The organism is Polynucleobacter sp. TUM22923, from assembly GCF_030295705.1.
Taxonomy (GTDB): Bacteria; Pseudomonadota; Gammaproteobacteria; order Burkholderiales; family Burkholderiaceae; genus Polynucleobacter.
The window spans coordinates 1038088-1092052 of record NZ_AP027274.1 but is presented as its reverse complement, the minus strand read 5'-3'; the positions used below and the strand labels follow the sequence as shown (position 1 = coordinate 1092052).

Genomic DNA, 53965 nt, shown 5'->3' with positions numbered 1-53965 from the left:
CCTTCTATATGGCCGGCTATTTAAATGAGAGGCCTTTGGTGAGTATTCGCAGTGCTCTCATGGAGCTTGGTTTAGAGGCTGCAGAAGAGATTACGGAAACTGAAGACCACATTGCTGCGCTATGTGAAGTGATGCGGTACTTAATTGCAGGCGATGATGTTGCTATATCAAACCTTACAAAGCAAAGGGTCTTTTTTACCGAGCATATCCTTCCTTGGTACGACCAATTATGTGACGCCATCGAGGATGTTCCTGACATGCCCCTCTACCACTCAGTCTCCGCCTTGACGAGAGAATTTTTGGCGATAGAAGCGCAAAGTTTTGACATGATTTAAATCGGTCTCTTTTTAGGGAATACCCTAGTGGCTCTATTCGTCATTTAAATTTAATGTAACAAATATGTCAAAAACGCAATTTCACTATAGAATCGCACAAACAAATTTGCACTAATTGGGAGCATACGATGGGCACTAAATCTACTACCGCAGTTACCGAAACAAACAAGCCCTCACGCAGGAAGTTTTTCATTGGAGCGGGCGCTACTGTTGGTGCTGTTGCGGTTGCTTCCCAAACGTCAATCGGTAAGGCTGTGATCCAAGAAATTGGTAGCACTGTTAAGCCTAAAGATGATGGTTATCAGTTGTCTGCCCACATTCGTAAGTACTACGAAACCACCAAGATGTGAATTGGGATTTAAGTTTTAACTGTTACATACTTATCTAATAATAATTTTTTCAGGGACAAAATATGAGTCTGACTCGTAAATCCAATACACCACAAAGTAGCCGCTCAACCTCTCATCTGATTGGCAGTCTCTCGCGTGGTTTAAAAGCTGCCGTACCGACGATGGATCGCCGAACCTTTCTTAAGCGATCGGGTGTTGGAGTTGGTGCTGGAATAGCGGCAAGTCAACTGAGTTTTGTCCAAAAAGCGGTTGCTGATCCCGTCGACAGAAAAATGTTGGACGGCAAAGGTAAGATTGAAGTCAAGCGAACCGTTTGCTCCCATTGCTCCGTTGGCTGTTCCACAGACGCTACAGTAGAGAATGGTGTTTGGATACGTCAAGACTCCAACTTCGATTCCCCGATTAATATGGGTTCCTATTGCGCTAAGGGCGCGGCCCTTCGCGAACATGGCCATGGCGAATTCCGTCTACGCTACCCAATGAAGCTGGTTGATGGAAAGTACCAGAAAATTTCATGGGACCAAGCGCTGACAGAGATTTCTGCTCAGATGAAAGACATCCGCACCAAGTATTCCCCAGATGCGATGTTCTTCGTAGGCTCATCTAAGCAGAGTAACGAGCAGGCTTATTTGTTGCGTAAGTGGGTTTCTTTCTTTGGAACTAACAACACAGACCATCAGGCGCGTATTTGTCACTCAACTACGGTTGCCGGTGTAGCAAACACCTGGGGCTATGGCGCCATGACTAATAGTTACAACGACATGATGAACTCCAAGGCAGCTTTGTACATTGGTTCAAATGCGGCCGAAGCTCATCCAGTGTCGATGTTGAGTTTGATGCATGCCAAGGAAAAGGGTTGCAAGGTCATGGTTGTAGACCCACGCTACACCCGTACAGCTGCAAAGTCAGATCAATATGTTCGTATTCGTTCCGGAACAGACATTCCGTTTGTGTTCGGCGTTTTGTACCACATCTTTAACAATGGCTGGGAAGATAAGAAGTACATCAATGACCGTGTATACGGTATGGACCAGATCCGTAAAGAAGTGATGGAAAAATGGACGCCTAAGAACGTAGAAGAAGCTTGTGGTGTTCCTGAAGCACAAGTTTACAAAGTTGCTGAAACGATGGCAAAAAATCGTCCAAGTACGATTGTTTGGTGTATGGGTCAAACTCAGCACACCACTGGTAACGCTGTAGTTCGTGCTTCTTGCATCCTCCAGTTGGCCTTGGGTAACGTCGGAAAATCCGGTGGAGGCACAAACATTTTCCGTGGTCACTGTAACGTTCAAGGCGCTACCGATGTAGGGCCTAATCCAGACTCATTGCCTGGCTACTACGGACTTGCTGCAGGGTCTTGGAAGCACTTTGCCTCTGTATGGGGTGTTGACTACGAGTGGATCAAAGGTCGTTATGCGCCAGACATGATGGAGAAGTCAGGCACAACAGTTTCACGTTGGGTCGATGCTGTACTAGAAAATAATGACATGGTTGATCAGCAGACCAATGTCAAAGGCTTGTTTTTCTGGGGTCATGCACCTAACTCACAAACTCGCGGCTTGGATATGAAGCGCGCTATGGATAAGCTGGATCTGTTAGTTGTTGTTGATCCCTATCCAACTGCAGCTGCAGCAATGGCGGCGATGCCACCAGCTGAAGGTAATACGGTTAACAAAAATAGAAATGTCTATTTGCTGCCAGCGACCACTCAGTTTGAAACACAGGGCTCAGTAACAGCCTCTAACCGTTCAATCCAATGGCGTGAGAAGGTGATAGATCCGTTATTTGAGTCCGCACCTGACCACGTCATCATGCAGGCTTTTGCTGATCGCCTTGGTTTTGGTGAAGAACTCTCAAAGAACTATAAGATGCTGAGCTCTAAGTACGCAGGTAAGCAATGGAGAGAGCCTCAGATCGAAGATATCTTGCGCGAAATTAATCGTTCATGCTGGACTATTGGTTACACGGGTCAAACACCTGAGCGTATTAAGGCGCACATGCGTATGGCGGGCAATTTCGACCCACTTACTTTGAAGTCTCGCGGTGGTGTTGATCCTGTATCTGGTTACGATACGACTGGTGATTACTATGGCTTGCCTTGGCCTTGTTACGGTACTGCATCAATTAAGCATCCAGGTTCACCAAACTTATATGACACCAGTAAGAGCGTCATGGAAGGCGGCGGTAATTTCCGCGCTAACTTTGGTGTTGAGAAAGACGGCGTTAACCTATTGGCAGAAGATGGTTCTTACTCCAAGGGTTCTGCAATCAAAACGGGTTATCCAGAGTTTGATCACGTGTTGGTCAAGAAGCTTGGCTGGTGGAACCAGCTTACTGAAGAAGAGCAAAAGCTTGCTGAAGGTAAGAATTGGAAGACGGACTTATCCGGTGGTATTCAGCGCGTAGTCATGAAAAACGGATGTCATCCATTCGGAAACGCTAAAGCACGTGCGGTAGTTTGGAACTTCCCAGATGCTATTCCAGTCCATCGTGAGGCGCTTTACAGTACCAACGAGCCAATGATGCGTAAGTATCCAACTTCTGGAGATAAGAAGAACTTCTGGCGCTTACCAACGCTTTACAAGACTGTGCAAGATCAGAACTTGAAAGAGAAGTTATATGAGAAGTTCCCAATCATCCTCACCTCAGGTCGATTAGTCGAGTACGAGGGTGGAGGCGAGGAGACGCGTTCAAATCCTTGGTTAGCAGAGTTGCAGCAAGAGAACTTTGTGGAGATTAACCCCAAAGCTGCTGCAGATCGCGGTATCAAGAACTGGGATTATGTGTGGGTTAAGTCACCAACAGGCGCCAAAATCAAGGTGCGTGCGATGGTTACCGAGCGGGTTGATGCGGAAACGGCATTTGTGCCATTCCACTTCTCTGGCTGGTGGCAGGGTGCTGATCTGAGAAAGTATTACCCAGAAGGTGCTGCACCAATCGTTTTAGGTGAGTCTGTGAATACTGCAACTACTTATGGTTACGATCAAGTAACCATGATGCAGGAAACCAAAACCACCATGTGCCAAATCGAAAAATTTGCCTAAGTTAAAAATTAAAGTCAGGAGAACATCATGGCAAGAATGAAATTTATTTGTGATACCGAGCGTTGTATTGAGTGCAACGGCTGTGTTACAGCTTGTAAGAACGATAACGAAGTACCTTGGGGCGTTAATCGTCGCCGAGTAGTTACAGTCAATGACGGCATTATCGGTAAAGAGAAATCAATATCAGTGGCTTGTATGCACTGTACCGACGCGCCATGTATGGCTGTTTGCCCAGTAGACTGTTTCTACCGCACAGATGAAGGCGTTGTCTTGCATGACAAAGACATCTGCATCGGCTGCGGATACTGTTCTTTTGCTTGCCCATTTGGTGCGCCACAGTTCTTGAGTTCAGGCGCCTTTGGTGTTCGTAGCAAGATGGACAAATGCACATTCTGTAGCGGTGGCCCAGAAGCAAACGGCAGCGTTGCTGAATTTGAGAAATATGGACGCAATCGCTTGGCAGAGGGTAAGTTACCTCTTTGCGCTGAGATGTGCTCAACCAAAGCTTTGATTGGTGGCGATAGCGAAGTAATTAGCGGTATCTTTAATAGTCGTGTAGCCGCTCGTGAGGCTAACGGTCGATTTACTGGTTCCAACCTATTTGGATGGTCAACAGCTTACGGTGGTCCAGGTACCCCGGATCCAAAACCAACTGCAGCCGCTAAGATTCCAGGAGCCAAATAATGCAATTTCATTTAAAAACCCTAGGTCTTGGCCTCGCAGCAGCTTTTCTGTTGACTGCTTGCACAGAGCCTCCTGAACTAGCAGCTAAAGCCGCTAAGCGTCCTGACGTTGCTCCTTACATGGGCGCAGATAACGGCTACATGACGAAGAACTGGAAGCCTGGAAATAATGCAAGCTGGACAGAGTCGATTGAAAAACGTACTCAGAAACAAAATGAATACAGTCGCGTTAAGTGATCTTTTAAATAACAATAAATAAAGCGAAAACGTTTAAGGATACTAGTATGAATCAATCATTTTCTAAAGCCCTAAGCTCATTAGTGATGGCAGCAGGGTTGTCCCTGGCCATAATGAGCGGCTCCAGTTTTGCAGAGCGACCACCGATGGCACCATTGCCATCACCTAGCGGAGTAGATTTCCCGCCATCCGTCCCGGCCAATCCAAACAGTTTGGCCAATGGAACTCAGGCGCAATCCCAGCCAGCTAATCCCTCTATTTTCACAACAGCGAACAGCGACCCTTACAACTTTGTCAGCATTCCGGATAAAGAAGCTAGTGTCTTGATTCAACGTTCAGGCGAGCAGTGGAGAGTGATTCGCAATGGGATCATCACCGTCTACGGCGGATGGTTATTGGCATTAGCGTTCTTTGGTATCGTGGCAATGTATGTCGTCAAAGGCCCAATTAAGTTGCATGAGCCGATGTCTGGCAATTTGATCAAGCGCTTCAGTTTTCTTGAGCGCCTTACACACTGGGTAATGGCTTATAGTTTTATCGGTCTGGCATTAACTGGTTTATTGATCCTCTACGGCAAGTACTTTGCAATACCACTAATGGGCGGCGTCGCTTACGGATCATTCTTGATGGTTTGCAAGAATATTCATAACTTTTCAGGCCCTCTATTCACGCTTAGTATCATCATTTTCTTCTTGTTGCTAGTAAGAAAAAATATCCCTGGTGAGGGTGATATGGCTTGGTTGATGTCCTTTGGTGGAATTCTGAGTGGCAAGCATGTGCCTGCAGGATTCTTTAACTTCGGTGAGAAGATCTGGTTTTGGTTTGGTATGACATTCCTAGGTTTGGTAATCTCATCCTCTGGTTTTGTGCTCGACATGATTGTGCCGTTCATGGAAGTGCAGTACATCCGTGGAACGATGCAAATTGCTAATATCGTTCACAGCAGCGCATCGATTCTGATGACCACTATGGCTATGGGTCACATCTACATTGGATCTATTGGTATGCAAGGCTCATTAGATGGCATGAGAACGGGCTCTGTAGATGCAACTTGGGCTAAAGAGCATCATGAGCTCTGGTACAACAAGGTTAATAAATAAGGAAAAGCCATGAAAAAAATCATTGCGCTCACTCTCTGCACTTTAGCTTCAGCATCTGTTTTTGCTACTTTGCCTCCGCTAACACCTGAAGCTCAAGAGGCGGCTACATTAGCCAAGGCTAAGGCTGACTATGGCAATAGAGTGGGGGGGTATCAGTTGTGCCTTTCCCAAAATAAGGTAGCTGACCAATATAAAATGCCTGGTACGCCAGCTCCTGCTGCTTGTGTGGCCCCACCACCTTTTGTGGCGCCGGTTGCGGCAGCTAAGTAACTGCAAAGTAACTGCTAAGCAACTGCTAAGCTAACAACTCCTGATGCAAGTAGCGCTTAGCTGCTTGTGTTTGAGGGCTGGAGAAGAAAGGACCTACGGGTCCTTTTTCTTTGATCTCACCGCCATCAATGAAGATAATGTACTCCGCTAGTCTTTGTACTTGTGCAAGCTGGTGTGAAGTGAAAATGACATCTGATTTTTGCTGCTTAAACTGACGAACAATTTCTTCGACCTGTTCAGTGGTCATTGGATCCAGATTGGCTGTTGGTTCATCTAATAAGACTAGGTCAGGTTTTTGTAATATGACTCGACCAAGACAGAGCTTTTGCCTTTCGCCGGCTGACAGCTTGTGTGCTGGGCTGTGGGCTAACTGATTCAGCCCCACTTTGATCATGACCGCATCAATAGCCGCAGCATCAATTGCTGGGTCAACATCTTGAGCCATCGCCATATTGGCTCTAGCTGATGCTTTAATCATGGGCGTGTGGTGCAATACCAAAGCAGATCTGACTTTGCCTGATGAGTGCACAATGCTTCCAGAGTCCGGCTTAATGAGCCCATCGATGAGTTTTAAAAGTGTTGTCTTGCCTGCGCCATTGGGGCCAATACAAGCGCAAATTCGATCTGTAGGAATGATGGCATGGGGGATATTCAAGATGATGCGCCCATCACTTTTAACGATGATATTTTTGAGTTCAACGAAGCGATCAAATGCTTCCACTGTATTAGCCATATCGTCGCTCCGCAATTTGTCGAACAATAAAGGTGAAGATATTCGCTAACAAAACAATTCCTAAAAGGACGATGCCAAGGGCTAAAGCTAAAGGGAGATCTCCCTTACTAGTCTCAAGGGCAATGGCGGTGGTCATCGTGCGCGTGGAGCGATCAATATTGCCACCGACAATCATGACTGCGCCCACTTCGGATATTGCTCTGGCTAGTCCAGCTAAAACTGCGATCGTGAGTGAAAAGCGACAATCCCAAATAAGCCACTTGAGAGAGGCCATTCTGGGTAAGCGCAGGGCTCTAAATGAATCTCGGTGAATTCTCCAGGAATCTTCTAGTATTTGACGACTTAGGGCCGCAATTAAGGGTGCTGTGAGCAGAGTTTGCGCCAGAATCATACCCTTAGGAGTAAATAACCACCCCCACGATCCTAGGGGGCCAGAACGCGTCAGTAGAAGGTAAACCACCACCCCTACAATCACAGTGGGCACCCCCATTAGCGTATTGAGTATCACGGTAATGCTTTTTTTGCCCCTAAATTCTTCGGTAGCAAGCAGTGCCCCAACAGGTAAGCCAATCAGGACCCCAAAGACTAGGGCGGTCAGGCTCACTTGCAGAGAGACGAGGACTATACCAATTACAGCGGCATCGAGTTGCGCTAGCAGTCCAAAGGCATCTTGAAAGGTTGTAAACATGGACCTGATTCTATCAAGGGGATGGCAAAATAGGATATATGCAAATAATTACTATTAATTGCCTTCATGGCTGAGGTGATCTGCCTCTGCAATGAGGTCCTTGATGAAGATCTACGCTTGTACTTGGATGCGCATCCTATCGGTTCGATTGAGGATTTGCGCGAACAAGCGTCGATTTGTAATAAATGCATGCAATGCCAGGAGTTGGTTGAGGGTGAGATCTATCTAGCCCGAATGCGGCGGCAGATTGCAGCGGGGCATCCCTCATGACGCAAAACTTAGCTGTCCGCTTTAGTGTCATGACCATGAATGTGCACAAGGGCGTATCTCCCTTGCATCGAAAGTCAACTATCTATGAGTTACGCCAAAAGATGAGGGATCACCACCCGGATTTACTTTTTTTGCAGGAGCTTCAGCAAGAGCATCGAGGACGGATTAAACGATTTGGGCAGTGGCCGTCAACAGAGCTTACCCATTTTTTATGTGAAGATTTTTGGCATGACTGGCATTACGGAAAAAACGCAGAGTACCTAGATGGGCATCATGGCAATGCCATTTTGTCCAAGAGACCATTACATAAGGGTGAAAACTACGATATTTCTGCTTATCGATTTGAGCGGCGAGGCTTGTTACATAGCATCACTTATCTCGAGGGGGTATCAACCCCAATCCATTGTTTTTGTGTGCACCTTGCATTATTTGAGCGTGGTCGAGAGCGACAATTAGTAGAGATTATTCGCTACATAGATTCTCTTGCGCAAGGTGGCCCTACTATTGTGGCAGGTGATTTTAATGACTGGCGTAATCGTCTTAGTGTCCCGATGCGAGAGGCTGGCTTTAGTGAGGTCTTTGAGACTCTCACCGGATCGCCAGCAAAAACGTTTCCTAGTGTGAAGCCCTTGTTACCAATGGATCGCATTTATGTACGGGGCTTACAAATTCATTCAGCAGAAATTTTGCATGAGTGGTTAAAACTTTCTGACCATCTGGGTATTGCTGCAGAGCTGGAGATTTCATGAGTATTTTAAATTATCTTTTAAGCTCTATTTTTGGATTTTCTTTACTCTGGGTGCCTGCGTTGCATGCAGCTATCGTGATCATTTTTGGATTTCGTCTGATCTCAGTACGGCGGCCAGTCGGTGTGGCTATTGCCTGGTTTCTGATTGTGGTGTTATTTCCCTTGGTTGGTATTGCCCTATATATATTAATAGGCGAGCGCCCTGTAGGTCGTAAGCTCACACGCAAGATCATCCGTATGGAGCGAGAGTATTCGTTAATTACCGAGACTATGCGTCAGCGATATCTCCAAGATAGAGATCAGCTACCTTCAGAGGGAAGGGCGCTCAGTCTTTTGGCGGAGTCTAACAATGGATCTCCCGTTATTGCAGGGAATAAGATTGAGTTGCACACCAATTCACTTGAAATCTTGCAACATTTTATTGACGAGATCAACCAGGCCAAGCGCACACTACATCTAGAGTTTTACATTTGGGCTTTAGGCGGTGATGTAGATCGTGTATGTGAGGCCTTGATTGCTGCTGCTAAACGAGGTGTGGCCTGCAAAATATTGCTGGACTCTTTGGGTAGTAAGCTGTGGTTTAAATCTTCGTGGCCAGGACGATTTACCAGCGCCGGCATAGAGGTAACGGAAGCCTTGCCGATTCAGATTGGTCGTTTTCAGTTTCGCCGCGCTGATCTGAGACTTCATCGCAAAATATTTGTAGTTGATAACGCCATTGTGTGGACTGGCAGCATGAATATGGTTGACCCACGCACTTTTAAACAAGATTCGGGAGTAGGCGAATGGGTTGATGCAATGGTCAGAATAGAAGGTCCAGTGGCGTCACAATTTGAGTTGACGTTCGCTTTTGACTGGAGTGTCGATAACCCAAAGATTAATCACTTTAATGCGCTGGCTCCAGCCCCAATGCCATTAGAAGGTAAGGTATTAGCCCAAGAGTTTTCATCGGGCCCAGTTTATCGTGATGATGTTTTGTATCAGGTCTTACTCTCTGCAATTATGGATGCACGAGAGGAGCTTACTATCACTACGCCTTATTTTGGCCCTGATGATGGATTGATGCAGGCACTGATGGCTGCCGCTGGACGAGGTGTGATCGTTACTTTGATTGTGCCCAAATTGAATGACTCTAAATTAGTTGCCTGGAGTAGCCGTAGTTTGTACGCGGATCTCATGCAAGCTGGCGTACGAATCGCTGAATTTCATGGGGGGCTGTTGCATACGAAGAGCTTATTAATTGATCGACGTATTGCTATTTTTGGATCTGTTAATTTTGACCAGCGCAGCTTACGCTTGAATTTTGAAATTAGCTTAATCGTCTACAACGAGGCGTTCTGCGCTACTCTTGAAAAATTAATTGAGTCCTATTTAGCCTTGTCCGACAGAGTTGATCCAGCGGCTTGGGGTAAGCGGCCGCGTTGGCGCGTGCTGTTAGAAAATGCAGCCCATTTAACATCACCATTACTTTAACTTTGAAGTTAAATAGCGCCCTGAGCTCGCATTATTTCAATCTCGTTTGTAGGAATGCCAATCTCTGACAGGATGCTCTGGGTATGCTGACCCACTGAGGGAATGTCATCCATCCGATAGTCATAACTGTTGTTTTTTCCCGGGGGCAACATGGCAGATATTGGGCCTACCGGTGATCCCACCTCAATCCAACGGCCTCTCGCTTGAAGTTGTTCGTGTTTCCAAAGGCCGTTCATATCATTTAAACGGGCGTTGGCAATTTGAGCTTGATCTAATTTAGCAATCACCTGAGCTGTAGTGAGTTGACTAAAACACGCGTCAATAATCACTAATAAAGCCTCTCGTTTTTCATTGCGTTTAAAGTTTTGATCAAAGCGCTCATCCTTGGCAAGCGCAGCATCTTCTAAAACCACTTCGCAAAACTGCACCCATTCACGATCATTTTGTAAGCCGAGCATGACTGTGCCACCGTCACCCGCCTGAAAGGGGCCATAAGGATAAATCGTGGCATGAGAAGCACCATTACGAGGAGGAGGCGTTGCGCCCTCATAGGCATAGTAGAGCGGATAGCTCATCCACTCACCTAAAGACTCGAGCATGGATACATCAATGGTGGATCCTTTGCCTGTTTTTCCTCTTTGCAAAAGTGCCGCCAAGATATTCGTGTAGGCATACATGCCGGCGGCAATATCCGCAATTGAATTGCCTGCTTTACTAGGTGTTTCAGGGGTACCTGTAACTGATAGAAAGCCTGCCTCACTTTGAATCAACAGGTCGTAAGCTTTTTTATCTCGATAAGGACCATCGTTACCATAGCCCGAGATGTCACACAAAATTAATTTAGGATTATGTTTGTGTAGCTGCTCTGCAGTCAGCCCCATGCGGGCAGCTGCCCCTGGAGCTAGATTTTGAACTAAGACATCCGCTGTTTTGAGTAGGGTCTTAAGTGCCTCTAATGCTGATGCTTGCTTTAGATCCAGGGTCAAACTTTCTTTAGAGCGATTCACCCAAGTGAAGTGCGAGGACATTCCATTGACACGCTCATCATAGGCACGAGCAAAGTCACCGGCACCAGGACGCTCAACTTTAATGACGCGGGCACCAAGATCAGCTAGTTGACGGGTGCAAAAAGGGGCGGCAATTGCATGCTCAAGAGAAATGACGGTAATACCATCTAAGGGGCGGGTGTTCATATGCTGGTGCTCATACGCTGGTGTGCCTAGTTAAAAAAATATAGACCGCTTAAAAAGAGCGGGGTAGACCAAGGATGTGCTCTGCAACATAGGAGTAAATCAAGTTGGTGGAAATGGGCGCCACTTGATAAAGACGCGTTTCTCGGAATTTGCGTTCAACGTCATATTCATTCGCAAAACCAAAGCCACCATGGGTTTGCAGGCAAACATTTGCCGCTTCCCAAGAGGCTTTCGCTGCAAGATATTTCGCCATGTTCGACTCAGCCCCGCAAGGCTGATTGTTGTCAAATAGTTCGCAAGCTTTAAAGCGCATTAGGTTGGCTGCTTCGGTTTCGATAAAGCTATCGGCAATAGGAAACTGAATACCCTGATTTTTACCAATCGGACGATCAAAGACAACACGTTCGTTTGCATAGCGCCGTGCCTTATCCACAAACCAATAAGCATCACCAATACACTCTGCAGCAATCAGCACACGCTCGGCGTTTAAGCCGTCCAGTATGTATTTAAATCCTTGCCCCTCTACGCCGATTAAGTTTTCGGCAGGGATTTCTAAGTTATCAAAGAAGACCTCATTCGTCTCGTGATTAACCATATTAGCGATAGGTTGGATTGCCATTCCGTTGCCAATAGCCTCTTTAAGGTTGACGATAAAAATCGACATTCCCTCAGACTTTTTCTTTACTTCAGCAAGGGGGGTAGTACGCGCCAAAAGAATCATCAAGTCAGAATGCTGGATACGAGAGATCCAAACTTTCTGACCATTAACAATGTACTTATCACCCTTTTTTACAGCCGTAGTTTTCAGCTTGGTGGTATCCGTACCCGTACTGGGCTCGGTTACCGCCATTGACTGAAGACGTAATTTGCCACTAGCAATTTGTGGAAGGTAGAGTTGCTTTTGTAAGTCTGAGCCATGGCGCAGGAGAGTGCCCATGTTGTACATCTGACCATGGCAGGAACCTGCGTTCCCTCCGGAAAAATTGATCTCTTCCATGATGACGGAGGCCTCAGCAAGTCCTAGGCCTGATCCCCCATATTCCTCAGGGATGAGGGCGGCCAACCAACCGGCAGTCGTCATTGCATCCACGAATGCTTCTGGGTAAGCGCGTTCATGGTCGACTTTTTGCCAATAGGCTGAATCAAAACTGCCGCATTGGTCGCGCAATGCTTCTCGCATATCTTGGTATTGGTCTGGCTTAGGAATGGGATGAGTCATCAGATTTTCGGGGCTGTAAGGGAATAATGTTTAATCAGACTGTCTAGTTTAAGCAAGAATTAAAAATAAAGTGAAATACCTAAACTAGGTCAAAATGGACCCCCATGGACCAAATACTTGCTCATTTTTTTGATTTCTTTGGCATGCCCTCGATTGGCATGCCGGCGGTATTTATTAGTGCCTTTATTTCAGCTACCCTAATACCAATTGGGTCTGAGCCTCTCCTGTTTACCTACATCACCATCAATCCTCATTTTTATTGGATTGCTATTTTCGTGGCAACGGCCGGCAACACGCTAGGAGGCATGTTTGATTGGTGGCTGGGGCTTCTTAGTCGAAATAGTTTTGAATCGCTGAAGGGGCCTACAAATGGGCGTGTGCAGCGTTGGTTAGAGGCTAGGGGGCCGAAAATGCTCTTACTCTCTTGGCTGCCTGGATTGGGTGACCCACTTTGCTTGGCGGCCGGTTGGCTGCGATTGGCTTGGATGCCTTGCTTGATTTATATGACTATCGGGAAATTTCTTCGATACGTGACCATTACCTGGCTTTTAACGCTCCTGCCGATGAGTTTTTGGCATGAGCTTGGGCGCTGGGTTGGGATTAACTAAAGCGGGGGACTTAGACGGCGCAATATTTTTGCTGAATTTCGTCATTGTTGAGTAAATTCTGGGCAGTGTCATGAAAAACAATTTCGCCTTGATCCAAAATATAAGCACGGTCAGATATTTTTAGTGCCTGCTGCACATTCTGTTCCACTAATAGAATAGTCAGACCTTGTTGCTTTAGTTTGGCGAATAATTCGAACATTTCATCAACCAATACTGGCATGATCCCTTCGGATGGCTCATCCAGAAGGATGACCTTGGGCTTGCCTATCATGGCTCTTGCAATGGCCAACATTTGCTGCTCTCCACCAGACATAGAAGTGCCGTCTTGACCCAATCGCTCTTTAAGGCGCGGGAAAGTCTCTGCGATTTCATCTACTAAAGCGCTCATATCACCATGATTTTTTTTAGCAATGACGCCAAGCTCAAGATTCTCTTTAACAGTAAGCCCAGGAACAATGCGGCGATCCTCTGGTACGTACGCTAAACCTAGATGATAGCGATCATGTGCGGGTAGATCCAAGAAGGATATTCCATCAATAGAGGCCTTACCTTCCCTTTTTGAAAGAAGGCCCATCAGGGAGCGCAGGGTAGTAGTTTTACCAGCGCCATTTCTACCCATTAAGGTAACAATTTCTCCTTTATTCACCTCTAAGGAGATGCCCTGAAGAATATGACTGCGGTCGTACCAGGCATTTAAATTTTCAACACGCAACATAAGTAAGCCTCTTAACCTTGGCCTAGGTACACGCGACGTACCTTAGCATTATTTTGAATTTCTTCTGGAGAGCCCTCCGCTAAAAATTCACCATGATGCAAGACGATGATGCGCTTACATAACCCCATGATGAGCTTCATTTTGTGCTCTACTAAAATGACGGTTCTTTCGTTAGAAAGGGTGCGAATTAAATCCATCATAACCAGCGTCTCTTCTGGTGACATGCCAGCAGTTGGCTCGTCTAAAAGTAAAAGACTAGGGTCACAGGCCAGCGCCATGGCAATTTCAAGTGCGCGTTGTTGTCCATGAGCAAGGTCGCCCGTCTTTTTATTGCTTAAGTGTTCCAGATTGACTCGGCGTAGTAATTGGTCAGCTAGTTCAATAGGCTTGGGATAGCTTTGCGCATTACGCAAAAAGTTATAGCGCGAAGTCTCCATTTGAGCTGCAACCCTAACATTCTCATGAACCGTCAGCTGCTTGAATACATTAGTAATCTGAAAACTTTTAGAAATACCGATACGAGCAAATTCATGCTGCTGTAGGCCCGTTATATCTTTACCGTTGAATAATATTGCGCCGCTTGATGGTGGAAACGCTCCGCTTAATACATTAAAAAAAGTACTTTTACCCGCACCATTGGGACCAATGATGGCGGTTAGGGTTCCGGGCATAAAGCTGGTCGAAACATGCTGCAGGGCCTTGAATTTCCCAAAGTCCTTGCCAATGTTCCGTGCTTCTAGAATAGGGGTCTGATTCAATTTATCCATTATTTGGAACCCTGATTTTGATTAAACTTATTCAGTATTGTTCCCCAGATACCTTTTGGAAAGAATAAAACAAAGAACATAAAGACTAATCCAATCACTGCCATCCAATGCCTAGTAAAAGTGGTTACCACATCCTCAAGGTAAAGCATCACTGCAGCACCAACAAATGGTCCGAAGAAGGTGCCCATTCCACCCAAGATACTCATCATCACGGCTTGACCTGATTGAAGATAATTCAGTGAGTCGATAGGCACAATTGAGAGATGCAGAGCCCTTAAGGAGCCGGCTAGGCCGCAAATGGCGGCTGATAGGATGAATACTAAAAGTTTTGTCCGGGTGATATCAAATCCACAGGCAGCAGCCCGCTTTTCATTTTCTCGAATCGCCTCCATCACTGCGCCAAGAGGTGAATTTAAGATACGAGAAATTAACCAAATTGCCAGAATGACAAAGAAGAGAATGATGTAGTACTTAATTAAAGGATTTAAAAAATCTACTGGAAAGCCCAGGATATTGAAAGTATCTACGCGAACACCTCTTAATCCATTTTCTCCCCCAGTTAAGCTTTCTGCTTTATAAAAAATATAAAAAACAATCTGGCCTAAAGCAAGCGTAACCATCGAAAAATAAATTCCTCGAGTGCGAATAGCTAGAAAGCCCATCATTAGACCGCCTATTGCTGCGCCAATAACGCCAATCAAAATAGCCGCCCCCCATGGCATGGAGTAGTGCACGATTGCAATACCCGTAAGGTAGCTGCCAATTCCAAGGAACGCCGCATGCCCAAACGAGAGCATGCCCATATAGCCAAAAAGTAGATTGAATCCCATGGCAAATAGACCAAAGATCAAAATATTAATAGCGAGTGCCTCGTACGGCATGATGAAAGGAAAGACCATCAAGAAAAGGCTGCTTGCTAGTACGCGGTGACGTGCAATCAATTGAAATAGTGGATTCATATGTTCTCGGGGTTTAACCCATTGCCCCTGCTTTGCCAAATAAGCCCTGCGGTCTGATTAGAAGCACTACTGCCATTAATACAAAAATGGACAGCTCAGAGAGGTCGGGAAAAAATAGTGAGGTCATGCTGTAAACAACACCAACGAGTAGTCCAGCAACCACTGCACCTAGGGGGGAGCCTAAACCACCCACCACAGTGACAACAAAGGATTCTGCAAGAATAGGGATGCCCATTTCAGGATTTACAGAGCGAGTAGGTGAGGCTAATATTCCAGAGAGACCAGCAATCGCACAGCCTAGACCAAAAACTAAAAGCCACACTTTAGCAATATCAACGCCAAGCACCTTCACAATTTCCTGATCAGCGGCACCCGCCTTGATGATCAAGCCGTAGCGAGTTTTTTGTATTAAAAACCAAACGCCAAAAATAATTAGAGCGGTTGCAGCAATTAAGAAGAGACGGTATTTAGGAAAGAACCCAAAACCTACATCTACGGTACCTTTTAATCCATCTGGAGTTACTGAAGGTAAGCCTTCAATACCAAATATGACGCGCATGGCTTCAATGAGCACGTAAGAGAGGCCAAAGGTGAGCAATAGAGGGTAGTCCAAACCGCGTCCATATAGTGGCCGCACTAAAAATCGCTCAGTAAGCAATCCAAGCCCACCGGTTACTAGGGGCGTGAGAACCAAGCTAAACCAAAAATTACCAGTAACGCCTAAAAAATAGACGCCCATAAATGCGCCGACCATGAAAAAGGCCCCATGGGCAAAGTTAACTACATTAAGCATGCCGAAAATAAGGCATAAGCCAAGAGCTAGTAGCGCATAAATACTACCCAGAGCGATTCCGGTAAGCAATTGCATGCAAAGAAGTTCAAATGTAAGACCAGTCATATATGTACTCAAAAAGACTCCCATTGGCCTATGAGGCTGCAGGGGAGGGTTCAGGGTAGATCAAATGATCTACCCTGAGATTTCTGCTTTAAGCCTTATGGCCCAATTCTGCACAACTACGCATATTTTTCTCTGTTGTGGGCTCAATAGTTAGGATATTGAAGACGTCATATTTGTCTTTCATATTCTTAGACTTTGATTCCACGATGATCACTGTTTGAACCGCTTGATGATCGCATTTACGGTAGTACTCGGGACCCTTGTACCAATCGTATTTTAGATTTTCCATCGCACTGACTACTTTTAATGCCTCAGTGGATTTGGCGATCTTGACGGATGCCAAAACACTCTTGACCCCAGCATAGCCCAGTGCGCCGTAATCAGATGGCACAGACCCGTTATACATCTTACGGAATGCATCATTAAATGCCTTCGCTGTTGGGATGCGATCTTCCAGTCCCCAGTAATAAGAAGTTCCACCGATGATGCCTTCAAATGCTTCCGGTCCGCCAGCAAGGCGAGATGTGTAGAGCAATACTGGAGCGACAATTTTCATGCTGGACTTCAGGCCGAAGTCAGTACATTGTTTAGCTGCATTTAATAAGTCACGTCCGAAATTACACAGCACCAAGATATCAGGATTTAAAGCCTTAATGCGGGGTAAAAAAGCGGAGTAATCAGAGGTGCCCAATGGATGACGAATGTCTGCCAATGTAGTTGCCCCCATCTCTTTGCCTGCCCGCTCAAACGCGCGCACCATTTCATGGCCGTAAGCATAGTCAGCAGTCAGGAAGACAATTTTTTTACCAAAACGCGGTATTGAGTAGCGCGCAACTGCCCCGGCTGTCATCGTTGGATTTAGTGCCTCATGAAAGGTGTAAGGACTCCAATCCTTTGCTTCATTGATAGCGTCTGATTGGCTGATAGAATTAAAGAGTACCTTACGTTCCTTGCAGACGGCATTAATTGAAAGTTGAGTCGCAGCCGATAATGAGCCGACTACAAAATTCACCTTGTCTTTTTCAATAAGCTCGAGCGTTCTAGTGGCAGCTTCGCCTGGATTGAGCTTCGTATCTCTTACTAGCAATTCTGCTTTTCGACCATTAAAACCACCGGCGTCATTAAATTCTTTGATCGCAAGTTCCGCTGCTTTTACTTGATCCTGAGCTTCAGCAGAAAAGGGGCCAGTCAAAGGTGTTGGAAATCCAATTTTGATGGTGTCAGATTGTGCAGTGGCTAAATTAATCCAAAGCGGAGTACTTGCTGCAGTAGCTCCACCGATTATCATTTTTCTTCTGGTTTGATTCATTACTTTTTGTTTCATGGTTGTCTCCTCCATTTAAAACAGTTGATTAATAAAAATACTTTTTATTGCATAAATACTAACTGAACGACTGCTCGATAAAATAAATCTACTTCGAATTTAATACTGGGGCTCTGGAACTGCATTACCTGCTGCCAGTAATGCACTGATATCGATGGCTGTCTCCGCCATCACTGTAGATGCATTTCTTTTTAAGCCGCCATCATCTGACATTAGCTTGCTATTTTGGGCCTGCATATAGCGACCAAGATATTGGGCTCGAGCAACCACCTGCTGCCCCATCGATAGCCGCTCATTGCTGTAAGCATCTAATGCAGCAGGGGTTGCCCCTAATAAAGCAATGTGCTTTGCAATTGACATTGCCTCATCTCCTGCCTTGGTGACGCCCATACCAACATGAGGGCGTGCTATAAAAGCAGCATCACCCATGAGAGCAATTCTGCCAAAGACAATCTGTTCGGAACGCACGTCATAAATAGGCTGCAAAAAAGGGGAGGCCGTCTTTTCAATAATCTCGACATATTGAGGTGCCAGTAGGTTTTGAGCCTGCTCGCGCATGGCTGCAATATGTTTCCAAGAGACCTTCAATGGAGGAATGCCGGTAGGAAAATATTTACCATCTGCATCAGTCAGTAGATCTGCTAATTCCTTATTTTCACCTACTGGCCGATACCATACAAAGTTGTAGCGTCTTTTTCCAGGTCTGGTGTCATTCTCTTGGCCCGCAACGGGATAACCCAGCATTTGCTCGCCATCAGGAAGACAGAATCCAAAATAATTAAATAGGGTGTCTAGCGTGTAATTTGAAAGATGACTTTCATCACATACTCCCCGCCATGCAATATAACCTGCATATTGAGGTTGAATACTAGGAGCCACAAAATTACGCGTCGCTGATCGAATGCCGTCAGAGGCGATTAGAAGTTCAGCCTCATATCTTGACCCATCCTCACATTTCACTTGAACCTGTTGTTGATTCTGACTAATAAAGGTGACATTTTTTCCTTGCAGGTAGCGCTCACTTGGAAAGTTTTCCCTCAGTAGGTGATACAGCCTACTCCACGAGGTCACAATTTGAGGCAAATGGATTTCCCCGAGACTACTCCCATCAGCGCCTAGCGTAACCCGCTTATTTACAGCGATACCCAGACTTTCATCGACGGAGATTCCAGCTTCCCGTAATGCATCTGCCAAAGCATCATGAGTCACAATTCCGGCGCCACGACCGTCCAAGGAGCCAGTGGCTTTTTCAAGAAGGGTGACGTCATGCCCGGCACGCAGCAGAATATTTGCTGCGAACAAGCCACCCAGTGAGCCTCCGACGATCAGAATTTTAGCCATGAACTTTTTTATGCGCCTTAGGCATCAAGGGCAAGCTTTTCTTCCGCTGGATAATTGAGTTCAATCACAATGCCATTTGGGTCGTTTAGAAAAATCTGGTGTAACTTCAAAACGGGGACAGAGCGCTCTTTAAACGGCGTCCCCATTTTTTTCAGCAGGGTAAGCTTATCTTTCAAGCCAGTAGCAAAAAAAGCAATATGGTCAACAGCTCCCGAACCAAATAGAGTGGCGGGGTCCCGTTCACCTAAGTACTGCTTTAATCCATTTGGATCATTCTTATCAATAGCAATTAAATGAAGTACCGCATTAGCCCAATCATTTTCATCTCCGTTATATAGCCAAACTCCAGGAAATGGAAATTCAGGGCGAGGGCCTATAGTGAGGCCCAGTAGCTCGCTATAAAACGCAGTTGTCTTTTCTATTTCTAGGCTGCGTATTGAAAAATGATTTAGGCTTAAGTTAGACATGGTTAACCTTGTTTAGTAGAGAATAAATTTTGTGCCGAAATAAGATAAGAGCGCACGCGATCTTGAATAATTTCCTCATCGGTAGCGGTATTGCTTGAGTCATAAATCGTTTGACCATATACCCAGCGACGCATGCCAATATAAAAAATGCCGCCATGAAGCCCCATCAAAAGCTCTAGTTCACGCTGCGTAGGCTTAGTTCGAGATTCATATCCGTAGTACTTGCGCGTTTCACGGATGAGGCGCGGTAGTAGGCGAGATCGTAGGAGCTCAAAGAACGGGTCGCTGATAGAGTGGTCACTCAACCCTGAAAAGATCAAAATCCGTACAAATTCGTAAGTTAAAACTGTATTGGAGTAATCCACATAAAAAGCATTGAATTTTTCTTCCGGCGATTGTTTCTGATTATCAAGCAGTTTTTCCCACTCGGGCTTCCAGCGTGATTCAAATACATCCTGGTAAACCGCTTTGATTAAAGCATCTTTGGTCGGAAAATAATGGTAGAGCAGTGTATGAGTAACCCCAAGATCTTTGGTTAAATTTCTTAATTGACCCTCAATTCCGTATCGTGCGAAGTACTTAATTGCGCCATCTAACAATTGGCGTTTTCGATCGGTGGTGCTCATCCTGCGCCGAGCAGGCGTTGATACAGCAGCTGAATCATCAGCTCCTGTATTCAGAGGCACGTCATCTAAATTCAAGCTCATAAGCCAAGAGACCTGGGTAGGTAAGTCAAATTCATATTTGTCAGGGTTTATCCGAATTTGGTCTTATTGACCAAAAGTTAAATAATGGTACATTGTTGAACAATTGGTAGATAAGACTCTATTCGTACAAACCCCAAGGAGAAGTGATGGAACTAAATGGCGAACAACTGATTGCTGCTCCAATCCCTGATGTCTGGAGGGGTTTGAACGATATTGACGTCTTGGCTAAGTCAATTCCAGGTTGCGAAGAAATTAATCGTATATTGCCTGAAGAGATCCACGCCAGAGTTATGTTCAAAATCGGGCCTGTGAGAGCCCGTTTTTCAGGAAAACTGTTTTTGAGCGACGTCATTCCTGATAAGTCCTGCTCCATGACTTTTGAGGGGTCTGGTGGAGCAGCAGGTTTTGCTAAGGGCCGTTCACGAGTGGAGTTATCGCAGGTTGATGGAGGCACCTTAGTTTCCTATACAACAGAGGCCTCTATTGGAGGCAAACTGGGTCAGATCGGCGGCCGACTAATCAGCGCATCTGCGAAAAAGATTGCGGATGACTTTTTTCAGAAATTTGCAAAAGAAGTCGGTGGTGAAGTGCTAACTCTCGAGTCCGATACCAAAATTTAAAATAGATCACATCAATAAAAAGTCGCAGGGGAAATCCAATGAAGGCAGCAGCATTTGATTATATAAAACCAACAGTTTTGGCAGAGGCCCTGTCTTTGCTGGCCGAGGCGGGCGATGATGGGCAATTAATAGCTGGGGGTCAGACTTTGTTAGCAACGCTAAATATGCGTCTCTCTGAGCCGGCTATCTTGATTGACATCACTGATATTAATGAGCTTAAAGGCATTTCTTTGGTTGGTAATCAGCTTCGCATTGGTGCGCTTGTCACTCATACTGAAATAGAAGATTCTGAGCTGGTGGCTAAACATGCTCCATTGTTAAAGGCTGCGGCGCCACACATTGCGCATAGGGCAATTCGTAATTTAGGAACCTGGGGTGGCTCTTTAGCTTACGGTGATCCAGCAGCCGAATGGCCTGCTTGTAGTTTGACATTGAATGCCACGATGATTATTGTGGGCCCTGGTGGTGAGCGTCGTATTTCAGCGCAAGATTTTTTTATCGACCTTTACACAACCTCCCTAGAGCCGGATGAAATTTTAGTGGCGACAGAGATTCCGGTTGCCGATAACAATCAAGTATTTTATTTTCATGAGCTAGCAAGGCGCCATGGCGACTATGCTATTGCCGGCCTTGCCGCTGTTGCTCAAAAGCAAGGAAATGTATTAAGTGATTACGCGTTAACTTTCTTTTCGGTTGCGTCTACTCCGCTAATGGCAATGAAGACTCAGGCATTGGTTAACGATAAAGTGCTCACGCCGGAAGTAATCGCCAGTGCTGTTGCGGCTGCGAGAGCTGAGATTGATGCTATTGCGGACATCACTAATAGTGTTGAAACAAAACAGCACCTAATAGGCGTTTTATTAGAGCGCGGCTTGAAGCACCTCGCTGCTCAAGCTATAAATTAAGTTCGGAGATTGATATGACTATCAAGAAAAAAATTACGCTGACTGTTAATGGAGCCTCTATTACAGCTGAAGTTGAACCACGTCAGCATTTAGTTGACTTCCTAAGGGAAGACCTTTTTTTAAAGGGCCCTCATTTAGGCTGTGAACACGGCGCTTGCGGCGCCTGTACCGTAAAGGTCGATGGGCAGATCATCCGCGGCTGCTTATTTTTAGCGGTGCAAGCTGATGGGAGTGTCGTAGAGACCATTGAGGGATTGACTAAAAGCGGTGCCTTAGCAGATTTACAAGAGTCATTTATGCGCCATAACGCTATGCAATGTGGATTCTGCTCTTCGGGCATGCTGCTTGCAGCTGCTGAGTTGATTGAAAAACAACCTACCTCTACGCGTGAAGAGGTGCGCGAGTGGATTTCCGGAAACTATTGCAGATGTACTGGGTATCACTCTATTGTGAGTGCGATTATGGATGTTTTAGAAGCGCGACTGAAGGGTGAAAAAATTAAACCCGTTGTTGCTCACGCCTAAAGTGATTGGGAGATAGATTATGAATAAGCCAGCAGATCTCAAGGGGTTGATACTTGATCCTGTTACAAATGATCAGCGCTACATTGGTAATAGCGAGCCTAGACATCGAGCTCGTCGTCTACTTGAGGGTCAAGGCACTTATGTTGACGACATCCAGTTGCCTAGAATGGGTCACGTCGTGTATTGGCGCTCTCCAGTAGCACATATGAAGATTGGAAAAATTCATACCGAGCACGCCCTGGGAATGCCGGGCGTTCTGGCTGTAGTTGATGGAGTACAAATGGCGACAATATGCAAGCCATGGGTTGCCACTTTAGAACACTTAGTTGGGATGAAGTCTGCCCCACAATATGCCCTTGCGATTGACCGAGCTTGTTGGCAGGGAGAGCCGGTAGTTGCGGTAGTTGCTGAAACGCGCGCTCAAGCAGAAGATGCTTTACAGCATATTGAGGTGGAGTGGGAAGAGCTTCCTGCAGTTGTTTCTATGGAAACAGCGCTAGATGCAGACACACCATTAATTCACCCAGAGCTTGGGGACAATTTATGCTTTACCCGTACTTTAGATGTCGGCAGTGTTGATGAGGTGTTTGCTAGTGCAGATATTGTTGCTGAGGCTACTTTTGGGTTTGGTCGACACACTGGAGTGACGCTAGAGCCACGTTGTCAAATCGCCGACTACAATCCGGGTGACCGCCGCCTGGTTGTATATCACTCTCAGCAAGCACCCCATATGATGCAAGATTTGTATTGTCGCCAGTTTGGATTATCTGAGTCAGACGTGCAGGTAATTTGTAAAGATGTGGGTGGATCATTTGGTATAAAAGTCCACGCCTATCCGGATGATTTTGCAACAGTAGGCTTGGCTATGATGTTAGGCCGCCCAGTAAAATTTGTAGCAGATCGTTTGGAGTCTTTTACAAGCGATATTCATGCACGCGAGCATCGGATAAAAGGGCGTATTGCCGCCAACAAGGATGGTGATATTTTGGCCTTTGAGATCGATGATCTCACGGCTATCGGTCCATATTCGATGTTTCCAAGAACGAGCGCTATTGAGGGCAATCAAGTTGTGAATCTTGTGGGCGGCCCATATAAGCACCAGCATTACCGTGCCAAGCTCAATGTTGTGTTTCAAAATAAAACACCTACTTGCCAGTATCGCGGCGTAGGCCATCCAATTGCTTGTGCCGTAACGGAAGGGTTGGTTGATTTGGCAGCGCAAAAACTCAAGATGGATCCGCTAGAGTTTCGCAAGCGCAATGTCATTCCAGATGATGCCTACCCTTGCTCCGGAATTTCTGGAATTAAACTAGAAGTGTTGTCGCATGAGCAATGTTTGCGTACGATTGAAAAAATGATTGACTATCCGGCCTTGCGCAAAGAGCAGACTGAGTTACGTAAAAAAGGAATTTATCGCGGCATTGGTTTTGCAACTCTGATCGAGTTAACGAATCCTAGCCCAGCTTTTTATGGTGTAGGCGGTGCGCGTATTGCCTCCCAGGACGGAGCCACTGCAAGACTGGATCCCAGCGGTGTGGTTTCTGTATTAATTGGAGTAGGTGAGCAGGGTCAGGGTACAGAAGGCATATATGCGCAAATCGCTGCCGATGCAGTAGGTATCTCCATTAAGGATGTACGCATTATTACCGGGGATACTGACGTCACCCCGTATGGTGGTGGTACATGGGCCTCACGGGGCGCTGGTGTTGGCGGTGAGGCAGTCTTGTTGGCTTGCCAAGCCCTTCAGCAGAACATCTTAAAGCTCGCTGGCGCTATTTTGAATAAACCCCCAGAGTCACTGTCGGTCTATCGCGGCAATGTTTTAGACAAAGCTTCTGGGGAGACCCTTTTACCTTTTGGTGAGATTGGGCGTATTGGATATTTCCGAACCGATACATTGCCTATTGGTTTTTCTGCAGACTTAATGGTGACCCGTCACTACACTCAAAAAGAATATCCTTTTATCTTTACCAATGGCGTGCAGGCCTCTTATGTTGAGGTTGATCCGGATACCGGGTTTGTGAAGCTATTAAAACATTGGGCAGTGGAGGATTGTGGACGTGTATTAAACCCCATGTTAGTCGATGAGCAAGTACGCGGTGCCATTGTTCAAGGCATCGGTGGCGTTCTCTTTGAAGAGTGTTTATATGATGAGAGTGGGCTTTTGCGTAATGGCAGTATGGCTGATTATCTTGTGCCGATGGCCAATGAAATGCCGGATATTGAAGTTGCGCACGTACAGACTCCTACACAGTCATCTAAGCTTGGGGCTAAAGGTGCTGGTGAGGCAGGCACTGCTGGAGCGCCAGGGGCAGTCCAAAATGCGATTAATGATGCTTTAGCGCCATTTAATGTGGCTGTGTTCGATCAGCCTATTACTTGCGAAAAGATTCTAAAGGCACTTGGAAAAATCTGATAACACGATCCTGTAATATTAGACCTTAGTTGATACAAAAAGTTGTACTTCGATTAAGCATTATATTTATTCAAATAGCGAAAAAATTATGTCTTCATTAAAAGGTAAAACAGCACTTGTTACGGGGTCGACCAGCGGTATTGGTTTGGCTATGGCTGTTGCATTAGCTAAGCAGGGAGCGAACATTATGGCCAACGGTTTTGGCGAGAAAGATGCCGCCATTGCCTTGATTAAGTCCTGTGGAGTTGAGGTGGATTATCACGGCGCTGATATGAGTAAGCCCGATCAAATTGAGGATTTAATTAAGCAAACTGAAAAGCGCTTTGGGGCACTTGATATTTTGGTTAATAATGCCGGCATTCAATACACTGCCAATGTAGAAGATTTTCCAGCTGATCAATGGGATGCCATTATTGCTATCAATTTAAGCTCTGCATTCCATACAAGTCATTACGCACTCCCGGGTATGAAAAAACGAAACTGGGGTCGTATTATTAATATCGCCTCTGTGCATGGCCTAGTAGCCTCAACTCAAAAAGCGGCGTATGTTGCTGCCAAGCACGGCATTATTGGTTTAACCAAAGTGATAGCACTGGAAAACGCTAAAACAGGAGTTACCTGCAACGCGATTTGTCCAGGCTGGGTATTGACCCCCTTAGTCCAAAAACAAGTAGATGCACGTGCACAGCGTGAAGGTATTTCAGATGAAGAGGCAAAAAACGCTCTGGTGTCCGAAAAGCAGCCTTCAGGTGAATTTGTATCTCCGGAGCAGTTGGCAGCTCTAGCGGTATTTCTATGCAGCCCAGATGCCTCTGAGGTGCGTGGTGTGGCATGGAATATGGATGGGGGCTGGACTGCCCAGTAGCCTGAACAAAAACACCATAATCGACTATAGTAACGACAAGGCTGGGCACTACGGCCAGCCATCAAATTCAATTAAAAGGAAAAAAATAATGGAACATACATTACCTCCACTGCCATATGCAATGGATGCACTAGCACCATTCATTTCAAAAGAAACACTTGAGTTTCACTACGGTAAGCATCACCAAGCTTATGCAACAAACTTAAATAATCTAATCAAAGGCACTGAGTTTGAAAATGCGCCTTTAGATGAGATCGTTAAAAAGGCAGCTGGCGGCGTTTTTAATAATGCTGCTCAAGTTTGGAATCACACGTTTTATTGGAATAGTATGAAGCCAAATGGTGGCGGAACACCTACCGGTCCTTTGGCTGATGCGATCAATGCAAAGTGGGGCTCATTTGATAAATTCAAGGAAGAGTTCACGAAATGCGCTGTTGGAACATTTGGTTCTGGTTGGGCTTGGCTCGTTAAAAAAGCAGACGGTACTTTGGATTTAGCCTCTACTAGTAATGCCGCTACACCATTCACGACTGACTCAAAGCCACTCCTGACTTGTGACGTTTGGGAGCATGCTTATTATGTTGATACTCGCAATGCACGCCCAAAATATGTAGAAAACTTTTGGAATGTTGCTAATTGGGATTTTGCTAGTCAAAATTTTGCCTAAAGTAGCGCGTTCAACTTAAAGTCTTTAGGGTAGCTATGTCATCAATATTGACTTCGTTGGGACGCACTGTTTTTGCTGGCTTTGTATTGCTGGTGCTCATTATTTTTGCTTTGGGTGGGAATGTAAGCTCAATTGAATTGCCTTTTTTGTTCCGCTGGATTCATGTCATGGTTGCCATGATGTGGGTGGGACTCCTCTGGTACTTTAATTTTGTGCAGATTCCTTCCATGTCTAAAATTCCGGATGAACAAAAACCTGCGATCACTAAAGTTATTGCGCCAACAGCATTATTTTGGTTCCGTTGGGCTGCGTTATTTACCGTAGTCAGTGGTTTGATTTTGGCGGTATTGAATGGCTATGCGCATCAAGCGTTTACTTTGCAGGCGCCATTTCGGGCAATTGGTTTAGGTATGTGGATCGCTTTAGTAATGGCTTTTAATGTGTGGTTCATCATTTGGCCTAATCAAAAGCGGGCTCTAGGTATGGTGGTAGTTGAGCCAGAGATCAAAGCGAAATCTGCACGCGTTGCTATGCTGACATCTCGTTTAAACACTTTACTTTCAATTCCAATGCTGTTTTTGATGATTGTTCAGTCGCACAACACTACTTGGTTTGTAGTTTCTTCATAAGCAACCGCTGTACTGATTTATTGCTGATATGACAAAGGCCCGCAATTTACATGCGGGCCTTTTCTTTATGCTGCTTTATATTTTTTGATTATTACTTAATCATTGCTTGATCATTGCTTGATTCTTACTTGATCGTTGCTTGACCATTAATTAACTTGGCCACAAAAATTACTGCAATATAGGCGGCAGTTCTTTAGTAAGCACTGCGCGTTGAGTAGTAGCAGAGCCTAATAGGGCAAAGCCCAGTAACTGGCCATCGGTTGATTCAAAGCGTGCTTCGATGCCACCCTCTATAGTTTTCATTTTCCAGTTACCGCTTGCTTCTTTTGCTGGAGGGGAAACAATCGTGGGTAATACAGGTGTTTTCACCATAACGGGCATTGCTGGATAACTCAGAATGGCTTCTTGTCCCAGTAGGTTGGGTGCAAGTACACGTGCAGCCTGCATGATTGGCATGACGTAAGGCAGTACTAAGCCATCTATTTCTGCGCAGTCACCAATGGAGAATACATTTTTAGCGCTGGTTTCTAAATGTCGATTTACTTTAATACCTAGTCCAGTATCAATCCCTGCTGCTTTGGCTAGTTCTAAACGTGGTTTCAGTCCTACGGCAGATAAAAAGGTATCGCAATGAATAGTGCTGCCGTTGGCTAGAGTAATACGTAGATTTTCTAATTCACGATCGATTGATTGAACCGTGGTTTCAAAATGCCAGCGGACACCCGCTTCACTTAATTTATTTTGGAGTGCATGTGCAGCTTCCTCTGGCAGTAGTCGGCCTAAAGCCTGTGGAGCTTGATCAATAACATCAACCTCAAAAGATCCCAAAACAAGGTCGTTTGCGAACTCACACCCGATCAGTCCTGCGCCCAATATAGCCACCTTCTTTTTTCCAGCGATCGCTTGGCGAAAGTGGGCATATTCACCAAGATCATTTACGGTAATCACTTCATGGGCTGCATTACCTTCTAGGGGCAAGCGAATCTGATCCGAGCCTAAACTCAGTACTAATTTCCCATAAGATAATGCGCCTTTGGTGGTTTCAATTATTTGTTTGCCTGTGTCAATGGAGGTAACTTCAGTTGCGCTAAGAATAGTGATTTCAAGTTGAGCCGCCATACTTTCAGCGCTTCCAGATATCAGCTGATCAGCTAGCTTGTTGCCAGCAATCGCAGTAGAGAGCATCGGCTTTGAATAAGAGTAGCCTGGTTCACGAGTCACAAGGGTAATTGGCGTACTCTTATCCAGTTTGCGAATTTCGCGAATCACGGTGTAGCCGGCCAAACCGCTACCAATAATGACGATGGCAGGGGATGTATTTTGATGAACTGAATCCAAGGCGAAGCTCCCTAAAAAAGCGTTAAATTAGCTTTAGCGATAATACCGATCAATAACGGTGATATTATTTGACTAATAGATTGATTATAGAGAGTGTTGTAAACCATGGTTAACTTACCCTCATTACGTCAATTGCGCTATTTTGTAGCCATTGCTAAGGAGTTGAACTTCACACGTGCTGCGGAAGCCTGTTTCGTAGGCCAATCAACTCTGAGCGCGGGATTAAAGGAGTTGGAAGAGGGCTTGGGTATTCGTTTGGTAGAGAGGGATCGACAGAATGTGGCGATTACGCCGATTGGCCGTGAAATCCTACTAAGGGCAAAGACGATCTTGGCTGCATCAAAGGATTTGGTGGAGTATTCAGCTGCTGCAGGTAAGCCAATGGCTGGAACAATCCGGCTAGGCGTTATTCCAACCATTGCACCATTTTTACTGCCTAATGTGTTGCCTGATATTCGCTTGCGTTTCCCAGAATTAAAGATTGCCTTGCGTGAGGATCTAACGTCTAATTTATTGGCAAGGCTGGCCGAGCATCAATTAGACTTTGCTCTCATTGCACTTCCTTACGATACTTCCGGGTTATTAGTAAAAGAACTCTTTGATGATGAGTTTTACTTAGTTGCCAGAGAAAACGATCCCGCACTCAAAGGCAAAGAAATTCAACTGCCAGCCAAAATGGCAGAGCGCTTATTGCTCCTAGAGGAAGGCCACTGCTTAAGAGAGCATACGTTGCAAGCCTGTAAACGTTCAGATATTCGTAATGCTGATGGGATGGAAGCGACCAGCTTGCTGACACTCTTACAAATGGTGGAGTCAGGCATGGGAATTGCTTTACTGCCAGAGATGGCGGTAAAAGGAGGCTTATTAAACGGTAGTAGTCTGGTAGCGCGACCACTAGCATCGCCTGCACCAAAGCGGGTAATTGCACTCGTTGCCCGCGCTTCAACGGCACATGCAGCCGAGTTCCAGGTATTTTCCGAGCGCATTCAAGATCTTTTCAGTAGTATTTTGAAAAAGACGCGCACGGGAGCGAAGAACCCAGTTAAGTAGTTTTTGTGGCTGAGCTAGAGGAAACTAGTTCTACGGCTACAAACCCAATCATTTTTAATTAGCGTAATCAGAAAGAGCACCATGTCCGGAAAAGAAATTATGTTTACTCCTACCAATTTAGGAGCTATTGCATTGTCCAATCGCATCGTCATGGCGCCATTGACCAGAATGCGTGCTGTCGAAGGCGATGTACCAAATCCATTGGCTAAGACCTATTACAGCCAAAGAGCGGGTGCTGGACTCATCATTACTGAGGCAACGCAAATCTCTATTTTAGGTAAAGGCTATCCCGCTACTCCAGGGATCTACTCTACCGAGCAAACCACTGCTTGGAAAGAAATAGTAGAGGCGGTACATGCCAAGGGCGGCAAGATTGTGGCGCAGTTATGGCACGTAGGCCGTATTTCTCATTCCTCTTTGCATGCTGAGCAAGGTTTACCAGAGGCCCCATCCGCATTGGCACCTACTGGCCAAACCTATGGCGCTGACTGGAAGCTACATGATTATGAAACTCCAGTTGCAATGACGGTAGCAGACATTTCTCGACTGGTAAAAGAGTTTGCACTAGCGGCCCAAAATGCGATGACCGCGGGCTTTGATGGCGTTGAAATTCATTCGGCTAACGGTTACTTGCTCGATCAATTTTTGCAGGATAAGACGAATCACCGTACCGATCAATATGGCGGTTCAGTAGAGAACCGCTTACGCTTACTTTGCGAGGTTATTGAATCAGTCGCCACTGTTTTTGCAAGCAATCGTATTGGTGTGCGCTTTTCGCCTTATGGTAGCTTTAACGATATCAGTGATAGTGATCCTATGACATTGTTTAATGCCGTTATTGAAAAAATGAATGGTTATCAGTTGGCCTATTTGCATATGATTGAGCCAAGATCGACTTCCGCAGGAGGCAATGATGATTCCAATGCAGCTGCGCCGATTACCTCAGAAATTTTTCGTGCTGCCTATCAAGGAAAATTAATTAGCGCAGGTGGCTATGATCAAGCGATGGGGGAGGCTGCTTTAGAAGCTGGTTTAGCTGACGCAGTAGCATACGGTCGTTTGTATATCTCTAATCCAGATTTAGCAGAGCGTTTTCAGTCAGGTGCAGCTCTCAACGCATATGATCGAGCCACTTTCTACGGCGGTGCTGAGGTAGGATATACCGACTATCCCGCTTTGTAAGTATTGAGTAGCTAGTTATTTTGCAAGAATAAATCAGGTCTCCATCGAAAGATGGGGGCCTTATTTTTTATCTTCAGGATCTTTAAGTAGATCGTAGTGATTTGCAATTAAGAGTAGGGCAATGGATGCTAAGCCCATGGCAAAAAACTGCCATTGATGTAAGACGGCGGTTCCAATCACGGTCATTAAGATGGTCCATGTGATCGCTATTTTGGCTTTTTTTGTTAGAGGCTTCATAAAATTTAAAAGAGTTAATGTGAATCTTAAATTATCTTACAGATAATCGGGCCTTAGCACTGAGCTCGTTAGCAGGACCCCTTTTATCTAGCTGAGATAGGCGCAGCGCTTCTACTTCAAAGTCTATCTGCGCCGGATGAAATTCAATATCGTTGTTTAAATGAATGACGTAAGTCCAGATAAGCTCACGACCCCTATTTTTGTAAACGTCTACTACTCTTTTCATTTTTTGAGTTCTATTGAGGATGCAGTGTCATGATTAATACTTTGTAGATTCTGCTGTAGGTCGATTAAGTTTCGGGGATCAATGCGGATCACTCCCCCTCTAGGGCTGTCAATATCGGCAATTAAAAAGAATGCCACTGCAATCATGATGGGGAAAATCATAAAAAGCATAATATTGCTATTAAAGTTTCGAGCACCAAAGCCAACTAAAGCATTGGCGCCAACTGCCATAGCGGCCATCAGCCACCAGGCTGCAGTGGGAATGCGATTCCACCAGGCCGCCTGTGTGTAGCCTTGAGAGTTAATGACATCATTCATGCCGGAAACGGTAAGCGCGATCGTTGGCGTTGCTTGTGCTCGCGCTATAGGCAAAATTTCTTTCCAGAGCGCGTTTTCCAGTGCCTGTGTGCGTCGATTAATTTGCTTGACTGTTTCAGAATCTTGTTTGGAATAAAACAAGATCCGTTGATCTAAGTAGCTAATCAATAGTGACTTTACTGTTTCCGCACTCTTATCTGGCAGTAAATCAGCCCGCAAAAATTCGGTACCAATGGCATTGGCCTCTGCTTCCTCTAAGGTCTGCCTCAAATCGTATCGGGCAATGGCCATCGAAAAGGTAAAACCAATAATGAGCGCCAGTAGCGTTAGGGTTGCTGCTTGAATGACGCCCAAGTCAGCGGAGGTCTCCGTATCTTTTGTACGATATTTGCTAAGTACAGCACTACCAAACCACACCGATCCGGATAGTGCCGCCAAAGATATGCCAAATACCAGCAGAGGGGAATTGACAAGATGAAAAATATTAAAAAGTCCCTGGATACAAAATATCTTTAGTGACGTTTTGAATATCACGGTGACCAGTAAATGCCATTGTGATGTCTAACTCATTGTGAATAATTTCCAAGCATTTGGTAACACCAGCTTCGCCCATAGCGCCTAAGCCATATAAAAATGGGCGGCCAATCATAGTGCCACGTGCACCTAGTGCCCAGGCTTTAAGAACATCCTGGCCAGAGCGAATGCCTCCATCCATCCACACCTCAATATCTTTGCCTACTGCATCTACGATTCCAGGAAGTGCTCTGATAGTTGAAACTGCACCATCGAGTTGACGGCCGCCATGATTCGAGACTATCAAGGCGTCGGCACCCGAGTCAGCGGCCAATCGGGCATCACCCTCATCCAGAATGCCTTTGATGATGAGCTTTCCACCCCAAAGTTTTTTGATCCACTCCACATCACCCCAGTTAAGTCCTGGATCAAATTGTTCTGCAGTCCAGGAAGAAAGTGAGGACATGTTGCCAACACCCGTTGCGTGCCCAACAATATTTCGGAATGTTCGGCGCGGTGTCATTGCCATACCCATGCACCACCGTGGTTTAGTAGCCATATTGAACATATTGGCTACAGTCAGTTTAGGGGGTGCAGATAAACCATTTTTAAGGTCTTTATGGCGTTGCCCCAAAATTTGCAGGTCTAAGGTGAGGACTAAGGCGGAACATTTGGCAGCCTTGGCACGCTCCACTAAGCGCTCAATAAAGCCACGATCTTTCATGACATACAGCTGAAACCAAAATGGTTTTGTTGTGTGCTCTGCCACATCTTCAATAGAGCAAATACTCATGGTGGATAGGCAAAAGGGCACTCCAAATTTTTCTGCTGCTCGAGCCGCTAAGATTTCACCATCAGCACACTGCATGCCAGTAAGGCCGGTTGGAGCCAAAGCAACTGGCATAGCCACCTCTTGCCCCACCATGGTTGTCTGGGTGGTTCTATTAACCATGTTGACTGCCACACGCTGTCGCAGTTTGATTTTTTGAAAATCAGACTCATTTGCTCGATAGGTAGACTCTGTCCAAGAGCCAGAGTCTGCGTAGTCATAAAACATCTTAGGCGTGCGCTTTTGGTGCAATACCCGTAAGTCTTCAATATTGGTGATGATTGCCACTCATAATCCTTTGTTATACCGCTAACCTTTGATGTTAAACGGCCATGTGTTAATTGCATCTATATTAGCAACCTTAGTGTTGCCGAGCATTTGTTTCTACAATGTTAAGGTAAAGCGCTCTTGGGCTCCTAAACCCTTACTTTTTGACAACTACACCCCAAAATGCCCCAGCTAACAGTCTCAACCGTCTTCTATTTATTATTAGCCACCTTTTTGTGGGCTGGTAATGCAATTGCTGGTCGGGCGCTAGTTGGAAGTGTCTCGCCTGTAACCCTAAGCGCTGTTCGCTGGGGTTTAGCTGCGTTAATGTTGCTACCCCTGGGGTGGCGCATATTTAGGCCTGGCAGCGCTTTATGGCTGAACAAGAAGCGGTTCTTATGGCTCGGCTTGCTCGGTGTGGGCAGCTACAACGTGCTGCTGTATCTTGCTCTGCAGACTTCCACTGCCATCAATGTGACCTTAATCGGGGCAAGTATGCCCATTTGGATGCTTTTTATTGGTGCAGTCTGCTATCAAGTGAAGCCAAGCCTGCTTCAATTGATTGGGGCAATTGTTTCATTGTTAGGCGTTGCGGTGGTGTTAAGCCGCGGAGAGCCCACAAGCTTATTGAGTATGGAGCTGGTGATGGGCGATCTCTTCATTATGTTGGCAACTATTTTGTGGGCGTTTTATAGTTGGATGATTGGCCGTCCAGGCAAGAGCTCTGAGCGTCAATGGCCCTGGGCTGAGTTTTTAATGGCGCAAGTGATGATTGGCTTTCTCTGGACCCTGCTATTTGATGGGGTAGAAATTGCTTCTGGGCATGCATTTATCGATCTTAACTACTGGACTGGTTCCTTGATCCTTTTTGTGGCGATTGGTCCATCACTAGTTGCTTATCGATGCTGGGGGCTCGGGGTGAACGGAGCGGGCCCAACGGTTGCCGCTTTTTTCGCTAATTTCATTCCCTTATTTACCGCATTGCTTTCTGCGGCAATTCTGGGTGATCCACCCCAGCTTTTTCATGGCCTCGCTTTTGCACTCATTCTTGTGGGTATTTTGGTCTCCTCCACCGGGCGGTCGAAACATTAACTACTAACCCTCTTAAAAAGGCATTTACAGGCCGATTTCAGGGGGTTTAATGCATAAAATGCCTTAAATCGGTATTATTGAAGCTCAATTTACGCATTACTAGGAAATTACTATGCCAGGCTTACTTCCCAATGTTGATCCAGATGGACTTATGGAGTTTTCGGTTGTGTACACCGATCGATCCCTTAATCACATGTCTGAAGAGTTCAAAAAAGTCATGGTGGATATTTCAAGTGTTCTCAAAGATGCTTACAACGCAAGCTCAGCGGTCATTGTTCCTGGTAGCGGAACTTTTGGCATGGAAGCAGTGGCTCGGCAGTTTGCAAATAATGAAAAATGCCTGGTATTGCGTAATGGCTACTTTAGCTATCGCTGGACTCAAATATTTGATCTTGCCAACATTACCCAAGATGTCACTGTTATTAAAGGCAAGCAATTAGAGAATAGTACTAAGGGTGTATTTGCTCCAGCCCCGCTCGAAGAGGTCATTGCTTTCATTAAGAAAGAAAAGCCAGCAGTTGTTTTTGCGCCCCATGTAGAAACCTCAGCTGGAATCATCCTGCCCGATGAATACCTTAAAGCAGTAGGTGAGGCTGTTCATTCGGTAAATGGTTTATTTGTTCTTGATTGCATTGCTTCAGGTGCAATGTGGGTAGATATGAAAGCCTGCAATGTTGACCTGCTGATTACTGCTCCGCAAAAAGGCTGGAGTAGTTCACCTTGTTGCGCTCTGATTGCGATGAGCGCTAAAGCAAGAGAGCATATTGAGAAAACACAAAGTAGCAGCTTTTCAATGGATTTGAAAAGATGGCTACAAATTATGGAGGCCTATGAAAAAGGCGGCCATGTGTACCACACAACAATGCCAACAGATGCGCTCAAAATATTCCGTAATGTAATGAAGGAAACGCAGGCTTTGGGCTTTGCTGATCTCAAACAAAAGCAACAGGAGTTGGGTAATAAGGTGCGAGCTTTATTGGTCTCAAAGGGCTTTGACTCTGTTGCTGCCCAAGGCTTTCAGGCGCCAGGCGTAGTGGTTAGCTACACCACTGATCCTGAAATTCAGTCTGGCAAAAAGTTTATTGCATTAGGTATGCAAACAGCAGCCGGCGTTCCGCTGCAATGTGATGAGCGTCCTGATTTCCGCACTTTCCGTATCGGTTTGTTTGGTCTTGAGAAGTTGGCGCATGTAGACCGCACTGTTGGTCACCTCGAAACAGCCCTGGAGCAGATTGTGGAAATGGAAGTGCAGCCTGCATAAATTTGGCGCTGTATTTCTTTCGCTAAAAGGCCGTCTTAGGACGGCTTTTTATTTGCATGAAAGGGGGATTAAGTGAGGTACTTAGGCTGGGTTAGATCAGCAGATTGGGCTAGACTAGTTATGCATCGATACACTTTATCTTTGAAATCAGACATTTGAAGAAAATAATTCGGTATCATCAAAATATAATTATTTTTTTTAGGAGTTAAGAATGAAATCCAGCCTAAGCAAACTGAGTTTGGCGGTACTAATTTCTACCTCGATTGGGTTGACACCTTTAATGGCAGTAGCAGCAGATTCAGCCCCGGTAAATTCTCCAGTAGCTCCCTCGGCAGCACCGGAGCCGACTCCGGCAGTCCAGCCTGACCAGACTGCTAAGAAAAAAGCAAAAAAAGATATTAAGGCGCAGAAACAGGCTGCCAAGAAGGCGCAAAAGAAGGCGCAAAAGAAGGCTGATAAGCAAGCTAAGAAAAATACAAAGAAAAACGCCAAGAAAAAGACGCAGCCTGCTTTAGAGTCCGCCGCCGCTCAGTAATTCAATTTAATTCTCGGATGGGATCTGGCGCCAGATGATTCGCCACGCTTTTAGTGGAATCATTGCGCACTAGTAACCAGACGGCTCCCATCACTAATCCCATGCCACTAATCTGAGTCCAAGTGATTGACTCAGAAAGAATTGCCCAACCCATAAATAGGGTGGAAACGGGCCCCAAAATCCCAGCCTGCGCTACCAGAGGTGAGCCAATGCGATTGATTGCCATCATGATTAGTAGCATTGGGATGACGGTACATAAACTCGCGTTTAGCAAGCTAATCCAATAGATTTGTGGGCTTTGTATAAACACGGCCACGGGGTCATAAATTAGAATTTGAATCACGCTTAGAAGCGCAGAAGCTGAGCTGGCATACACCACAAGTCTTACGCTACCAACTCGCTTCACCATTTCTCCGGAGCCGATCATGTACATTGCGTATGCGCAGGCGCTAGCAAATACAAGTAGCATTCCAAGTAAGGCCATCGATCCAGTCGAGCTGGCATCTTGTATGAACACCACAATGACGCCAAGATAGCCCACAATTAAGGCATACCACTGAAGACGACTGATGGATTTGTTTAAAACAAAATAAGAAATTAATAAGACAAGTGTTGGGGTCAGATACAGCACAATTCGCTCCAATCCAACGGAAATGTATTGGAGCCCAAGAAAATCTAAGTAGCTTGATAAAAAATAGCCCATAAAGCCTAGGGCGAAAATTTTGAGTTGGTCACGCAAGCTTAGGGTCGATAGTATTTTTTTGCGGGTGCTCCACCAAAAAATAGCCCAGAAGAGTGGCAGCGCCATGAGCATCCGCAATGCAATAAGCGTTTCAGCATTAGCTCCCTGAGTAAATGCTAGCTTGACTAATATTGCTTTTCCGGAAAAAAGAATGGATCCCAAACCAGCCATGCTGATGCCGTAAAGGTAGCTGCGACGTTGAAATTTTTTACTTATGGAATGCATGACAATTTATAACAGCTTATTGATCTGATCCCGCATCTCCAGAATGACCTCGGAAGGAGTGAGTCCAATTGGCCCTACCTTTTGCTTTACTAGGTTATCTGCCGCAGTCGCATGGAGCTGAACAGCAATGCAGCTTGCTTGCCATAAGTTGATGTGATGACGAAGCCCTTGTGCTGCGATAGCCGCAATGCTTCCCGTTAAGACGTCACCCATTCCACCGATTGCCATGCCTGGATTACCCTGTTGGCATAACAATGCATGGTTCGTTGGTGAGGCGAGTAGGGTGTGCTGACCTTTTAACACTACGATTGAGTCAGTGAGCTCAATTAGTTTAGCCAAGGACCCAGGACGATCTGCCTGAATTGCTTGAGCGCTATTTCCCAGTAGATGGGCTGCCTCACCAGGATGCGGAGTCAATACAGTTAGATTGGGAAATGTTTTATTGCGCTCTTTTAGTAGCGTTAAAAATTCCGGTGTATCTGCAATTAAATTGAGTGCATCAGCATCAATCACTAGGGGAACTTTAGGGTAACGAAGAACTGCACTGAGCCATACTTTTCCGAGATCAGAGAATCCCAAGCCAGGGCCAATCGCAATCAGATCAGGCTTTGTAGCAGCAAGCTGATCAGTCGCTTCAAAGCTGGCTAATCGCACCATTAGCTCCGCTTGTTCAGAATAGGCATGAGCGGAAGCGGGGTCGAACATCTCCAAAATAGTCCAGCCAGAACCAAGATGGAGTGCGGCGTTACCAGCAAGCAGAAGTGCTCCAGCCATGCCGGGCGCGCCACCAATAAGCAGAACCTTTCCAGCCATTCCTTTGTGCTCTGAGGGCATGCGCCTTAAGTGGGTTACTAGTCCTAGTGAATCTAGTGGGGCAATGGGCGTAATCATGTTCTTAGTATCGCTCTAGTTGCTATTTACAAAGGCAATTTTTTTATAGCTAATATGGAGTTCGTTAGGACTACGGCCTGTGCAAATACCTGCTTACAGAATGGAAGGGATGCAGCAGTAAGAATATGAGGGCAATAAAAAAACCGCGGTACACCGCGGTTGATTTATCGATATGCAAGAATGCAGGATTACAGAATTACAGGATTACTTCTTTGGGTCTGCTACAGGTGCTACAGGAGCGGCTGGCATATCTTTTTTAGCCTCTTCCATATGCGCTGCTTCGGCGCCATGTTTTTCACCACCCATATCAATGTCGCCATCACCTTTAATGAGTAAATAGGCTGTGGCACCGATTAATACTAGTACCATGATGATGATTGAACGGTTACTCATTGCTTTTCCTTGGGTTTAGTTAATATTGCCTAATAGTAACGCTTGGGAGGCATTCAGTAAATCTGAAACAGCATCAGATGTCGAAATAATGCAAAATTATAGGTAGTAATACTGATTTTTAAAGGTCATCCATGAGCTCAAAACTGCCCGTTCATAACTCCCAAACGATTACAGAGTTTTTAAAAATCCAAAAAAGTCGTATTCAGGAAGAACAGTCCGAAGATTCCTATCAGTTCGCTTTTGAGGATGAGGCTTTTTTACTGCGTAGAGAAACACTTGGTTTACGGTTTCAATTGGAATTGCTAAAGCCGGAAATCTTGCTACACGAGCGGGGGATTGATCACACCATCACTGTTTTTGGCTCTACTCGTTTTGTTAGCTCCGAAATAGCAAAAGCAATGGAGATGAGCGCTAAAACACCAGCGGCTATTGCATGCGCAAATAAGGCGCTATTACATTCTCAATACTACGATTCCGCTAAAGAATTTGGAGCAATCGTCGCGAACTATAACCATACTCAATCTGACAGTAGTAATAAATTGCATATAGCTACTGGTGGAGGGCCCGGAATTATGGAGGCCGCTAACCGAGGTGCCTTCGAGACAGGAGATGAAACGATTGGGTTCAATATTAGCTTGCCGAGAGAGCAGCATCCCAATGAGTACATCACGCCAGGCTTAAGTTTTCGCTTTCATTATTTTGCAATTCGCAAGATGCATTTTATGCTTAGAGCGCGGGCGATTGTGGCTTATCCAGGAGGATTTGGTTCTTTGGATGAGCTTTTTGAGGTCCTAACCTTAATGCAGACTAAAAAAGTAGAGCGCTTTCCCATTATTTTAGTAGGCCGCGCTTTTTGGAATGACATCATTCATTTTGAGAAAATGATGGAGATAGGTGTCATTGATCCTGTGGATCTTGAGTTAATTTACTTTGTGGAGACTGCACAAGCTGCTTGGGAGGTCATTCGTGACTGGTATCAATTAGCTTGAGCATGGAGTTCCCAGGGGTCTGTAAAATGATGAGAGAGACTACTCATGACCCAATATGACCATTACTAATACTATTTCACTTACTACCGAATTGGATTTGCCTGCATATCTTCTGGGCTTTGCCATGTTGATGCTGGTAATGCTTATTCACGGTATTGCCTTACTGCAAATTGCAAAACGCTACGAAGTAAAGTCCTTCCTTCATCTATCAGAGCACCGATATTCCTCGGTAGCGTTGGTTTTTTATGTCAGCGTCATGTGCTTATTTCTAGTGCATATTTTTGAAATTATTCTCTGGGGTATTTCACTTTGGTTATTTAATCTATTGCCAGATTTAGGTCAGAGTATTTTATTTAGCGGTAGTACTTATACGGCTATGGGATTTATGGATGATCTACTGCCGAATGGTTGGAAAATGCTGGCTATCATCATCGCATTTTCAGGCATGTTTGCTTTTGCATGGACTGCATCCGTGATGATTTCAATGACACGAAATTTTCGTCAGGCCTATACCCATTTGCATATGCTTAAGCTAAAGTTACCAGCAGAAGTGATGGAGCGCTTTAAATAAATGAGGCATAAAACATGGGATGCCATCGTCATTGGCGGGGGTGCAGCTGGACTTTTTTGTGCCGGTGTTGCCGGTCAACTTGGAAAGAGAGTGCTAGTACTGGATCATGCTGATGTACTAGGTGAAAAAATACGTATTAGTGGTGGCGGTAGATGCAACTTCACTAACATCCACAGCAATCCAAGTCATTTTTTATCCCTCAATGCCCATTTTGTCAAAAGCGCATTGGCTCGCTACCCATCCTCTGAATTCATTAAGCTAGTTCAGTCTTACCGCATTGCTTATCATGAGAAACATCAAGGGCAATTATTCTGCGATGATTCAGCTAAGCAAATTATTGAAATGCTCTTTAGTGAGTGCGCTAAGGGTAATGTAAACATTCGCTATCCAGAAACTGTTCAGACCATTGCAAAGGAAGCGGATGAATGGATAGTCAAGACTAATGTTGGTATAGAGCGGACCAAGTCATTGGTTATGGCCACTGGAGGACTACCTGTTCCCGCTATTGGGGCTACAGCCTATTCCTTGGATGTTGCTAAGCAATTTGGTTTGCAGGTGATTGAGCCACGTCCCGCACTAGTTCCACTCTCTTTTACTTCAGGTGAGTTCGAAAACTTGATTGAGTTAGCGGGTTTAAGTCTGCCTGTACGCATTGCTTCCGGATCAAAGGGAAGCCGTTATGGCACATGTCGCTTCAACGAGGATTTACTCCTGACTCACAAAGGTTTGTCTGGGCCCGCAGTACTGCAGGCCAGTAGTTATTGGGCCGAGGGCGAGCAAATTCATATCGACTGGCTGGGGGCTGTTGAGGCTAATGGTCGATTTGATTGTGATGACTTATTTGACGATGAAGACAATCGCTTAAAGCTCACTGAGAATATTTTGGCATCAGTGATGCCCATGCGACTGGCCAAAGCATTTTCCGAGCAAAAAAATCTCTTGGGAAGAAAGTGGGCGGAAGTCTCTAAAAAAGATCGTCAAGCCCTCAAAGAGCTGATAAGTAACTGGTCAGTCAAACCTGCTGGAACGCTGGGCTGGAAAAAAGCAGAGGTGATGCTTGGTGGTGTCGATACTAAGGCGCTAGATGGTCAAACCATGATGGCGCGTAAGCACCCCGGTTTGTATTTTATTGGAGAGTGCGTCGATGTTACAGGCCATCTAGGTGGCCATAACTTTCAATGGGCTTGGTCTAGTGGGTTTGCCTGCGCAAACGCTCTCTAGGGCGCTCTTTGTCACTAGGTCATATTGACCCTAGTGATTTACCCCTTCTTTTTTCCTCTAGATCGAATATTGAGCAGTTCAACAGCTAACGAGAAGCCCATCGCTACATAGACATATCCTTTGGGTATGTGAACTCCCATACCTTCGGCAATCAGCACTACACCAACAACAGTTAAGAAAGAAAGTGCTAGTACCTTGATTGAAGGGTGGTGGTGCACAAAGTCGCCAATAGATTTGGCGGCAAACAGCATAATCATCACAGAGACCAATACGGCTGCAATCATGACGCCGATGTCATCAACCATACCGACCGCAGTAATTACACTATCTAGTGAAAAAATGATGTCCAAAATGCCGATTTGAATTACAGATGCTAAAAATAGCGAGGCCATAGATTTTTTACTAACTACGCTTCCATCACTCATACTTTGACTGGCGGACTCACCAAGCTCTACTTCAATATAAATTTCTTTTGATGCTTTCCATAGCAAAAAGAAGCCACCCAACAATAAAATTAGGTCTCGCCCACTAACAGCATGATTTGCAATGGATATGATAGGTTCAGTCAGGGTCATAACCCAAGACAGACTTAGCAATAAAAGTATGCGTGTTACCAGCGCAAACAATAAGCCAAAACGACGTACTTTTTCTCGAATCTCTAAGGGCAATCTATTGGCAATAACGCTGATAAAGATAATGTTATCTATGCCAAGAATGATTTCTAGGGCTGATAGTGTGAGGAAGGCGATCCAGGCATTAGGGTCGCTAAGGAGCTGTAAAAAACTTTCAAACATAGAGGTCTCGCATTAATAAGGTTAAAGTAAAGTGTACTTAATTAGCCACAGCCTATCAATGTCAAAACTCATCAACTTACGCAAACTATTAAAAGCCCTCATTTTATTTTTAGGTCTCAATAGCGCCCATGCTGCTTATCCGGATAAGCCTATTAAGGTAATTATCGGTTTTCCTGCCGGTGGGCCTTTAGATGCCCATATGCGACTTTTAGTCGACAAGCTGCAAACCTCCCTAGGTCAAACGGTTATCGTGGATTACAAGGCTGGTGCAGGCGGAACTGTAGGGGCACAGTTTGTGGCGCAATCACCGGCAGATGGCTACACCTTATTGCTGGCCAATACTGGCACTATGGTCATTAATCCCGCCGTGTATACCAAGACCGCATACGACACTCTAAAAGAATTTCAGCCAATAGCCCGAACAGCGCAACAGCCCTTGGCTTTGATAGTGAATCGCGATGTGCCAGCGCAAACCCTTAAAGAGTTTATTGCTTATGCAAAGGCGAGCCCAGGTAAGTTAAATTATGGCTCCGCTGGTAATGGTGGCATTTCTCATTTAGTCCCCGAGATGTTAAAAAATGAGACTGGAATATTTATGGTTCATATTCCCTTTAAAGGAAGCGCGCCAGCCTTCACGGACTTGATTGCTGGCCATGTTCAGTTTATGGCTGAGTCCGTGCCTCAGGCTGCCAACCATGCAAAGCAAGGTAAGGTGAGGGCACTGGCTGTCACTAGCGCAAAGCGTAATCCTGCCTTGCCAAATACGCCTACAGTAATAGAGACTGGAATCGCTAATTTAGAAATTGTGGGCTTTTATGGGGTTTTAGCCCCTAAAGGGACCCCTCCCGAGGTTGTCAATAAATTAAGCCAAGCATTTAAGGAGACTCTTGAATCGCCCGAGGTTCAAAAGCGAATGATTGAGCAAGGCGCCGATCCAGCCTACCTCAATGCCAGCCAATTTACTCAGTTTTTAGCAGGAGAAATGCCGCGTTGGGCAAAAGCCGTAAAGCAGGCCGGTGCGAAGCTGGATTAATGATCTACAGGCAGATGGTGAACACTAATTTGCTTGGTTTCTCATCCAATCGGCAGTCTTAAAAAAAGACTCCTCTAGGCGCGCTGCAAGCGCACCCTCAATGCCGCAGTCTTTCATCGCCTGGTACATGCAGGCTAGCCATTGATTACGCTCTTGCAATCCAATCTGAAAGGGTAGATGCCTTGCTCTCAACATTGGATGGCCATGTTTGGGGGAGTAGATATCAGGGCCGCCTAACCACCCAGATAGAAAGCACTTTAGCTTTTCTCGTGATTCAGATAGATTTTGGGAGTGCATCGCACGTAGATGGGCCAACGACTCCTCAAGATCCATCAGGTCGTAGAAGCGATCCACTAGTGCATCAACTTTTGCTGATCCACCAACCTGTTCGTAAAGGCTTTTTTCTTGACTCATTGCTGGATTTTAAAGCTTTTAATCGGAGCGGATTGGCATTCGCTACATTTAGGTATAGAGTTTAAGGGTGGAGCTTGCATTGATATTTGGGCGCTTAGCTCTAGTTAATTGGCATCGTTTATTTCACTAAGGGGGAAGCAATGAATCAAAAAGACATTCAGGCTTGGCAACAAGAAAAAGCAAAAGAACTATTTTCATATTCTCATAAATTATTAGATGCGGCAAAAGAGTTGAGCGAGCATCATCTTGCTGAAGTTCAGTGGGGCATGAAAAATGCGATGGATACGGCAAAATCAGCGGCTAAGCATGATTTAGAAAAGTTAAAAGATCTGCAGCAGGAGGCAAGTAAAGAGGCCAGTAAACGTGCGTCTGCTTATCAGAAAAAAATGAAGGCTGTACTAAAGGATATTAGCGAGGATGCTGCAGACGGAACGGAAAAGCATTTAGAGAAAGTTCGTCATTCTTTAGTAACTTGGTTGGAAAATGCTGAGAGCAAAATGCCAGGGCATGCAGACAAGCTATCCAAGGTAGTACACGAAATGTCAAATGCTGGGCAGAAGATGTTCAAAGAGGGTCGAAAGATCGTGAATCAGGTTGCAGATTCTGCCGAAAAAAATATTGAGGAGCACCTCAGAAAATCTTCGGATTCAGGTAAGAAAAGTAAATAGCTGCTGATTAAACCTAGTTAGATCTGAATCGCCGATGGACTATCTTCATTGGCGATTTTTTTATACCCACCCCTGTAACCAAATCTCCGTATTCCCAAGCTCTCTCCAGCGAATGATTTGAGTCTGTTGATCAAATACAGCCTCAAGCTCTACATATTCAATCGCTTGTTCGGGTAGTTCTGGAAGCATTACTTTACTGACTAAGAAATGTTTGCGTTTGTGGGTAGGGTGGGCCGCAGTCCACTTTGTGAGTAGTAGCTTCTTTGGGCTTAAGGGATTTTGCTTTTTAAAGGGCATTACAAGTCAGCTCGCTTCCATTGCTAAAGAGCTGGCCACTCGTTGTATTAAAGATCTTGCTCGAGTCCTGAATTTGAGCTGGGCACTGTGAGTCAAAGTAACTTAACGGCCCCAGGCTTCCGCAATAATCAAACTGTTGATTCTGAAATTGCATCTTTGCTTTTTTAAGAACCATAGAGATTTTCTCCCCTTGGGCATTGGTGCAATTCCAGCTGGTATAGGTGTCGCGATCACAGGCGCCTAGGCTAAGTGTTGATAGCAGTATTACTAGTGCCGTACCAAGCCTTTTAGTTCTATGAATCATCAGGCGCCCTAAAGAACCCAGAAGTGATGGGTGCCATCCTTGCCTAATTGCTCAACTAGACCATATTCCCAATCAAGATAGGCTTGCATAGCAGCAGGATTCACACTGGTACCTTCATATGGTCGTTTGTAGCGATCACGAGGAGGCGAGGCTAAATGTGTTGCTCCCTTCTCTAATACAAGGCCTGCATCTACCCAGGCCTGATTACCGCCAATTAAAACCACCACTTCAGATGACGTTAAGGCTTGTATTTCATGGGCAGCGAACATGGCAAGCTCACCAGTAGTGCTGGTAATGAGGTAGCGATCTGCTTTGGGTAATTTGCTTAGCGCCTCCATAAATTCCGAACGTAGGGCGAACCAGCTCCCAGGGATATGGCCTTTAACGTAATTTGCATGTGTACTGAGATCAATAGCAACGGTGCCACTATCATTCTTAAGCCAGCCAGAGGCGGTTAGAGCATCCACTGTTTGAGTGGTCGGCATTGTTGGAATAGGGGAACTCCAGACCCCTTTTTCAGTGAGGTCGGATGCTTGAATATCGTCCAATACATATACATCCCAAGCCATCTGTGCAAGCCAAGAGGCTGGCATATTGGCTCTGACACTATCGGGATCCGCCAATACAATGCGCGCTCCCCGCACGGGAGAGACCATCTCTGTCTCTTGAACCAGTTGCCCGCCTGGCACTGAGCGAAACCCGGGTAAATGACCCGCTTCATATTCTTCTGGGGTACGAGTATCAAAGAAGTAGGTAGTGCGTTCGACTTGAGATTGCCAAGACTGAAGATCTGCCATGCTAGCGCGTTTTACTCCAGCTTGATCGGCAACATTTCGCGAGCGCAGGGCAGCCTCTTTTTTTGTATCGGCGTTTACTGCTGAAAATTGTCGGCTTTGCCCTTGATCCAGCGTTTGACCAGCCAAAGTCCAACCAATCGTGCCATTACGCAAGGCACTCACTTTGTTCGGAATGCCAGCATTGATTAAGGACTGAGTGCCGATAATGCTTCGGGTGCGACCAGCACAGTTCACGATAATTTGGGTATTGGGATTTGGGGCTAGCTCTGGAAGTCGTAAAACTAACTCAGCGCCGGGAACGCTCACACCTGTAGGAATGCTCATTGTGTGGTACTCATCAAAGCGGCGCACATCTACAACTACGATATCCGCTTTGTCATCAATCAATTGCTTTACTTCTTGAGCGGAAAGAGAGGGAGTGTGTCGTTTCGATTCAACAAATTCACCAAATGATTTGCTGGGAACATTCACATCCTTAAATACTTCTCCACCTTCAGATTTCCATGCTGCGACTCCGCCTGCAAGCGTAGAGACATTAGAGTAGCCCAATGAGGATAGCCTTTGAGCTGCCAGCATAGCCGAGCCCTCACCGTCGTCTAGAGTGACAATTGGCACATTTTTTCTGGGTAGCTTAGCCAATGCATCTACTTCTAAGCGAGAGAGTGGAAAGTTAGCCGCAAACAAAGGATGTTCCTGTGCATGTGGATCTTCCTCACGCACATCTAAAAATGCAATCTCTTCTTTTTCCAGCAGCTTATTGCGTACGAAGGCGTAATCTTGATATTGAATGCTCATCAGTTTCTAGGCTCTTTAATATTGCTATGATTAAATCGATAACCGATTAATCTAATTTAGCGTTTGATTTTTCCACCACTTCGGCCCATCGCACAATTTCTTGATTGATATAGTTTGCCAATTCAGGTCGGCTCATTTTGGGTGCTGTAGCACCCATCCCAGCCCAGCGTTCTTTAATTTCAGGCGTAGCTAATGCAATTTGGACTTCATTGCTCATCTTATCGACAATATCTTTAGGCGTCCCTTTGATTGCCCACATTGCATACCAACTGTAGACAACAAAGTTACTGATTCCCAGTTCTTGTGCGGTTGGGACATTCGGAAATGCATCAACTCGCTTTTGCGTGGTCACTGCGACTGCTATCAGCTGCCCATTCTTAATAAACTGTGCTGCACCCGCTAAGGTATCAAACATCATATCCACCTGACCTGCCACTAAGTCCTGTAGAGCTGGGCCAGTGCCGCGATAGGGAATATGCGTAATAAACAATTTGTTTTGCATCTTAAATAACTCACCCGTGAGATGCTGTGAGGTACCGTTCCCGGTAGAGGCATAGTTATATTTTCCAGGATTCTTGCGGATTTCTTCGATGATGGACTTCAAATCATTTTTTGGAAATTTACTAGGGTTTACAACAATGACATGCGGTACGCTGCCGATGATGGCAACTGGCTCAAAGTCTTTAGTGATGTCATAAGATAAATTGGTGTACATGCTAGGCGCAATCGAATGATGGACGGCTCCCAACAACCAGGTGTAGCCATCCGGAGCCATTTTTGCTGCCACAGCAGCCCCAAGTGTGCCTCCAGCCCCACCTTTGTTGTCCACAATAATGGAGGTTCCCAGCTGAGCCGATAGTTGCTTTGCTAAGGGGCGACCAAATGCATCTACAGCACCTCCAGGCGGGAATGGGTTGATAAAGGTGATGGGCTTATTGGGCGTAGGCCAGCTTGTAGATTGGGCCAGGGCCTGAATGCTGATCAGGCTGGCAGCCAATAAAATAAGGATATTTTTGATTTTCATAGGGTCTCCAACGTTTTTATAGTGTTTTGACTATTTTGGATGATTTCAAGGATCTATGGGTTATCCCTAATACAGAGCTTGATTTCCTTGTCTTTGTCTAGGGATATACTCATTTGGAGCCTAGAACTCACATAACGATCTTAAGTAAAGGGAGCATACATGTCACAGCACGATACTTTGTTGGCTGCATTTGAAGCTTATAAAGCAGAAAACGAAAAGTTTATTGATAAAGGCGTAAAAGCAGCAGCTGCTCGCGCACGTAAGGCACTGCAAGAAATTGCCGGCGCATGCAAAGAGCGTCGTAAAGAAATCACTGCCGCCAAAGAGGCAATGGAAGCTAAGAAGTAATTTCTAGCTTTCTCACTGATTTATCAAGCCTGGCCCTCACAAGGGGCCGGGCTTTATTTTTAGGTGACCGTAAATAAGGTTAGTTGCATAGCTTTGTTGCGAATTGGGATGAGGTTTAGATAGTCTTCGCTATTAGCCCATGACTGCACACATTCGCTATTTGGAAACTCCAATTCCACTATTGCGTTGAAGGGTTGAGATCCTAACTCATTCCACAGAATAGATTCGATTGATCCTCTTGAGGTAATCTTGCCTTGATAAAGCTCCACTGTTCGGCCTACTTGGCTACGGTATTGATCAAAAGCACTATGGTCGGCTAGATTCATTAGGCCAATTACTTTGACGGTCATCGCTAAGTCCTTATTATTCATCAAGCTAAAGCTAAAACTAAAGGTAATAGTCTATATTGAATTCTAAATAAGGCATTACTGAGTAAAACATCGTTTCTTTAGATTGCTTCATTCGATATTCAATAAATACAGATAGGGTGCATATGAAAATCGCTTTTTTAGGTCTTGGCAACATGGGGCTACCAATGGCGCTCAATTTAATCAAGGCAGGGTATGCTGTCTCTGGATTTGATTTAGTAAAAAGTCAGATGGATGCACTCAAAGCCGCAGGTGGTTTTCCAGTCAACAGTGCTGTAGAGGCAGTCAGCGAAGCGCAAGTAGTTATCACCATGCTTCCGGCCTCACGACATGTTGAGGATCTCTATCTTGGAGAGTCAGGGCTATTGATGATTGTGCAGCCTCAAACGCTATTGATTGATTGCTCGACTATTTCTCCCGAGGTCTCGAGAAAAATTGAGGCGCTTGCTAGAGTAAGGGGGCTGTCCATGATTGATGCACCTGTTTCCGGTGGTACCGCTGGTGCACAGGCGGGTAGCTTAACTTTTATGGTGGGCGGCGCAGTCAATGATGTTGAAAAAGCTCGACCTCTATTGGAGAAGATGGGCAAAAATATTTTTCATGCAGGAGCGAGTGGGTCTGGTCAAACAGTCAAAGTCTGCAACAACATGCTTTTGGGCATTCAGATGCTTGGGACTAGTGAGGCACTAAAGTTAGGCATTAGCAATGGCGTCAACCCGCAAGCTCTTTCAGAAATTATGATGCAAAGCTCAGGCCGTAATTGGGTGCTAGAGCTATATAACCCCTGTCCTGGCGTGATGGAAAATGTGCCATCCTCTAAGAATTATGCTGGCGGTTTTGGTGTCGACCTCATGCTGAAGGATTTAAGCTTAGCCGTTGAAAATGCTCAAGAATTAGAGGTCAGTGTGCGGCTAGGATCATTGGCTAAAGAGCTTTATGCAATGCATAGCTCGGCCGGTAATGGGCAACTAGATTTTTCTAGTATCTTTAATCTTCAAGAAAATTAAAGTGATGCCGTTAAATATGAAACGCTTTTCAACGGCATCCTAGTTTTAGATGGAGAACTATAACTATCGACTAAAGTTTCTCTTGGGTTGACTGCTGCGCTTTGCGGCAGGCTTACTTGCACCACTTCCGCCGCCACCATTGCTAGGGCGAGGCTTTCGGTTTTGTTGGTGCTGTTGGCTTCTTAGTTGAATGGGTTGTGCAACGGCATTTGGATCGGGCTCAAATCCGGGGATGACCTCTTGCGGTAATTTTTGCTTGATGAGCTTCTCAATATCTCTGAGCATTTCATGTTCGTCAACACAAACTAGCGATACCGCAACTCCATTAGAGCCTGCTCTACCGGTACGACCAATGCGATGAACGTAGTCTTCAGAGACATTAGGTAAATCATAATTGACAACATGGGGCAGTTGATCAATATCAATGCCACGGGCGGCAATATCGGTGGCTACCAATACAGTGATTTTGCTATCTTTAAAGTCAGCTAAGGCTTTAGTGCGTGCACCTTGGCTTTTATTACCATGAATGGCCATTGCGGTGATATTGTCTTTTTCTAGCTGGAGGACTAATTTGTTAGCCCCATGTTTAGTGCGAGTAAAGACTAAAACCTGTTTCCATTGATTGCTCTTGATTAAGTGAGCTAGTAATGGGTGTTTTTGGCTTCTATCAACTGGATGAATTAGCTGTGCAATGGCTTCATTCGCACTATTACTCCGAGCGACCTCAATGAGTGCTGGTGAATTTAATAAGCTATCGGCTAATGCCTTAATTTCCGATGAGAAGGTCGCAGAAAAAAGCAGGTTCTGACGTTGCTTGGGTAGTACGGCAAGAATCTTTTTGATGTCACGTAAGAATCCCATATCGAGCATGCGATCAGCTTCATCTAACACCAGGATTTCAATTGCAGAAAGAGACACGCAGTTTTGTGACATTAAATCCAAGAGGCGACCAGGAGTGGCAACCAAAATATCTAGGCCGGCTGCTATTGCTTTAATTTGCGGATTGGCGCCGACGCCCCCAAAAATGACTGTTGACTTTAAGCCAGTATATTTTCCATAGGTGACAACAGACTCTTGAACCTGAGCGGCTAATTCACGGGTAGGCGTCAGTATCAGGACGCGTAACTGACGTTTGCCACTGCTAGGTTTAGCGCTATCACTAAGGCGTTGCAAAATAGGCAAAGTAAAGCCGGCAGTTTTGCCTGTGCCTGTTTGGGCTGCTGCTAGTAAGTCTCCCCCCTTTAAGACGGCAGGAATAGACTTCTCTTGAATAGGGGTAGGGCTGGTGTAACCCTCTTCGTTAATAGCGCGAAGAATGGATTCTGATAAACCGAGATCTGTAAATAACATAGGGGCCAAATAAAATTGGCCCGTATTCAATTAAACGACTATCCCGGCCAATGGGGTGAGCTGCCACACTTGTAGTGTTTGCAGTAAGAGGATCTATTTTAAGCTATCAAGCGCTCTAGCTTGCGGTATGCCACAGATTGGGGGTAAAAGCATTGGCATACCCCGATATAAATAATTTCTGGAGGCCCGAACGGGGGTCAAACACCGAACGCTCAATTCGGCCAATATTACCGCCATATACATGGATGCTGATTGAGGTTTGATCGCTAGAGTGATTCTCCACCACATGAATATCATGCGTGTCAGGAGATACCGTCTCTACTTGGCCCGGTAAACAAATGCTGGATTCTCCAGCCTGATAGCTACCATCTTTTTGTAAATAGTAATTTGTGCCACGCTCTTGGCCACGCAACTGACCAATCATTCCCCAAACAGTATGGTTGTGAACGGGTGTTTTTTGATTCGGACCCCATACAAAGCTTACTACTGAAAACCGATTTAAAGGATCGGCATAGAGTAGGTACTGTTGATAGTATTCAGGATGTGGTTTTGTAAATGGCTCAGGCAGCCAATCATCTACCGAGATTAATTCCTCCAAAAGCTTTTTTCCTTCAGAGAAAATGATTTTCTCGCTGGGCCCATCCTCTAACAACAAGGTGAGGTTTTGGACAAAGGTCAGTAGTCGGCTTTCTTGTTTCAAGGCATTCTCCGGAGTAATCATGTATTAATCAGCAGTAAAGAGCCAGTCAGGAATACCTTTAGGTCTGAGTGAGACTGTATCAACACACACAATATGAAGAAGGGCGCTTGCAATCAGCTCTGGTTCGCTATTAGCATTTACGCGAGTGGCTGTTTGTTTCACAGCAATTTGGGTACGACCCCGGTGTTCTATTGTTTGATCAATGCTTAATAGATCGTCTAGACGCCCTGGTCGATGAAAGTGCATTGTGATTTCTCGAACTGGCAAAAGTATGCCAAACTCATTAACCAATTTAGTGGGACTTAAATCTCGTTGGTATAACCACTCCGCTCGACTTCGTTCAAAAATCTCCAGATAACGTGCGTGGTAAACAAACCCAGCAGCGTCCGTATCGGAATAGCAGACGCGAAATAGGAAGGGTAGGCTATTGGCTTGAGTGGTATTCGTAGAATTGGGCATATTTAATTATGTGGCTTATATGGTCAGAATCATATCGCGATGTGGGATGCCCGCCTCATCATAGACATCCCCCTGGGAAATAAAGCCAAATTGCATATAAAAAGGGATTGCCGAGAGCTGAGCATGCAGTTCAAATGATTTCAGCCCCTGGCTTTTTCCTGCATTTATTAGCAAATTCATGAGTTGCGTGCCAATACCTTGTTGTCGGTAGTTGGCTAAAACAGCCATTCGACCAATTCTTCCTATTCTTCCTATTCTTCCTATTCTTTTTATTTCCCCCGGCAAAACTACCAGTCTTGCAGTGGCAACGCATTGATGATCAATATGAATCAAGGCATGCTGGGCAATTGGATCAAATTCGTCTATCTCCATAGCTTCTGGTACACCTTGCTCTTGAATAAAAACAGCTTTACGAATCAAAAATGCCTTATTTTGAGCTTCTTGCCAGGATTGAATTGATATACAAAATGCATTCATAAGCGTCTTCAGGGTAATGGTGAGCTACTGATGTTACTAATAGCGTTGTCTTGATTTAAATTCAGGTTTATTGTCCTTAAGGCTGCCTTATTTAATGGTTACAATGAATTTAAGGCTCAAAACCTGAATCCTTTATAAACCTTCACTGAGGAGTTATTTTGAAGAACACATTACTAACCACGCTAATCGCATCATTGGGCTTACTTGCTGCTAGTTCAGTTTACGCTCAGGCTCCCGCAAAAATGTTGCCATTGGCTGCTGAGGCTGTTGTTTTGACTGCTACCGTCGACTCAGTTGATGTTAAAAAACGCATTGTGGTGCTGAAAGACGCTAACGGCAATTTTGCTCAGATGAATGTTGCTAAATCAGTCAATGATTTGGATAAGGTTAAAAAGGGCGATCTATTTGTTGTTGAGCATGCTCAAGCGATTGCAGTAGGTTTGGTTGCTGTTGCCAAGGATGTCAAACCAGGCGTTTCTGGTGTGCGTTCTGTTGTGATTTCTGGCAAGGGATCTGCAAAGCCATTTGAAGAAACAACGGACACCGTTTACGCTACCGTCAAAATCAGCACAATTGATGCAAAGACACGTATTGTGACCTTCACATTACCATCCGGTGAGAAACAAAAAGTTAAGGTAGACCCTAGTGTTCTTGGGCTTGAGAAATTTAAGGCAGGCGACGATGTGATGGTTGAGTTTGTTGACGATACCGCGATTGGCTTTGTAACACCAAAGAAATAAGCTATTAAGGCAGGCTACCGTGCTTTTACAGTAAAAGAAAGGCCCGCATTGCGGGCCTTTCTGCTTTAGGGGTCTGTGCCATGACGATGGCAAAGGTATTAAAAAATGATTTAATTCGTACAAATGATATTCATTCTCATCTGGCCCTATAATCCGTATATGACATCCAGACTTCTTTTTTAAAACACTACTGACAATGAACCTGAAAGAGGTACGCCCCGGAATGAAGGTTTTTGTAAAGAGCATCGCTCTAGCAATTGGGGTGGATGGGGATATTCGTGGTCAGCTTGAAGATATTGGCTTTCTGCCGGGCGAGCAGCTTGAGGTACTTCGTAAGGGTTTCTTAGGTCAGGGCCCCATTATGGTTCGCGTGGGATCTTCTACCTTTGCCCTACGAGAGTCCGAAGCGCAGTTGATTGAGGTGGAGCCTCTATAACGATGTCTGAAGCGAAGGTTCATTTCTTTCCTAGCGAGCCACTAGTTGCTTTATTGGGCAATCCTAATTGCGGTAAGACGGCCCTATTTAATTTATTGACAGGCAGTCGTCAGAAAGTCGCCAATTATTCCGGTGTTACTGTTGAGAGAAAAGAGGGGCGCCTTAACTTCGATTCTGGAAAAGCGATTCGTGTGCTCGACCTACCTGGCGCCTATAGTCTTTATCCCCGATCATTGGATGAGCGTGTGACTTGCAATGTCCTGCATGGCAATGCTGTCGGTGAGAAGCGCCCAGATCTGGTGCTGTGCATCTTGAGCGCGATGAACCTTAGGCGTAATCTGCGTCTAGTGTTATCGGCAAAGCGATTGGGCCTTCCTTGCGTGGTTGTATTAAACATGGTTGACATAGCTAAGCGCCAAGGCCTTGAAATAAATACTGAGGCACTCTCAGGTCTGTTGGGCTTGCCAATTATTCAAAGTGTTGGAATTGAGGCGGATGGGGCGGATGCGCTTAAGCATTATCTTGCCCATCTGGATTGGAAAAATCTATCAGCTTTGCAAGTAAGCAATGTAGATGAGGGTGTGGAGTCAACAATGGATCACTCTGCTCATACCGAATCTGACAACATTGAAGTACATCGCATTTTGCAGTCACTGAACTTGGATCAAATCATTCCCGATGAGGTAAGTGATCGATTGGATGCTGTTCTGCTGCATCCAGTATTGGGTCCGATTATTTTGTGCGTACTGTTATTTTTTATTTTCCAGGCCGTATTTAGTTGGGCAACGTGGCCTATGGAGATGATCAAGGCGGGAGTGGAGTGGCTTGGGCTCATTATTGGTGACCTGCTACCGAATCACTGGCTACGTAGTTTATTAATCGATGGCATTTTGGCGGGCGTAGGTGGAGTTCTGATTTTTTTACCTCAGATTCTGATTTTATTTTTCTTCATTCTTCTCCTGGAAGAGTCGGGCTATTTACCTAGGGCAGCTTATCTTTTAGATCGTTTGATGGGTAGGGTTGGCTTATCAGGGCGCTCCTTTATCCCCCTGCTATCGAGCTTCGCTTGTGCCATTCCAGGAATTATGGCAACACGCAGTATTTCTAATTCACGAGATCGCTTGGTTACCATCTTGATTGCCCCGATGATGACTTGTTCCGCACGCCTTCCGGTCTATGCCTTGTTAATCTCTGCATTTATTCCCAATAAAACGCTTGGCTATGGATTGGATCTACAGGGATTTGTTTTATTTATTTTATATATCGCAGGTATTCTGGGGGCCATGGCAGTGGCATGGGTGCTAAAGCGTTTTACTAGTG

64 protein-coding genes (2 of these 64 running past the window's edge) are annotated in these 53965 nt (G+C 45.3%); 33 read left to right on the top strand and 31 right to left on the bottom strand.

The window, feature by feature from the left end:
• The 7 genes from QUD86_RS05565 to QUD86_RS05535 all read left to right on the top strand — a co-directional run.
• Nucleotides 1-335, top strand: partial view of a TorD/DmsD family molecular chaperone gene (locus tag QUD86_RS05565; protein WP_286295757.1) — the 3' portion only. The gene continues 325 nt to the left of window position 1, outside the view; 335 of the gene's 660 nt are visible here — the last part of the coding sequence; the start codon falls outside the window, past its left edge; it ends in the stop codon at nucleotides 333-335.
• A 128-nt stretch (nucleotides 336-463) separates the two neighbouring features.
• Entirely contained in the window at nucleotides 464-685 is a 222-nt protein-coding gene (locus QUD86_RS05560; protein ID WP_286295756.1) for a formate dehydrogenase, read from the top strand.
• 62 nt (nucleotides 686-747) lie between these two features.
• Nucleotides 748-3729, top strand: a complete 2982-nt coding sequence (locus QUD86_RS05555) for a formate dehydrogenase subunit alpha (RefSeq protein WP_286295755.1) — start codon at nucleotides 748-750, stop codon at nucleotides 3727-3729.
• A 27-nt stretch (nucleotides 3730-3756) separates the two neighbouring features.
• The gene (fdh3B, locus tag QUD86_RS05550) at nucleotides 3757-4413 is read left to right on the top strand and encodes a formate dehydrogenase FDH3 subunit beta (RefSeq protein ID WP_286295754.1); all 657 of its coding nucleotides are present in this window, start codon (nucleotides 3757-3759) and stop codon (nucleotides 4411-4413) included.
• A complete protein-coding gene (locus QUD86_RS05545; protein WP_286295753.1) occupies nucleotides 4413-4649 on the top strand; it encodes a hypothetical protein in 237 nt (78 codons plus the stop codon). Before fdh3B ends, QUD86_RS05545 begins: the two co-directional genes overlap by 1 nt.
• A 47-nt stretch (nucleotides 4650-4696) precedes the next feature.
• A complete protein-coding gene (locus QUD86_RS05540; protein ID WP_286295752.1) occupies nucleotides 4697-5749 on the top strand; it encodes a formate dehydrogenase subunit gamma in 1053 nt (350 codons plus the stop codon).
• A gap of 9 nt (nucleotides 5750-5758) precedes the next feature.
• Nucleotides 5759-6019 (top strand): hypothetical protein, encoded by a 261-nt coding sequence (locus QUD86_RS05535; RefSeq protein WP_286295751.1) that lies wholly within the window; start codon nucleotides 5759-5761, stop codon nucleotides 6017-6019.
• 25 nt (nucleotides 6020-6044) lie between these two features.
• Here QUD86_RS05535 and QUD86_RS05530 read toward each other — a convergent pair whose 3' ends face one another.
• Together QUD86_RS05530 and QUD86_RS05525 are read right to left on the bottom strand one after the other, a co-directional pair.
• The gene (locus QUD86_RS05530) at nucleotides 6045-6752 is read right to left on the bottom strand and encodes an ATP-binding cassette domain-containing protein (RefSeq protein ID WP_286295750.1); all 708 of its coding nucleotides are present in this window, start codon (nucleotides 6750-6752) and stop codon (nucleotides 6045-6047) included.
• On the bottom strand, nucleotides 6745-7440 hold the full coding sequence (locus QUD86_RS05525) for an ABC transporter permease (protein WP_286295749.1): 696 nt from the start codon (nucleotides 7438-7440) through the stop codon (nucleotides 6745-6747). The genes QUD86_RS05530 and QUD86_RS05525 overlap by 8 nt, the downstream gene beginning before the upstream one ends.
• 66 nt (nucleotides 7441-7506) lie before the next feature.
• Here QUD86_RS05525 and QUD86_RS05520 point away from each other — a divergent pair, with 66 nt between their 5' ends.
• The 3 genes from QUD86_RS05520 to cls are packed head-to-tail and all read left to right on the top strand — an operon-like array spanning nucleotide 7507 to nucleotide 9931.
• Nucleotides 7507-7710, top strand: a complete 204-nt coding sequence (locus QUD86_RS05520; protein ID WP_286295748.1) for a hypothetical protein — start codon at nucleotides 7507-7509, stop codon at nucleotides 7708-7710.
• The gene (locus QUD86_RS05515) at nucleotides 7707-8459 is read left to right on the top strand and encodes an endonuclease/exonuclease/phosphatase family protein (protein WP_286295747.1); all 753 of its coding nucleotides are present in this window, start codon (nucleotides 7707-7709) and stop codon (nucleotides 8457-8459) included. Before QUD86_RS05520 ends, QUD86_RS05515 begins: the two co-directional genes overlap by 4 nt.
• A complete protein-coding gene (gene cls, locus QUD86_RS05510; RefSeq protein ID WP_286295746.1) occupies nucleotides 8456-9931 on the top strand; it encodes a cardiolipin synthase in 1476 nt (491 codons plus the stop codon). The genes QUD86_RS05515 and cls overlap by 4 nt, the downstream gene beginning before the upstream one ends.
• A gap of 8 nt (nucleotides 9932-9939) precedes the next feature.
• On the opposite strand, the gene QUD86_RS05505 is transcribed toward cls, so the two are convergent.
• On the bottom strand, nucleotides 9940-11124 hold the full coding sequence (locus tag QUD86_RS05505; RefSeq protein WP_286295745.1) for a CaiB/BaiF CoA transferase family protein: 1185 nt from the start codon (nucleotides 11122-11124) through the stop codon (nucleotides 9940-9942).
• A gap of 49 nt (nucleotides 11125-11173) precedes the next feature.
• Nucleotides 11174-12343 carry an acyl-CoA dehydrogenase family protein gene (locus tag QUD86_RS05500; protein ID WP_286295744.1) on the bottom strand — a complete coding sequence of 390 codons (1170 nt, stop codon included), beginning with the start codon at nucleotides 12341-12343 and terminating at the stop codon, nucleotides 11174-11176.
• Between the two features lie 104 nt (nucleotides 12344-12447).
• On the opposite strand from QUD86_RS05500, the gene QUD86_RS05495 reads away from it, so the two are divergent.
• On the top strand, nucleotides 12448-12951 hold the full coding sequence (locus QUD86_RS05495; protein ID WP_286295743.1) for a YqaA family protein: 504 nt from the start codon (nucleotides 12448-12450) through the stop codon (nucleotides 12949-12951).
• Between the two features lie 10 nt (nucleotides 12952-12961).
• Here QUD86_RS05495 and QUD86_RS05490 read toward each other — a convergent pair whose 3' ends face one another.
• From QUD86_RS05490 to QUD86_RS05455, 8 genes are all read right to left on the bottom strand, one after another.
• A complete protein-coding gene (locus QUD86_RS05490) occupies nucleotides 12962-13666 on the bottom strand; it encodes an ABC transporter ATP-binding protein (protein ID WP_286295742.1) in 705 nt (234 codons plus the stop codon).
• A gap of 11 nt (nucleotides 13667-13677) precedes the next feature.
• On the bottom strand, nucleotides 13678-14433 hold the full coding sequence (locus QUD86_RS05485) for an ABC transporter ATP-binding protein (RefSeq protein WP_286295741.1): 756 nt from the start codon (nucleotides 14431-14433) through the stop codon (nucleotides 13678-13680).
• Nucleotides 14433-15392, bottom strand: a complete 960-nt coding sequence (locus QUD86_RS05480; protein ID WP_286295740.1) for a branched-chain amino acid ABC transporter permease — start codon at nucleotides 15390-15392, stop codon at nucleotides 14433-14435. The genes QUD86_RS05485 and QUD86_RS05480 overlap by 1 nt, the downstream gene beginning before the upstream one ends.
• A gap of 13 nt (nucleotides 15393-15405) precedes the next feature.
• Nucleotides 15406-16290: a branched-chain amino acid ABC transporter permease gene (locus QUD86_RS05475; protein WP_286295739.1), complete on the bottom strand. Its 885-nt coding sequence runs from the start codon at nucleotides 16288-16290 to the stop codon at nucleotides 15406-15408.
• Nucleotides 16291-16378: 88 nt separating this feature from the next.
• Nucleotides 16379-17614, bottom strand: coding sequence for an ABC transporter substrate-binding protein (locus tag QUD86_RS05470; protein ID WP_286295738.1), 1236 nt, complete (start codon nucleotides 17612-17614; stop codon nucleotides 16379-16381).
• 99 nt (nucleotides 17615-17713) lie between these two features.
• Nucleotides 17714-18955 (bottom strand): FAD binding domain-containing protein, encoded by a 1242-nt coding sequence (locus QUD86_RS05465; protein ID WP_286295737.1) that lies wholly within the window; start codon nucleotides 18953-18955, stop codon nucleotides 17714-17716.
• 17 nt (nucleotides 18956-18972) lie between these two features.
• A complete protein-coding gene (locus tag QUD86_RS05460) occupies nucleotides 18973-19422 on the bottom strand; it encodes a VOC family protein (RefSeq protein WP_286295736.1) in 450 nt (149 codons plus the stop codon).
• A 2-nt stretch (nucleotides 19423-19424) separates the two neighbouring features.
• On the bottom strand, nucleotides 19425-20129 hold the full coding sequence (locus QUD86_RS05455; RefSeq protein ID WP_286295735.1) for a TetR/AcrR family transcriptional regulator: 705 nt from the start codon (nucleotides 20127-20129) through the stop codon (nucleotides 19425-19427).
• Nucleotides 20130-20275: 146 nt separating this feature from the next.
• On the opposite strand from QUD86_RS05455, the gene QUD86_RS05450 reads away from it, so the two are divergent.
• The 7 genes from QUD86_RS05450 (at nucleotide 20276) to QUD86_RS05420 (ending at nucleotide 26755) form a co-directional block, all read left to right on the top strand.
• On the top strand, nucleotides 20276-20749 hold the full coding sequence (locus tag QUD86_RS05450; protein WP_286295734.1) for an SRPBCC family protein: 474 nt from the start codon (nucleotides 20276-20278) through the stop codon (nucleotides 20747-20749).
• A gap of 38 nt (nucleotides 20750-20787) precedes the next feature.
• Complete coding sequence (locus tag QUD86_RS05445) at nucleotides 20788-21654, top strand: FAD binding domain-containing protein (RefSeq protein WP_286295733.1); 867 nt, start codon at nucleotides 20788-20790, stop codon at nucleotides 21652-21654.
• Nucleotides 21655-21668: 14 nt separating this feature from the next.
• Nucleotides 21669-22178, top strand: a complete 510-nt coding sequence (locus tag QUD86_RS05440; protein WP_286295732.1) for a (2Fe-2S)-binding protein — start codon at nucleotides 21669-21671, stop codon at nucleotides 22176-22178.
• Nucleotides 22179-22197: 19 nt separating this feature from the next.
• Nucleotides 22198-24594 carry a xanthine dehydrogenase family protein molybdopterin-binding subunit gene (locus QUD86_RS05435; protein ID WP_286295731.1) on the top strand — a complete coding sequence of 799 codons (2397 nt, stop codon included), beginning with the start codon at nucleotides 22198-22200 and terminating at the stop codon, nucleotides 24592-24594.
• A gap of 88 nt (nucleotides 24595-24682) precedes the next feature.
• Nucleotides 24683-25459: a 3-hydroxybutyrate dehydrogenase gene (locus QUD86_RS05430; RefSeq protein WP_286295730.1), complete on the top strand. Its 777-nt coding sequence runs from the start codon at nucleotides 24683-24685 to the stop codon at nucleotides 25457-25459.
• A gap of 88 nt (nucleotides 25460-25547) precedes the next feature.
• Nucleotides 25548-26126, top strand: coding sequence for a superoxide dismutase (locus tag QUD86_RS05425; RefSeq protein WP_286295729.1), 579 nt, complete (start codon nucleotides 25548-25550; stop codon nucleotides 26124-26126).
• Nucleotides 26127-26161: 35 nt separating this feature from the next.
• Nucleotides 26162-26755 (top strand): urate hydroxylase PuuD, encoded by a 594-nt coding sequence (locus tag QUD86_RS05420; protein WP_286295728.1) that lies wholly within the window; start codon nucleotides 26162-26164, stop codon nucleotides 26753-26755.
• A 168-nt stretch (nucleotides 26756-26923) separates the two neighbouring features.
• Here QUD86_RS05420 and QUD86_RS05415 read toward each other — a convergent pair whose 3' ends face one another.
• The gene (locus QUD86_RS05415) at nucleotides 26924-28093 is read right to left on the bottom strand and encodes an NAD(P)/FAD-dependent oxidoreductase (protein WP_286295726.1); all 1170 of its coding nucleotides are present in this window, start codon (nucleotides 28091-28093) and stop codon (nucleotides 26924-26926) included.
• Nucleotides 28094-28198: 105 nt separating this feature from the next.
• On the opposite strand from QUD86_RS05415, the gene QUD86_RS05410 reads away from it, so the two are divergent.
• On the top strand, nucleotides 28199-29143 hold the full coding sequence (locus QUD86_RS05410; protein WP_286295724.1) for a hydrogen peroxide-inducible genes activator: 945 nt from the start codon (nucleotides 28199-28201) through the stop codon (nucleotides 29141-29143).
• Nucleotides 29144-29224: 81 nt separating this feature from the next.
• On the top strand, nucleotides 29225-30325 hold the full coding sequence (locus QUD86_RS05405; RefSeq protein WP_286295722.1) for an alkene reductase: 1101 nt from the start codon (nucleotides 29225-29227) through the stop codon (nucleotides 30323-30325).
• A 60-nt stretch (nucleotides 30326-30385) separates the two neighbouring features.
• Here QUD86_RS05405 and QUD86_RS05400 read toward each other — a convergent pair whose 3' ends face one another.
• Genes QUD86_RS05400 through QUD86_RS05385 form a run of 4 tightly spaced genes read right to left on the bottom strand, consistent with a single transcriptional unit; the run spans nucleotide 30386 to nucleotide 32735 of the window.
• Nucleotides 30386-30562: a hypothetical protein gene (locus QUD86_RS05400; RefSeq protein WP_198508674.1), complete on the bottom strand. Its 177-nt coding sequence runs from the start codon at nucleotides 30560-30562 to the stop codon at nucleotides 30386-30388.
• A gap of 31 nt (nucleotides 30563-30593) precedes the next feature.
• Nucleotides 30594-30788, bottom strand: a complete 195-nt coding sequence (locus tag QUD86_RS05395) for a hypothetical protein (RefSeq protein WP_286295719.1) — start codon at nucleotides 30786-30788, stop codon at nucleotides 30594-30596.
• Nucleotides 30785-31543, bottom strand: coding sequence for a bestrophin-like domain (locus tag QUD86_RS05390; protein ID WP_286295718.1), 759 nt, complete (start codon nucleotides 31541-31543; stop codon nucleotides 30785-30787). The genes QUD86_RS05395 and QUD86_RS05390 overlap by 4 nt, the downstream gene beginning before the upstream one ends.
• 46 nt (nucleotides 31544-31589) lie before the next feature.
• A complete protein-coding gene (locus QUD86_RS05385; protein ID WP_286295716.1) occupies nucleotides 31590-32735 on the bottom strand; it encodes an alpha-hydroxy acid oxidase in 1146 nt (381 codons plus the stop codon).
• Nucleotides 32736-32897: 162 nt separating this feature from the next.
• Here QUD86_RS05385 and QUD86_RS05380 point away from each other — a divergent pair, with 162 nt between their 5' ends.
• The 3 genes from QUD86_RS05380 to QUD86_RS05370 all read left to right on the top strand — a co-directional run bounded on the left by QUD86_RS05380 (nucleotide 32898) and on the right by QUD86_RS05370 (nucleotide 35602).
• On the top strand, nucleotides 32898-33806 hold the full coding sequence (locus tag QUD86_RS05380; RefSeq protein WP_286295715.1) for a DMT family transporter: 909 nt from the start codon (nucleotides 32898-32900) through the stop codon (nucleotides 33804-33806).
• A gap of 112 nt (nucleotides 33807-33918) precedes the next feature.
• Complete coding sequence (locus tag QUD86_RS05375; protein ID WP_286295714.1) at nucleotides 33919-35067, top strand: aminotransferase class V-fold PLP-dependent enzyme; 1149 nt, start codon at nucleotides 33919-33921, stop codon at nucleotides 35065-35067.
• A gap of 211 nt (nucleotides 35068-35278) precedes the next feature.
• Nucleotides 35279-35602 carry a protein tyrosine phosphatase gene (locus tag QUD86_RS05370; protein ID WP_286295713.1) on the top strand — a complete coding sequence of 108 codons (324 nt, stop codon included), beginning with the start codon at nucleotides 35279-35281 and terminating at the stop codon, nucleotides 35600-35602.
• A 1-nt stretch (nucleotide 35603) separates the two neighbouring features.
• On the opposite strand, the gene QUD86_RS05365 is transcribed toward QUD86_RS05370, so the two are convergent.
• The 3 genes from QUD86_RS05365 to QUD86_RS05355 all read right to left on the bottom strand — a co-directional run bounded on the left by QUD86_RS05365 (nucleotide 35604) and on the right by QUD86_RS05355 (nucleotide 37853).
• Complete coding sequence (locus QUD86_RS05365; protein ID WP_286295712.1) at nucleotides 35604-36569, bottom strand: DMT family transporter; 966 nt, start codon at nucleotides 36567-36569, stop codon at nucleotides 35604-35606.
• Nucleotides 36570-36575: 6 nt separating this feature from the next.
• Entirely contained in the window at nucleotides 36576-37460 is an 885-nt protein-coding gene (locus QUD86_RS05360) for an NAD(P)H-hydrate dehydratase (protein WP_286295711.1), read from the bottom strand.
• A gap of 204 nt (nucleotides 37461-37664) precedes the next feature.
• Nucleotides 37665-37853 carry a hypothetical protein gene (locus QUD86_RS05355; RefSeq protein ID WP_286295710.1) on the bottom strand — a complete coding sequence of 63 codons (189 nt, stop codon included), beginning with the start codon at nucleotides 37851-37853 and terminating at the stop codon, nucleotides 37665-37667.
• A 131-nt stretch (nucleotides 37854-37984) separates the two neighbouring features.
• Between QUD86_RS05355 and QUD86_RS05350 the strand changes: the two genes are divergently transcribed.
• Genes QUD86_RS05350 through QUD86_RS05340 form a run of 3 tightly spaced genes read left to right on the top strand, consistent with a single transcriptional unit; the run spans nucleotide 37985 to nucleotide 40634 of the window.
• Entirely contained in the window at nucleotides 37985-38842 is an 858-nt protein-coding gene (locus tag QUD86_RS05350; RefSeq protein WP_286295709.1) for an LOG family protein, read from the top strand.
• A gap of 55 nt (nucleotides 38843-38897) precedes the next feature.
• Entirely contained in the window at nucleotides 38898-39413 is a 516-nt protein-coding gene (locus tag QUD86_RS05345) for a hypothetical protein (protein WP_286295708.1), read from the top strand.
• Nucleotides 39414-40634 (top strand): BaiN/RdsA family NAD(P)/FAD-dependent oxidoreductase, encoded by a 1221-nt coding sequence (locus QUD86_RS05340; RefSeq protein WP_286295707.1) that lies wholly within the window; start codon nucleotides 39414-39416, stop codon nucleotides 40632-40634.
• A 38-nt stretch (nucleotides 40635-40672) separates the two neighbouring features.
• On the opposite strand, the gene QUD86_RS05335 is transcribed toward QUD86_RS05340, so the two are convergent.
• Nucleotides 40673-41428: a TerC family protein gene (locus QUD86_RS05335; RefSeq protein ID WP_286295706.1), complete on the bottom strand. Its 756-nt coding sequence runs from the start codon at nucleotides 41426-41428 to the stop codon at nucleotides 40673-40675.
• Nucleotides 41429-41486: 58 nt separating this feature from the next.
• Between QUD86_RS05335 and QUD86_RS05330 the strand changes: the two genes are divergently transcribed.
• Complete coding sequence (locus QUD86_RS05330; RefSeq protein ID WP_286295705.1) at nucleotides 41487-42461, top strand: Bug family tripartite tricarboxylate transporter substrate binding protein; 975 nt, start codon at nucleotides 41487-41489, stop codon at nucleotides 42459-42461.
• 24 nt (nucleotides 42462-42485) lie between these two features.
• Here QUD86_RS05330 and QUD86_RS05325 read toward each other — a convergent pair whose 3' ends face one another.
• Nucleotides 42486-42875: a group II truncated hemoglobin gene (locus QUD86_RS05325; protein ID WP_286295704.1), complete on the bottom strand. Its 390-nt coding sequence runs from the start codon at nucleotides 42873-42875 to the stop codon at nucleotides 42486-42488.
• Between the two features lie 140 nt (nucleotides 42876-43015).
• Between QUD86_RS05325 and QUD86_RS05320 the strand changes: the two genes are divergently transcribed.
• The gene (locus QUD86_RS05320) at nucleotides 43016-43543 is read left to right on the top strand and encodes a phasin family protein (RefSeq protein WP_286295703.1); all 528 of its coding nucleotides are present in this window, start codon (nucleotides 43016-43018) and stop codon (nucleotides 43541-43543) included.
• A 60-nt stretch (nucleotides 43544-43603) separates the two neighbouring features.
• Here QUD86_RS05320 and QUD86_RS05315 read toward each other — a convergent pair whose 3' ends face one another.
• From QUD86_RS05315 to QUD86_RS05300, 4 genes are read right to left on the bottom strand one after another with little or no spacing between them, the layout of a single operon-like run.
• Nucleotides 43604-43840: a TIGR02450 family Trp-rich protein gene (locus QUD86_RS05315; RefSeq protein ID WP_286295702.1), complete on the bottom strand. Its 237-nt coding sequence runs from the start codon at nucleotides 43838-43840 to the stop codon at nucleotides 43604-43606.
• On the bottom strand, nucleotides 43830-44144 hold the full coding sequence (locus tag QUD86_RS05310) for a hypothetical protein (RefSeq protein WP_286295701.1): 315 nt from the start codon (nucleotides 44142-44144) through the stop codon (nucleotides 43830-43832). Before QUD86_RS05310 ends, QUD86_RS05315 begins: the two co-directional genes overlap by 11 nt.
• A gap of 8 nt (nucleotides 44145-44152) precedes the next feature.
• Nucleotides 44153-45736, bottom strand: coding sequence for a rhodanese-related sulfurtransferase (locus QUD86_RS05305; protein ID WP_286295700.1), 1584 nt, complete (start codon nucleotides 45734-45736; stop codon nucleotides 44153-44155).
• A 46-nt stretch (nucleotides 45737-45782) separates the two neighbouring features.
• Entirely contained in the window at nucleotides 45783-46760 is a 978-nt protein-coding gene (locus QUD86_RS05300) for a Bug family tripartite tricarboxylate transporter substrate binding protein (RefSeq protein ID WP_286295699.1), read from the bottom strand.
• Between the two features lie 159 nt (nucleotides 46761-46919).
• Between QUD86_RS05300 and QUD86_RS05295 the strand changes: the two genes are divergently transcribed.
• Complete coding sequence (locus QUD86_RS05295; RefSeq protein ID WP_286295698.1) at nucleotides 46920-47108, top strand: Hc1-related histone H1-like protein; 189 nt, start codon at nucleotides 46920-46922, stop codon at nucleotides 47106-47108.
• Between the two features lie 59 nt (nucleotides 47109-47167).
• On the opposite strand, the gene QUD86_RS05290 is transcribed toward QUD86_RS05295, so the two are convergent.
• Nucleotides 47168-47458 (bottom strand): DUF1330 domain-containing protein, encoded by a 291-nt coding sequence (locus QUD86_RS05290; protein WP_286295697.1) that lies wholly within the window; start codon nucleotides 47456-47458, stop codon nucleotides 47168-47170.
• A 143-nt stretch (nucleotides 47459-47601) separates the two neighbouring features.
• On the opposite strand from QUD86_RS05290, the gene mmsB reads away from it, so the two are divergent.
• Nucleotides 47602-48483, top strand: coding sequence for a 3-hydroxyisobutyrate dehydrogenase (mmsB, locus tag QUD86_RS05285; RefSeq protein WP_286295696.1), 882 nt, complete (start codon nucleotides 47602-47604; stop codon nucleotides 48481-48483).
• Between the two features lie 63 nt (nucleotides 48484-48546).
• On the opposite strand, the gene QUD86_RS05280 is transcribed toward mmsB, so the two are convergent.
• The 4 genes from QUD86_RS05280 to QUD86_RS05265 form a co-directional block, all read right to left on the bottom strand.
• Nucleotides 48547-49833, bottom strand: a complete 1287-nt coding sequence (locus QUD86_RS05280; protein ID WP_286295695.1) for a DEAD/DEAH box helicase — start codon at nucleotides 49831-49833, stop codon at nucleotides 48547-48549.
• A gap of 115 nt (nucleotides 49834-49948) precedes the next feature.
• Entirely contained in the window at nucleotides 49949-50554 is a 606-nt protein-coding gene (locus QUD86_RS05275; RefSeq protein WP_502928855.1) for a cysteine dioxygenase family protein, read from the bottom strand.
• A 3-nt stretch (nucleotides 50555-50557) separates the two neighbouring features.
• Complete coding sequence (locus QUD86_RS05270; protein ID WP_286295693.1) at nucleotides 50558-50992, bottom strand: YbgC/FadM family acyl-CoA thioesterase; 435 nt, start codon at nucleotides 50990-50992, stop codon at nucleotides 50558-50560.
• Between the two features lie 15 nt (nucleotides 50993-51007).
• Nucleotides 51008-51469 carry a GNAT family N-acetyltransferase gene (locus QUD86_RS05265; RefSeq protein ID WP_286295692.1) on the bottom strand — a complete coding sequence of 154 codons (462 nt, stop codon included), beginning with the start codon at nucleotides 51467-51469 and terminating at the stop codon, nucleotides 51008-51010.
• A gap of 158 nt (nucleotides 51470-51627) precedes the next feature.
• On the opposite strand from QUD86_RS05265, the gene QUD86_RS05260 reads away from it, so the two are divergent.
• The 3 genes from QUD86_RS05260 to feoB form a co-directional block, all read left to right on the top strand.
• Nucleotides 51628-52209, top strand: a complete 582-nt coding sequence (locus QUD86_RS05260; RefSeq protein WP_286295691.1) for a hypothetical protein — start codon at nucleotides 51628-51630, stop codon at nucleotides 52207-52209.
• A gap of 196 nt (nucleotides 52210-52405) precedes the next feature.
• Nucleotides 52406-52645, top strand: a complete 240-nt coding sequence (locus QUD86_RS05255; RefSeq protein WP_286295690.1) for a FeoA family protein — start codon at nucleotides 52406-52408, stop codon at nucleotides 52643-52645.
• A 2-nt stretch (nucleotides 52646-52647) separates the two neighbouring features.
• Nucleotides 52648-53965 carry the 5' portion of a ferrous iron transporter B gene (gene feoB / locus QUD86_RS05250; RefSeq protein ID WP_286295689.1) on the top strand. Its footprint extends 596 nt past the window's final position, so 1318 of the gene's 1914 nt are visible here — the first part of the coding sequence; it begins with the start codon at nucleotides 52648-52650; its stop codon lies beyond the right edge, outside the window.

What these genes read in the sequence shown, in the direction of transcription:
- QUD86_RS05560 (WP_286295756.1), top strand. Translation starts at nt 464, where the DNA reads ATGGGCACTAAATCTACTACCGCAGTTACCGAAACAAACAAGCCCTCA.
- QUD86_RS05555 (WP_286295755.1), top strand. Translation starts at nt 748, where the DNA reads ATGAGTCTGACTCGTAAATCCAATACACCACAAAGTAGCCGCTCAACC.
- fdh3B (WP_286295754.1), top strand. Translation starts at nt 3,757, where the DNA reads ATGGCAAGAATGAAATTTATTTGTGATACCGAGCGTTGTATTGAGTGC.
- QUD86_RS05545 (WP_286295753.1), top strand. Translation starts at nt 4,413, where the DNA reads ATGCAATTTCATTTAAAAACCCTAGGTCTTGGCCTCGCAGCAGCTTTT.
- QUD86_RS05540 (WP_286295752.1), top strand. Translation starts at nt 4,697, where the DNA reads ATGAATCAATCATTTTCTAAAGCCCTAAGCTCATTAGTGATGGCAGCA.
- QUD86_RS05535 (WP_286295751.1), top strand. Translation starts at nt 5,759, where the DNA reads ATGAAAAAAATCATTGCGCTCACTCTCTGCACTTTAGCTTCAGCATCT.
- QUD86_RS05530 (WP_286295750.1), bottom strand. Translation starts at nt 6,752, where the DNA reads ATGGCTAATACAGTGGAAGCATTTGATCGCTTCGTTGAACTCAAAAAT.
- QUD86_RS05525 (WP_286295749.1), bottom strand. Translation starts at nt 7,440, where the DNA reads ATGTTTACAACCTTTCAAGATGCCTTTGGACTGCTAGCGCAACTCGAT.
- QUD86_RS05520 (WP_286295748.1), top strand. Translation starts at nt 7,507, where the DNA reads ATGGCTGAGGTGATCTGCCTCTGCAATGAGGTCCTTGATGAAGATCTA.
- QUD86_RS05515 (WP_286295747.1), top strand. Translation starts at nt 7,707, where the DNA reads ATGACGCAAAACTTAGCTGTCCGCTTTAGTGTCATGACCATGAATGTG.
- cls (WP_286295746.1), top strand. Translation starts at nt 8,456, where the DNA reads ATGAGTATTTTAAATTATCTTTTAAGCTCTATTTTTGGATTTTCTTTA.
- QUD86_RS05505 (WP_286295745.1), bottom strand. Translation starts at nt 11,124, where the DNA reads ATGAACACCCGCCCCTTAGATGGTATTACCGTCATTTCTCTTGAGCAT.
- QUD86_RS05500 (WP_286295744.1), bottom strand. Translation starts at nt 12,343, where the DNA reads ATGACTCATCCCATTCCTAAGCCAGACCAATACCAAGATATGCGAGAA.
- QUD86_RS05495 (WP_286295743.1), top strand. Translation starts at nt 12,448, where the DNA reads ATGGACCAAATACTTGCTCATTTTTTTGATTTCTTTGGCATGCCCTCG.
- QUD86_RS05490 (WP_286295742.1), bottom strand. Translation starts at nt 13,666, where the DNA reads ATGTTGCGTGTTGAAAATTTAAATGCCTGGTACGACCGCAGTCATATT.
- QUD86_RS05485 (WP_286295741.1), bottom strand. Translation starts at nt 14,433, where the DNA reads ATGGATAAATTGAATCAGACCCCTATTCTAGAAGCACGGAACATTGGC.
- QUD86_RS05480 (WP_286295740.1), bottom strand. Translation starts at nt 15,392, where the DNA reads ATGAATCCACTATTTCAATTGATTGCACGTCACCGCGTACTAGCAAGC.
- QUD86_RS05475 (WP_286295739.1), bottom strand. Translation starts at nt 16,290, where the DNA reads ATGACTGGTCTTACATTTGAACTTCTTTGCATGCAATTGCTTACCGGA.
- QUD86_RS05470 (WP_286295738.1), bottom strand. Translation starts at nt 17,614, where the DNA reads ATGAAACAAAAAGTAATGAATCAAACCAGAAGAAAAATGATAATCGGT.
- QUD86_RS05465 (WP_286295737.1), bottom strand. Translation starts at nt 18,955, where the DNA reads ATGGCTAAAATTCTGATCGTCGGAGGCTCACTGGGTGGCTTGTTCGCA.
- QUD86_RS05460 (WP_286295736.1), bottom strand. Translation starts at nt 19,422, where the DNA reads ATGTCTAACTTAAGCCTAAATCATTTTTCAATACGCAGCCTAGAAATA.
- QUD86_RS05455 (WP_286295735.1), bottom strand. Translation starts at nt 20,129, where the DNA reads ATGAGCTTGAATTTAGATGACGTGCCTCTGAATACAGGAGCTGATGAT.
- QUD86_RS05450 (WP_286295734.1), top strand. Translation starts at nt 20,276, where the DNA reads ATGGAACTAAATGGCGAACAACTGATTGCTGCTCCAATCCCTGATGTC.
- QUD86_RS05445 (WP_286295733.1), top strand. Translation starts at nt 20,788, where the DNA reads ATGAAGGCAGCAGCATTTGATTATATAAAACCAACAGTTTTGGCAGAG.
- QUD86_RS05440 (WP_286295732.1), top strand. Translation starts at nt 21,669, where the DNA reads ATGACTATCAAGAAAAAAATTACGCTGACTGTTAATGGAGCCTCTATT.
- QUD86_RS05435 (WP_286295731.1), top strand. Translation starts at nt 22,198, where the DNA reads ATGAATAAGCCAGCAGATCTCAAGGGGTTGATACTTGATCCTGTTACA.
- QUD86_RS05430 (WP_286295730.1), top strand. Translation starts at nt 24,683, where the DNA reads ATGTCTTCATTAAAAGGTAAAACAGCACTTGTTACGGGGTCGACCAGC.
- QUD86_RS05425 (WP_286295729.1), top strand. Translation starts at nt 25,548, where the DNA reads ATGGAACATACATTACCTCCACTGCCATATGCAATGGATGCACTAGCA.
- QUD86_RS05420 (WP_286295728.1), top strand. Translation starts at nt 26,162, where the DNA reads ATGTCATCAATATTGACTTCGTTGGGACGCACTGTTTTTGCTGGCTTT.
- QUD86_RS05410 (WP_286295724.1), top strand. Translation starts at nt 28,199, where the DNA reads ATGGTTAACTTACCCTCATTACGTCAATTGCGCTATTTTGTAGCCATT.
- QUD86_RS05405 (WP_286295722.1), top strand. Translation starts at nt 29,225, where the DNA reads ATGTCCGGAAAAGAAATTATGTTTACTCCTACCAATTTAGGAGCTATT.
- QUD86_RS05400 (WP_198508674.1), bottom strand. Translation starts at nt 30,562, where the DNA reads ATGAAGCCTCTAACAAAAAAAGCCAAAATAGCGATCACATGGACCATC.
- QUD86_RS05395 (WP_286295719.1), bottom strand. Translation starts at nt 30,788, where the DNA reads ATGAAAAGAGTAGTAGACGTTTACAAAAATAGGGGTCGTGAGCTTATC.
- QUD86_RS05380 (WP_286295715.1), top strand. Translation starts at nt 32,898, where the DNA reads ATGCCCCAGCTAACAGTCTCAACCGTCTTCTATTTATTATTAGCCACC.
- QUD86_RS05375 (WP_286295714.1), top strand. Translation starts at nt 33,919, where the DNA reads ATGCCAGGCTTACTTCCCAATGTTGATCCAGATGGACTTATGGAGTTT.
- QUD86_RS05370 (WP_286295713.1), top strand. Translation starts at nt 35,279, where the DNA reads ATGAAATCCAGCCTAAGCAAACTGAGTTTGGCGGTACTAATTTCTACC.
- QUD86_RS05365 (WP_286295712.1), bottom strand. Translation starts at nt 36,569, where the DNA reads ATGCATTCCATAAGTAAAAAATTTCAACGTCGCAGCTACCTTTACGGC.
- QUD86_RS05360 (WP_286295711.1), bottom strand. Translation starts at nt 37,460, where the DNA reads ATGATTACGCCCATTGCCCCACTAGATTCACTAGGACTAGTAACCCAC.
- QUD86_RS05355 (WP_286295710.1), bottom strand. Translation starts at nt 37,853, where the DNA reads ATGAGTAACCGTTCAATCATCATCATGGTACTAGTATTAATCGGTGCC.
- QUD86_RS05350 (WP_286295709.1), top strand. Translation starts at nt 37,985, where the DNA reads ATGAGCTCAAAACTGCCCGTTCATAACTCCCAAACGATTACAGAGTTT.
- QUD86_RS05345 (WP_286295708.1), top strand. Translation starts at nt 38,898, where the DNA reads ATGACCATTACTAATACTATTTCACTTACTACCGAATTGGATTTGCCT.
- QUD86_RS05340 (WP_286295707.1), top strand. Translation starts at nt 39,414, where the DNA reads ATGAGGCATAAAACATGGGATGCCATCGTCATTGGCGGGGGTGCAGCT.
- QUD86_RS05335 (WP_286295706.1), bottom strand. Translation starts at nt 41,428, where the DNA reads ATGTTTGAAAGTTTTTTACAGCTCCTTAGCGACCCTAATGCCTGGATC.
- QUD86_RS05330 (WP_286295705.1), top strand. Translation starts at nt 41,487, where the DNA reads ATGTCAAAACTCATCAACTTACGCAAACTATTAAAAGCCCTCATTTTA.
- QUD86_RS05325 (WP_286295704.1), bottom strand. Translation starts at nt 42,875, where the DNA reads ATGAGTCAAGAAAAAAGCCTTTACGAACAGGTTGGTGGATCAGCAAAA.
- QUD86_RS05320 (WP_286295703.1), top strand. Translation starts at nt 43,016, where the DNA reads ATGAATCAAAAAGACATTCAGGCTTGGCAACAAGAAAAAGCAAAAGAA.
- QUD86_RS05315 (WP_286295702.1), bottom strand. Translation starts at nt 43,840, where the DNA reads ATGCCCTTTAAAAAGCAAAATCCCTTAAGCCCAAAGAAGCTACTACTC.
- QUD86_RS05310 (WP_286295701.1), bottom strand. Translation starts at nt 44,144, where the DNA reads ATGATTCATAGAACTAAAAGGCTTGGTACGGCACTAGTAATACTGCTA.
- QUD86_RS05305 (WP_286295700.1), bottom strand. Translation starts at nt 45,736, where the DNA reads ATGAGCATTCAATATCAAGATTACGCCTTCGTACGCAATAAGCTGCTG.
- QUD86_RS05300 (WP_286295699.1), bottom strand. Translation starts at nt 46,760, where the DNA reads ATGAAAATCAAAAATATCCTTATTTTATTGGCTGCCAGCCTGATCAGC.
- QUD86_RS05295 (WP_286295698.1), top strand. Translation starts at nt 46,920, where the DNA reads ATGTCACAGCACGATACTTTGTTGGCTGCATTTGAAGCTTATAAAGCA.
- QUD86_RS05290 (WP_286295697.1), bottom strand. Translation starts at nt 47,458, where the DNA reads ATGACCGTCAAAGTAATTGGCCTAATGAATCTAGCCGACCATAGTGCT.
- mmsB (WP_286295696.1), top strand. Translation starts at nt 47,602, where the DNA reads ATGAAAATCGCTTTTTTAGGTCTTGGCAACATGGGGCTACCAATGGCG.
- QUD86_RS05280 (WP_286295695.1), bottom strand. Translation starts at nt 49,833, where the DNA reads ATGTTATTTACAGATCTCGGTTTATCAGAATCCATTCTTCGCGCTATT.
- QUD86_RS05275 (WP_502928855.1), bottom strand. Translation starts at nt 50,554, where the DNA reads ATGATTACTCCGGAGAATGCCTTGAAACAAGAAAGCCGACTACTGACC.
- QUD86_RS05270 (WP_286295693.1), bottom strand. Translation starts at nt 50,992, where the DNA reads ATGCCCAATTCTACGAATACCACTCAAGCCAATAGCCTACCCTTCCTA.
- QUD86_RS05265 (WP_286295692.1), bottom strand. Translation starts at nt 51,469, where the DNA reads ATGAATGCATTTTGTATATCAATTCAATCCTGGCAAGAAGCTCAAAAT.
- QUD86_RS05255 (WP_286295690.1), top strand. Translation starts at nt 52,406, where the DNA reads ATGAACCTGAAAGAGGTACGCCCCGGAATGAAGGTTTTTGTAAAGAGC.